General features: G+C 62.0%; 53 protein-coding genes and 1 pseudogene (1 of these 54 cut by a window edge). 32 read left to right on the top strand and 22 right to left on the bottom strand.

Translation table 11 applies throughout. The features are described from left to right. Both ACR0BA_RS16785 and ACR0BA_RS16780 read right to left on the bottom strand, forming a co-directional pair. Positions 1 to 247, bottom strand: a pseudogene (locus tag ACR0BA_RS16785) (hypothetical protein); the annotation flags it as partial. A 53-nt stretch (positions 248 to 300) separates the two neighbouring features. Further along, positions 301 to 1,014 (bottom strand): uroporphyrinogen-III synthase, encoded by a 714-nt coding sequence (locus ACR0BA_RS16780; protein ID WP_480729082.1) that lies wholly within the window; start codon positions 1,012 to 1,014, stop codon positions 301 to 303. A gap of 97 nt (positions 1,015 to 1,111) precedes the next feature. Between ACR0BA_RS16780 and tsaD the strand changes: the two genes are divergently transcribed. The 4 genes from tsaD to ACR0BA_RS16760 are packed head-to-tail and all read left to right on the top strand — an operon-like array spanning position 1,112 to position 3,861. Continuing rightward, positions 1,112 to 2,209, top strand: a complete 1,098-nt coding sequence (gene tsaD / locus ACR0BA_RS16775; protein WP_170391408.1) for a tRNA (adenosine(37)-N6)-threonylcarbamoyltransferase complex transferase subunit TsaD — start codon at positions 1,112 to 1,114, stop codon at positions 2,207 to 2,209. Beyond that, positions 2,206 to 3,168: an NAD(P)H-dependent glycerol-3-phosphate dehydrogenase gene (locus ACR0BA_RS16770; RefSeq protein ID WP_480729080.1), complete on the top strand. Its 963-nt coding sequence runs from the start codon at positions 2,206 to 2,208 to the stop codon at positions 3,166 to 3,168. The genes tsaD and ACR0BA_RS16770 overlap by 4 nt, the downstream gene beginning before the upstream one ends. A gap of 1 nt (position 3,169) precedes the next feature. Next, positions 3,170 to 3,439, top strand: a complete 270-nt coding sequence (locus tag ACR0BA_RS16765; protein ID WP_480729078.1) for a YciI family protein — start codon at positions 3,170 to 3,172, stop codon at positions 3,437 to 3,439. After that, positions 3,439 to 3,861 (top strand): EVE domain-containing protein, encoded by a 423-nt coding sequence (locus ACR0BA_RS16760; protein WP_480729077.1) that lies wholly within the window; start codon positions 3,439 to 3,441, stop codon positions 3,859 to 3,861. Before ACR0BA_RS16765 ends, ACR0BA_RS16760 begins: the two co-directional genes overlap by 1 nt. A gap of 218 nt (positions 3,862 to 4,079) precedes the next feature. On the opposite strand, the gene ACR0BA_RS16755 is transcribed toward ACR0BA_RS16760, so the two are convergent. Next, positions 4,080 to 4,421, bottom strand: coding sequence for a DUF2853 family protein (locus ACR0BA_RS16755; protein ID WP_170588086.1), 342 nt, complete (start codon positions 4,419 to 4,421; stop codon positions 4,080 to 4,082). A gap of 188 nt (positions 4,422 to 4,609) precedes the next feature. On the opposite strand from ACR0BA_RS16755, the gene ACR0BA_RS16750 reads away from it, so the two are divergent. After that, positions 4,610 to 5,257 (top strand): DUF899 family protein, encoded by a 648-nt coding sequence (locus ACR0BA_RS16750; protein WP_480729075.1) that lies wholly within the window; start codon positions 4,610 to 4,612, stop codon positions 5,255 to 5,257. Positions 5,258 to 5,311: 54 nt separating this feature from the next. Here the strand turns inward: ACR0BA_RS16750 and ahcY are convergent, their stop codons facing one another. Continuing rightward, positions 5,312 to 6,700, bottom strand: a complete 1,389-nt coding sequence (gene ahcY / locus ACR0BA_RS16745) for an adenosylhomocysteinase (protein ID WP_170342574.1) — start codon at positions 6,698 to 6,700, stop codon at positions 5,312 to 5,314. A 96-nt stretch (positions 6,701 to 6,796) separates the two neighbouring features. Further along, the gene (locus tag ACR0BA_RS16740; protein ID WP_170588092.1) at positions 6,797 to 7,111 is read right to left on the bottom strand and encodes a hypothetical protein; all 315 of its coding nucleotides are present in this window, start codon (positions 7,109 to 7,111) and stop codon (positions 6,797 to 6,799) included. 205 nt (positions 7,112 to 7,316) lie between these two features. Between ACR0BA_RS16740 and ACR0BA_RS16735 the strand changes: the two genes are divergently transcribed. Further along, positions 7,317 to 7,910 (top strand): HD domain-containing protein, encoded by a 594-nt coding sequence (locus ACR0BA_RS16735; protein WP_222457828.1) that lies wholly within the window; start codon positions 7,317 to 7,319, stop codon positions 7,908 to 7,910. Between the two features lie 294 nt (positions 7,911 to 8,204). Next, positions 8,205 to 9,278 carry an alpha/beta hydrolase gene (locus tag ACR0BA_RS16730; protein ID WP_217355819.1) on the top strand — a complete coding sequence of 358 codons (1,074 nt, stop codon included), beginning with the start codon at positions 8,205 to 8,207 and terminating at the stop codon, positions 9,276 to 9,278. 50 nt (positions 9,279 to 9,328) lie between these two features. On the opposite strand, the gene ACR0BA_RS16725 is transcribed toward ACR0BA_RS16730, so the two are convergent. Together ACR0BA_RS16725 and ACR0BA_RS16720 are read right to left on the bottom strand one after the other, a co-directional pair. Further along, positions 9,329 to 9,883 carry an ActR/PrrA/RegA family redox response regulator transcription factor gene (locus tag ACR0BA_RS16725; RefSeq protein ID WP_170368977.1) on the bottom strand — a complete coding sequence of 185 codons (555 nt, stop codon included), beginning with the start codon at positions 9,881 to 9,883 and terminating at the stop codon, positions 9,329 to 9,331. An 80-nt stretch (positions 9,884 to 9,963) separates the two neighbouring features. Continuing rightward, the gene (locus ACR0BA_RS16720) at positions 9,964 to 10,590 is read right to left on the bottom strand and encodes an SCO family protein (protein WP_170340640.1); all 627 of its coding nucleotides are present in this window, start codon (positions 10,588 to 10,590) and stop codon (positions 9,964 to 9,966) included. 90 nt (positions 10,591 to 10,680) lie between these two features. On the opposite strand from ACR0BA_RS16720, the gene regB reads away from it, so the two are divergent. The 8 genes from regB to trxA all read left to right on the top strand — a co-directional run bounded on the left by regB (position 10,681) and on the right by trxA (position 22,506). Then, the gene (gene regB / locus ACR0BA_RS16715; protein ID WP_093963869.1) at positions 10,681 to 12,078 is read left to right on the top strand and encodes a sensor histidine kinase RegB; all 1,398 of its coding nucleotides are present in this window, start codon (positions 10,681 to 10,683) and stop codon (positions 12,076 to 12,078) included. Positions 12,079 to 12,144: 66 nt separating this feature from the next. After that, positions 12,145 to 13,653 carry a PAS-domain containing protein gene (locus tag ACR0BA_RS16710; protein ID WP_480729071.1) on the top strand — a complete coding sequence of 503 codons (1,509 nt, stop codon included), beginning with the start codon at positions 12,145 to 12,147 and terminating at the stop codon, positions 13,651 to 13,653. Between the two features lie 41 nt (positions 13,654 to 13,694). Continuing rightward, positions 13,695 to 14,165 carry a tRNA (adenosine(37)-N6)-threonylcarbamoyltransferase complex ATPase subunit type 1 TsaE gene (gene tsaE / locus ACR0BA_RS16705; RefSeq protein WP_170363940.1) on the top strand — a complete coding sequence of 157 codons (471 nt, stop codon included), beginning with the start codon at positions 13,695 to 13,697 and terminating at the stop codon, positions 14,163 to 14,165. Further along, on the top strand, positions 14,162 to 15,166 hold the full coding sequence (locus ACR0BA_RS16700) for an aminoglycoside phosphotransferase family protein (protein ID WP_480729069.1): 1,005 nt from the start codon (positions 14,162 to 14,164) through the stop codon (positions 15,164 to 15,166). The genes tsaE and ACR0BA_RS16700 overlap by 4 nt, the downstream gene beginning before the upstream one ends. Continuing rightward, the gene (locus ACR0BA_RS16695; protein ID WP_480636934.1) at positions 15,163 to 15,849 is read left to right on the top strand and encodes a nucleotidyltransferase family protein; all 687 of its coding nucleotides are present in this window, start codon (positions 15,163 to 15,165) and stop codon (positions 15,847 to 15,849) included. The genes ACR0BA_RS16700 and ACR0BA_RS16695 overlap by 4 nt, the downstream gene beginning before the upstream one ends. After that, positions 15,842 to 18,769: a double-strand break repair protein AddB gene (addB, locus tag ACR0BA_RS16690; protein WP_480729067.1), complete on the top strand. Its 2,928-nt coding sequence runs from the start codon at positions 15,842 to 15,844 to the stop codon at positions 18,767 to 18,769. Before ACR0BA_RS16695 ends, addB begins: the two co-directional genes overlap by 8 nt. Beyond that, complete coding sequence (gene addA / locus ACR0BA_RS16685) at positions 18,766 to 22,125, top strand: double-strand break repair helicase AddA (protein ID WP_480729065.1); 3,360 nt, start codon at positions 18,766 to 18,768, stop codon at positions 22,123 to 22,125. Before addB ends, addA begins: the two co-directional genes overlap by 4 nt. 60 nt (positions 22,126 to 22,185) lie before the next feature. Continuing rightward, entirely contained in the window at positions 22,186 to 22,506 is a 321-nt protein-coding gene (trxA, locus tag ACR0BA_RS16680) for a thioredoxin (RefSeq protein WP_480729063.1), read from the top strand. A gap of 129 nt (positions 22,507 to 22,635) precedes the next feature. Here trxA and ACR0BA_RS16675 read toward each other — a convergent pair whose 3' ends face one another. Next, positions 22,636 to 22,830 (bottom strand): DUF1127 domain-containing protein, encoded by a 195-nt coding sequence (locus ACR0BA_RS16675; RefSeq protein WP_170433517.1) that lies wholly within the window; start codon positions 22,828 to 22,830, stop codon positions 22,636 to 22,638. 195 nt (positions 22,831 to 23,025) lie between these two features. On the opposite strand from ACR0BA_RS16675, the gene hslV reads away from it, so the two are divergent. Beyond that, positions 23,026 to 23,583 (top strand): ATP-dependent protease subunit HslV, encoded by a 558-nt coding sequence (gene hslV / locus ACR0BA_RS16670; protein WP_093963878.1) that lies wholly within the window; start codon positions 23,026 to 23,028, stop codon positions 23,581 to 23,583. Between the two features lie 3 nt (positions 23,584 to 23,586). Here the strand turns inward: hslV and ACR0BA_RS16665 are convergent, their stop codons facing one another. Further along, entirely contained in the window at positions 23,587 to 24,828 is a 1,242-nt protein-coding gene (locus tag ACR0BA_RS16665) for an MFS transporter (protein ID WP_170361080.1), read from the bottom strand. A gap of 200 nt (positions 24,829 to 25,028) precedes the next feature. Between ACR0BA_RS16665 and hslU the strand changes: the two genes are divergently transcribed. From hslU to ACR0BA_RS16650, 3 genes are all read left to right on the top strand, one after another. Continuing rightward, positions 25,029 to 26,336: an ATP-dependent protease ATPase subunit HslU gene (hslU, locus tag ACR0BA_RS16660; RefSeq protein WP_480729061.1), complete on the top strand. Its 1,308-nt coding sequence runs from the start codon at positions 25,029 to 25,031 to the stop codon at positions 26,334 to 26,336. Between the two features lie 100 nt (positions 26,337 to 26,436). Next, positions 26,437 to 27,534 (top strand): alpha/beta hydrolase, encoded by a 1,098-nt coding sequence (locus ACR0BA_RS16655; protein ID WP_170361082.1) that lies wholly within the window; start codon positions 26,437 to 26,439, stop codon positions 27,532 to 27,534. A 71-nt stretch (positions 27,535 to 27,605) separates the two neighbouring features. Continuing rightward, positions 27,606 to 28,751 (top strand): MFS transporter, encoded by a 1,146-nt coding sequence (locus ACR0BA_RS16650; protein WP_480729059.1) that lies wholly within the window; start codon positions 27,606 to 27,608, stop codon positions 28,749 to 28,751. On the opposite strand, the gene ACR0BA_RS16645 is transcribed toward ACR0BA_RS16650, so the two are convergent. The 3 genes from ACR0BA_RS16645 to ACR0BA_RS16635 are packed head-to-tail and all read right to left on the bottom strand — an operon-like array spanning position 28,748 to position 31,031. After that, entirely contained in the window at positions 28,748 to 29,335 is a 588-nt protein-coding gene (locus tag ACR0BA_RS16645) for a Smr/MutS family protein (RefSeq protein WP_480729057.1), read from the bottom strand. The genes ACR0BA_RS16650 and ACR0BA_RS16645 overlap by 4 nt on opposite strands. Then, positions 29,335 to 30,375 carry a murein transglycosylase A gene (gene mltA, locus ACR0BA_RS16640; protein ID WP_480729055.1) on the bottom strand — a complete coding sequence of 347 codons (1,041 nt, stop codon included), beginning with the start codon at positions 30,373 to 30,375 and terminating at the stop codon, positions 29,335 to 29,337. Before mltA ends, ACR0BA_RS16645 begins: the two co-directional genes overlap by 1 nt. Further along, on the bottom strand, positions 30,372 to 31,031 hold the full coding sequence (locus ACR0BA_RS16635) for a Tim44/TimA family putative adaptor protein (protein WP_170368987.1): 660 nt from the start codon (positions 31,029 to 31,031) through the stop codon (positions 30,372 to 30,374). Before ACR0BA_RS16635 ends, mltA begins: the two co-directional genes overlap by 4 nt. Before the next feature lie 108 nt (positions 31,032 to 31,139). Here ACR0BA_RS16635 and ACR0BA_RS16630 point away from each other — a divergent pair, with 108 nt between their 5' ends. Together ACR0BA_RS16630 and secB are read left to right on the top strand one after the other, a co-directional pair. Continuing rightward, positions 31,140 to 31,634: an FxsA family protein gene (locus ACR0BA_RS16630; RefSeq protein ID WP_480729053.1), complete on the top strand. Its 495-nt coding sequence runs from the start codon at positions 31,140 to 31,142 to the stop codon at positions 31,632 to 31,634. Positions 31,635 to 31,688: 54 nt separating this feature from the next. After that, positions 31,689 to 32,189, top strand: a complete 501-nt coding sequence (gene secB / locus ACR0BA_RS16625; protein ID WP_170342607.1) for a protein-export chaperone SecB — start codon at positions 31,689 to 31,691, stop codon at positions 32,187 to 32,189. 25 nt (positions 32,190 to 32,214) lie between these two features. Here the strand turns inward: secB and dnaQ are convergent, their stop codons facing one another. Genes dnaQ through ACR0BA_RS16605 form a run of 4 tightly spaced genes read right to left on the bottom strand, consistent with a single transcriptional unit; the run spans position 32,215 to position 34,949 of the window. Further along, positions 32,215 to 32,937: a DNA polymerase III subunit epsilon gene (gene dnaQ, locus ACR0BA_RS16620; RefSeq protein WP_480729051.1), complete on the bottom strand. Its 723-nt coding sequence runs from the start codon at positions 32,935 to 32,937 to the stop codon at positions 32,215 to 32,217. Then, positions 32,930 to 33,523: a dephospho-CoA kinase gene (coaE, locus tag ACR0BA_RS16615; RefSeq protein ID WP_480729049.1), complete on the bottom strand. Its 594-nt coding sequence runs from the start codon at positions 33,521 to 33,523 to the stop codon at positions 32,930 to 32,932. Before coaE ends, dnaQ begins: the two co-directional genes overlap by 8 nt. Continuing rightward, positions 33,520 to 34,353, bottom strand: coding sequence for a shikimate dehydrogenase (locus ACR0BA_RS16610; RefSeq protein WP_480729047.1), 834 nt, complete (start codon positions 34,351 to 34,353; stop codon positions 33,520 to 33,522). The genes coaE and ACR0BA_RS16610 overlap by 4 nt, the downstream gene beginning before the upstream one ends. Continuing rightward, complete coding sequence (locus tag ACR0BA_RS16605; protein ID WP_170370397.1) at positions 34,350 to 34,949, bottom strand: Maf family protein; 600 nt, start codon at positions 34,947 to 34,949, stop codon at positions 34,350 to 34,352. Before ACR0BA_RS16605 ends, ACR0BA_RS16610 begins: the two co-directional genes overlap by 4 nt. Positions 34,950 to 35,352: 403 nt before the next feature. Between ACR0BA_RS16605 and ACR0BA_RS16600 the strand changes: the two genes are divergently transcribed. The 7 genes from ACR0BA_RS16600 (at position 35,353) to ACR0BA_RS16570 (ending at position 42,741) form a co-directional block, all read left to right on the top strand. After that, positions 35,353 to 35,802, top strand: a complete 450-nt coding sequence (locus ACR0BA_RS16600; RefSeq protein WP_170342619.1) for a CopD family protein — start codon at positions 35,353 to 35,355, stop codon at positions 35,800 to 35,802. A 135-nt stretch (positions 35,803 to 35,937) separates the two neighbouring features. Beyond that, positions 35,938 to 37,209, top strand: coding sequence for a transcription termination factor Rho (rho, locus tag ACR0BA_RS16595; protein ID WP_170364342.1), 1,272 nt, complete (start codon positions 35,938 to 35,940; stop codon positions 37,207 to 37,209). Positions 37,210 to 37,240: 31 nt separating this feature from the next. Then, entirely contained in the window at positions 37,241 to 38,527 is a 1,287-nt protein-coding gene (gene mnmE, locus ACR0BA_RS16590) for a tRNA uridine-5-carboxymethylaminomethyl(34) synthesis GTPase MnmE (protein ID WP_480729045.1), read from the top strand. Positions 38,528 to 38,539: 12 nt separating this feature from the next. Continuing rightward, positions 38,540 to 40,408 carry a tRNA uridine-5-carboxymethylaminomethyl(34) synthesis enzyme MnmG gene (mnmG, locus tag ACR0BA_RS16585; RefSeq protein ID WP_480729043.1) on the top strand — a complete coding sequence of 623 codons (1,869 nt, stop codon included), beginning with the start codon at positions 38,540 to 38,542 and terminating at the stop codon, positions 40,406 to 40,408. Then, entirely contained in the window at positions 40,405 to 41,028 is a 624-nt protein-coding gene (rsmG, locus tag ACR0BA_RS16580) for a 16S rRNA (guanine(527)-N(7))-methyltransferase RsmG (RefSeq protein WP_480729041.1), read from the top strand. The genes mnmG and rsmG overlap by 4 nt, the downstream gene beginning before the upstream one ends. Next, positions 41,021 to 41,824 (top strand): ParA family protein, encoded by an 804-nt coding sequence (locus ACR0BA_RS16575; protein ID WP_480729039.1) that lies wholly within the window; start codon positions 41,021 to 41,023, stop codon positions 41,822 to 41,824. The genes rsmG and ACR0BA_RS16575 overlap by 8 nt, the downstream gene beginning before the upstream one ends. Before the next feature lie 20 nt (positions 41,825 to 41,844). Further along, a complete protein-coding gene (locus ACR0BA_RS16570) occupies positions 41,845 to 42,741 on the top strand; it encodes a ParB/RepB/Spo0J family partition protein (RefSeq protein ID WP_170596659.1) in 897 nt (298 codons plus the stop codon). Here ACR0BA_RS16570 and ACR0BA_RS16565 read toward each other — a convergent pair. The 4 genes from ACR0BA_RS16565 to rph are packed head-to-tail and all read right to left on the bottom strand — an operon-like array spanning position 42,731 to position 45,555. Then, the gene (locus ACR0BA_RS16565; protein WP_170361108.1) at positions 42,731 to 43,084 is read right to left on the bottom strand and encodes a YbaN family protein; all 354 of its coding nucleotides are present in this window, start codon (positions 43,082 to 43,084) and stop codon (positions 42,731 to 42,733) included. The two genes, ACR0BA_RS16570 and ACR0BA_RS16565, sit on opposite strands and share 11 nt — an antisense overlap. Positions 43,085 to 43,086: 2 nt before the next feature. Further along, positions 43,087 to 44,241, bottom strand: coding sequence for a radical SAM family heme chaperone HemW (hemW, locus tag ACR0BA_RS16560; RefSeq protein WP_170361110.1), 1,155 nt, complete (start codon positions 44,239 to 44,241; stop codon positions 43,087 to 43,089). Beyond that, entirely contained in the window at positions 44,231 to 44,845 is a 615-nt protein-coding gene (gene rdgB / locus ACR0BA_RS16555; protein ID WP_480697721.1) for an RdgB/HAM1 family non-canonical purine NTP pyrophosphatase, read from the bottom strand. The genes hemW and rdgB overlap by 11 nt, the downstream gene beginning before the upstream one ends. Then, the gene (gene rph / locus ACR0BA_RS16550) at positions 44,842 to 45,555 is read right to left on the bottom strand and encodes a ribonuclease PH (RefSeq protein ID WP_170433554.1); all 714 of its coding nucleotides are present in this window, start codon (positions 45,553 to 45,555) and stop codon (positions 44,842 to 44,844) included. The genes rdgB and rph overlap by 4 nt, the downstream gene beginning before the upstream one ends. 113 nt (positions 45,556 to 45,668) lie before the next feature. Between rph and hrcA the strand changes: the two genes are divergently transcribed. Continuing rightward, positions 45,669 to 46,733, top strand: a complete 1,065-nt coding sequence (hrcA, locus tag ACR0BA_RS16545) for a heat-inducible transcriptional repressor HrcA (protein ID WP_170342649.1) — start codon at positions 45,669 to 45,671, stop codon at positions 46,731 to 46,733. A gap of 10 nt (positions 46,734 to 46,743) precedes the next feature. Further along, on the top strand, positions 46,744 to 47,307 hold the full coding sequence (locus ACR0BA_RS16540; RefSeq protein WP_093963902.1) for a nucleotide exchange factor GrpE: 564 nt from the start codon (positions 46,744 to 46,746) through the stop codon (positions 47,305 to 47,307). 35 nt (positions 47,308 to 47,342) lie between these two features. Here ACR0BA_RS16540 and mutS read toward each other — a convergent pair whose 3' ends face one another. Then, positions 47,343 to 49,958, bottom strand: coding sequence for a DNA mismatch repair protein MutS (mutS, locus tag ACR0BA_RS16535; RefSeq protein ID WP_480729090.1), 2,616 nt, complete (start codon positions 49,956 to 49,958; stop codon positions 47,343 to 47,345). 160 nt (positions 49,959 to 50,118) lie between these two features. On the opposite strand from mutS, the gene ACR0BA_RS16530 reads away from it, so the two are divergent. Both ACR0BA_RS16530 and ACR0BA_RS16525 read left to right on the top strand, forming a co-directional pair. Next, positions 50,119 to 52,374: an NADP-dependent malic enzyme gene (locus ACR0BA_RS16530; RefSeq protein ID WP_480729036.1), complete on the top strand. Its 2,256-nt coding sequence runs from the start codon at positions 50,119 to 50,121 to the stop codon at positions 52,372 to 52,374. Positions 52,375 to 52,378: 4 nt separating this feature from the next. Further along, on the top strand, positions 52,379 to 53,251 hold the full coding sequence (locus tag ACR0BA_RS16525; RefSeq protein WP_480729034.1) for a ribokinase: 873 nt from the start codon (positions 52,379 to 52,381) through the stop codon (positions 53,249 to 53,251). Here the strand turns inward: ACR0BA_RS16525 and msrA are convergent. Further along, positions 53,248 to 53,637, bottom strand: partial view of a peptide-methionine (S)-S-oxide reductase MsrA gene (msrA, locus tag ACR0BA_RS16520; protein ID WP_170510640.1) — the 3' portion only. 276 nt of this gene lie beyond the right edge of the window; 390 of the gene's 666 nt are visible here — the last part of the coding sequence; its start codon lies beyond the right edge, outside the window — the gene reads right to left on this strand; its stop codon occupies positions 53,248 to 53,250. The genes ACR0BA_RS16525 and msrA overlap by 4 nt on opposite strands.

Raw genomic sequence — 53,637 nt, 5'->3', positions numbered from 1 at the left:
CGGCTTCGGCTTCGGCTTCGGCTTCGGCTTCGGCTTCGGCTTCGGCTTCGGCTTCGGCTTCGGCTTCGGCTTCGGCTTCGGCTTCGGCTTCGGCTTCGGCTTCGGCTTCGGCTTCGGAATGGCTTTGTTCAACCCGATCTTCCGGGTCAAGCGTGTAGGCGTCAGTCTTGGCGTCGACCGCTTCGGGCACCTCATCGACCTTGGGGTCGTCGGCCGGTTTCTGGTCTGTGTCTTTCTTGGCAGCCACCGTCACTTCCCCCTGTCGATTCCCATAAAACCTGACGCGCAGACGCATCCAAGTTAATCCGCGCCCATCGCGCCCTCAAGCCGGATCGCGTATTTAACGAGTTTTTTCACGGCTTTCCGCATTTTCTTGGGCGTCGGGCGTTTGGCAATCCGCAAACGGGCAATCGCCAATTTTTCAAGGGGCTTGGCGGTCGGTCCGCTCATCGCTGCGACCAAAAGCGGCGCCGGTCCGGGCCAGAGGTCGGCAAATTGTCGCGCGGTCCGCGGCGAGAACAAGGGCGCAATCACCGGGGCCGAACCAGCCGCAGCCGCCCGGGCCTCGGGCGTCAAAGGCAGCAGCCGCTGGCGATAGACCGGCTGTTCCCGCACGGTCAGGCCCAGTTCGGTCAGCCGGGCCGCGATGTTTCCCCGGCTGTGTTCGCCGCGCAGATGCAGCAGCGGGCTGTCCGGGCGCTCTTTGAGCAGTTTGGCGACCAGTTCCTCGGCGGTTTCGCCGGCCATTCGGGCCTCCCACCCGGCCTGGCGGGCCGTTTCGGTGGTGGCCGGCCCCACGCAATAGGCGGGTAGATCCCGGCGCACATCCTGCGCCGCGGCGGCCGCCACGCCATTGGCCGAGGTGAAGATCAGGCCCCGAATTCCAGTCGTGTCCACCGCCTGTTCCATCGGTCGGATATCCAGCAGCGGGGAATAGACCACCTGAACCCGCGACCGCAAACGTTCGGGCAGCTGCGCCACGAACCTTTCCGAGGCGGCGCGGGGGCGGGTCATCAACAGGTACACGGGCGGGCGTTCGGGCCTTGAGGATTGTTTGCTGCGGCGCGGGGTGATACCCCGCGACCAGATCATGATGCAATGGTTCAGGCAGATGGTGCAAACACTTACCGTTCTGGGATTGGAAAGCAGCTGTGATGACACGGCGGCGGCCGTGGTGCGCCAGTCCGGCGGGCAACGGGCTGAGGTTCTGTCTTCGGTCGTATATGGCCAGACGGAGCTGCACAGCGCCTTCGGCGGCGTGGTGCCCGAGATCGCGGCCCGCGCGCATGCCGAAAAGCTGGATGTCTGCGTGCAGCAGGCGTTGGAGCAGGCGGGCCTGACGCTGCAGGACATGGACGCCGTGGCCGTGACCGCCGGGCCAGGGCTGATCGGCGGGGTCATGTCGGGGGTGATGTGCGCCAAGGGGATCAGCGCGGCCACCGGTCTGCCGCTGATCGGCGTTAACCACCTGGCCGGCCACGCGCTGACCCCGCGCCTGACGGACGGGATCGCCTTTCCCTACCTGATGCTGCTGGTGTCGGGCGGACATTGCCAATACCTGATCGCCCACGGCCCCGAGCGGTTCACCCGGCTGGGCGGCACAATCGACGACGCCCCGGGCGAGGCATTCGACAAGACCGCGCGCCTGTTGGGCCTGCCCCAGCCCGGCGGCCCCTCGGTCGAGGCTGAGGCGCGCGATGGCGACCCCAAACGCTTTCGCTTTCCGCGGCCGCTGCTGGATCGGCCCGGATGCGATCTGTCCTTTTCCGGTCTCAAGACCGCCTTGATGCGGATGCGCGACCAGATCGTGGCCGAAAAAGGCGGGCTGACGCGTCAGGACCGCGCCGATCTGTGCGCCGGGTTCCAGCAGGCGGTTGTGGATACGCTGGCCGAAAAGACCCGCCGCGCCATCGCCCTGTATCTTGAAACCAACCCGGCCGAGCCGGTGATCGCCGTGGCCGGGGGCGTCGCGGCAAATACGGCCATTCGGGCTGCGTTAGAGTCTGTTTCCGCAGAAGCCGGCGCGCGGTTTACCGCCCCTCCGCTACACCTGTGCACCGACAATGCGGCGATGATCGCCTATGCCGGGTTGGAACGGTTCCGGCTGGGCGCGCGCGACGGGCTGGACCTGACCGCCCGGCCCCGCTGGCCGCTGGATCAAACCAGCCCGGCCATGCTGGGCGGCGGGCGCAAGGGGGCCAAGGCATGAGTGTCTCGGTCCTTGGGTCGGGCGCCTTTGGCACCGCGCTGGCGATCTCACTGGCGGGCAAGGGTCCGGTCACCTTGTGGGCCCGGTCGGGAGAGCGGGCGCAGACGATGCAGGCGACCCGCCGCAACGACGCCCGCCTGCCGGGTGTCACCCTGCCCGACGCCATCACGGTGACCGCTGAAATCACGCTGGCCTGTCAAAGCGACGTGTTGTTGTTGGCGGCGCCCATGCAAAAACTGCGCGATGTCCTGTCGGACCATGCGGCGGACCTGCAGGGTCGCACCCTTGTGGCCTGCTGCAAGGGTATCGAACTGTCCACCGGCCTGGGTCCGATTGCCGTGATCGAACAGGTGCTGCCCAGCGCCTGCACCGCCCTGCTGACCGGGCCCAGCTTTGCCGATGACATTGCCCGCGGGTTGCCGACGGCGCTGACACTGGCCTGCGCCGACGTGGATTTGGGCACCCGGCTGCAACAGGCCCTGACCACCGCCAACCTGCGTCTCTACCGGACCACCGACGTGACCGGGGCCGAGCTGGGCGGGGCCTTGAAGAACGTGATGGCCATCGCCTGCGGTGCCTGCATCGGCGCGGGTCTGGGGGACAGCGCCCGCGCGGCCCTGATGACGCGCGGCTTTGCCGAGATGCAGCGCTTTGCCGCGATGCGCGGCGCCCGGCCCGAAACCCTGATGGGCCTGTCGGGTCTGGGCGATCTGGTCCTGACCTGCTCGTCCGACCTGTCGCGCAACTTCCGGTTCGGGCTGTCGCTGGGCCGCATCGAGTCCTTTGACGCTGCGACCACCGTCGAAGGCGTGGCCACGGCAAATGCCATGGCCGCCATCGCCGCGACGGAGGGGCTGGACATGCCCATCTGCCAGACGGTGGCGCAGCTCAGCCGTGGCGCCTACAGTGTCGCCGAGGCCCTGCAATCCCTGCTCAATCGCCCACTCAAGGAGGAATGACATGCTTATCGCCCTGATCGCCCGCGACAAGGACGGCGCCCTGCAGACCCGGCTGGACAACCGCGCCGCGCACCTGGCCTATATCGAAGAAACCGGCGTGGTCGCACAGGCCGGGCCGTTGCTGGACGGCGATGCCATGATCGGGTCGCTGGTCATCCTGGATGTCGAGGACCTGGCCGCCGCACAGGCCTGGGCCGACAACGATCCCTACGCCAAGGCCGGTCTGTTCAGATCGGTCGAACTGATCCCGTGGAAGAAGGTCATCGGCTGATGGCTTATTGGCTGTTCAAATCCGAACCCTCGACCTGGAGCTGGGACCAGCAGGTCGCCAAGGGCGACGCGGGCGAGGAATGGGACGGGGTGCGCAACTATCAAGCCCGCAATTTCATGCGGCAGATGAAGCTGGGCGACCGGGGGTTTTTCTATCATTCGCAGAAGGACAAGGCGATCGTCGGCATCGTCGAGGTCTGCGCCGAGGCCCACCCCGACAGCACCACCGATGACGACCGTTGGGACTGCGTGGACATCAAGGCGGTGCGCCCCTTCGCCAAACCGGTCACGCTGGACCAGATAAAGGCTGATCCACGGCTGCCCGATATGGTGCTGGTCAAGAACTCGCGCCTGTCGGTGCAGCCCGTCTCGGATGCCGAATGGGCGGTGATCTGCGAACTGGGCCAGGCCCTGACGGATTGAGAAAAAAGGGAAGGCCCTGACGATGCAGAACCTTCCCTACCCCGCGTGCTCCCTACTCACCACACGCAAAGAAATCTCTGGTTCTGACCGTCCTGGTCACGGATTGAACGTAGTCCAGAGCACGGCGGTTTTTCAAACATGAAATCAATAGATTATGATTCAAATGCAAAACGCCCGCCGAACCAGTCGGGCGGGCGTTTCCGAATGTCGCGGCGGGATCAGCCGTAGACGGACTCTTTGCCGAAATGCTTGGTCAGCATGTAATAGACCACCGCGCGGTATTTGTTGCGCTCGGACATGCCATAGGTCTCTATGACCTTGTTGATCGCTGCCATCAGCTCGGGGCCATCCGACAGGCCCAGTTTCTTGATCAGGAAGTTGTTCTTTACGGTCTCCAGCTCACCTTCCTGGCTGGCGGCGACGGTCGCGGCATCCGCGTCATAGATGGCCGGGCCGCATCCAATGGTAACCTTGGTCAGCAGGTCCATGTCCGGCGTCACACCGCATTTGTTCTTCAGATCATCCGCGTATTTGGCGATCAACTCGTCACGTTTTCCCATTGTCCTCTCCTGTGTGGGTTGGGTTCCGGCCTTTGCGGCGCTGGCTGAACGGTAACGGCTGACAGCTTTTCAACAAAGGGAAAAATCCGACGGTTTCCCCCCAAGGCAGGGATACTCGCACCCGCGGGTTGATCATTGTTTCACTTTTATTTAACATTTTAGTTAATCATTGAGTCGAGGAGACTGCCATGATCATCGCCCTACCGAACGAAAGCGCCGAGTACCGAACCGCCCGAAATGCCCTGCTGGCCGCCGAAGCCGATCTGCGTGCGCGGGTCGAGGAAGTGGCCGCGCTGCGCCGGACCTTGCCCAAGGGCGGCCAAATCCCGCAGGATTACGCATTTCGGGACCTCGGGGGCAGTATTGCCCCGATTTCAAGCCTGTTCGGTGATCATGACACTCTGGTCGTGTATTCGCTGATGTTTGGCCCCAAGGCGCAGGACCCCTGCCCCATGTGCTCGGCCTTTCTGGACGGGCTGACCGGGCAGGTCGCACATCTGACCCGAAAAACCGCCTTTGCGGTCGTGGCGCAGAATACACCGGATGCCTTGGCTGCGCTGAGCCAGCGCATGGGCTGGCAGGATCTGCCGCTCTATTCCGCGTTGGATACGACGTACCAGCAAGACTATCTGGCCGAGACCGAGGACGGAAACCAGTTGCCGATTCTGAACGTGTTTCAACGCGATGCGCAGGGAATCCACCATTTCTGGAGCTCCGAGCTGTTCTTTCAGCCCAGCGACTGGCATCCACGTCATGTCGATGCAGCATGGCCCCTGTGGAACATTCTGGACCTGACGCCGCAGGGGCGCGGCGATTTCGTGCCGCCGCTCCGCTGAGCGCAACAAAAAAGGCGGCCCGGATGGCCGCCTTTTCCGCGAATTTCTGACGGATCAATACCGGTAGTGCTCGGGCTTGAACGGGCCTTCGGGCGTGACGCCGATGTAGTCCGCCTGTTCCTTGTCCAGCTTGGTCAGCTTGACGCCGATCCGGTCCAGATGCAGGCGTGCGACCTTCTCGTCCAGATGCTTGGGCAGGATATAGACCTTGTTCTCGTACTGGTCGCCTTTGGTGAACAGTTCGATCTGGGCCAGAACCTGGTTGGTGAACGAGGCCGACATCACGAAGGACGGATGACCGGTGGCATTGCCGAGGTTCAGCAGACGGCCTTCGGAAAGCAGGATGATGCGGTTGCCCGAAGGCATCTCGATCATGTCCACCTGGTCCTTGATGTTGGTCCATTTGTGATTTTTCAGGCTGGCCACCTGAATTTCGTTGTCGAAATGGCCGATATTGCCGACGATGGCCATGTCCTTCATCTCGCGCATGTGCTCGATGCGGATCACGTCCTTGTTGCCGGTGGTGGTGATGAAGATGTCGGCGGTCGAAACCACGTCTTCCAGCAGAACCACCTCATACCCGTCCATCGCGGCCTGCAGGGCGCAGATCGGGTCAACCTCGGTCACTTTCACACGGGCACCGGCGCCGCGCAGGGACGCGGCCGAGCCCTTGCCCACGTCGCCATAACCGCAGACCACGGCAACCTTGCCGGCCATCATCGTGTCGGTGGCGCGGCGGATGCCATCGACCAGCGATTCCTTGCAGCCGTACTTGTTGTCGAATTTCGACTTGGTGACGCTGTCGTTCACGTTGATCGCCGGGAATGGCAGGTGGCCGTCCTTGACCAGCTGATACAGGCGGTTGACGCCGGTGGTGGTTTCCTCGGACACGCCCTTGATCTGATCGCGCACCTTGGTGAACCAGCCCGGGCTTGCGGCCATCCGCTTCTTGATCTGCGCCTTGATGACCTCTTCCTCTTCCGAGGACGGGACGGGGATGATGTCCTCGCCCGCTTCGGCGCGCGCGCCCAGCAGGATGTACAGCGTGGCGTCGCCGCCATCATCCAGGATCATGTTCGGGCCATCTTCGAACAGGAAAGACTTGTCGAGATAGTCCCAGTGCTCTTCCAGAGTCTGACCCTTGATGGCAAAGACCGGAATGCCCGCCTCGGCGATGGCCGCCGCCGCGTGGTCCTGGGTCGAAAAGATGTTGCACGACGCCCAGCGCACGTCCGCGCCCAGCGCGACCAGCGTCTCGATCAGAACGGCGGTCTGGATCGTCATGTGCAACGACCCGACGATGCGCGCGCCCTTCAGCGGCTTGCTGTCGCCGTATTCCGCACGCAGAGCCATCAGGCCCGGCATTTCGGTTTCCGCGATATCCAGTTCCTTGCGGCCGAACCCGGCCAGTGAAATGTCTTTGACGATGTAGTCGCCAGCCATCAGATGCTCCATTCCGATCAACAACGGTTTGGGCAGCCCCTAACACCGTTGGGGAAAAGTGGCAACGTGGATGGCGATTGGGGCGTGGGCGTCAAATCAACTGGGCGCTCCTTCGGCCGGGGCCCTGGGCGTCACTTCGAAGAAATCGGTGCCAGCGGCGACAATGCAACTGATTCCGTTGGCGTGAGTCATCAACACGGTATAGGTGCCGCTTTCGCGCGAGGCCCATACCTCCATGACCGTCTGACCGCCCCGCGTGTTCTGCAATCCGCCAAAGGCCAGCTCTTCGGAATAGATCTGCTGCAGCTTGGCGATTACATCCGCGCGCAGGGCGCAGTTTTGGGCCAGTGCAGGCGGCCCGGTCGCAGCCATTCCAAAGACAAGGGCCATTCCCAATAAACGCTTGAACATGACAAGCTCCTTTCGGTTCGGGTTTCGATCCGAGAGGGGCATGCTGGGAGGAGCACGCGCCCCCCTCAGACCTAATGTCGTGATCCCTGGCTGCCGGTTCAAAGCACGATTGCTCAAGAAACTGTTGGCAGCCGGTGATCAGGATGGCTTAAGCATAGCACAAAACCGTGTTTCAGGCACGTTCGGCACAAGGGGGCATGGCAGAATGGCAACACGACCCAGGGCATGGCAACGGATGCTGTCAGGCCGCAGGCTGGACCTGCTGGACCCGACGCCGGTGGATATCGAGATCGAGGATATCGCCCATGGGCTGGCTTTCGTGGCGCGCTGGAACGGCCAAACGGCGGGTGATTTCGCCTATTCCGTGGCCGAGCATTCCCTGCTGGTCGAAGAACTGTTTGGCCGGATCGCCCCCAAGGCGCCGGTGAAATGGCGGCTGGCGGCGCTGCTGCACGATGCGCCGGAATATGTGATCGGCGACATGATCTCGCCGGTGAAGGCGGCGGTCGGCCCGGGTTACGGCGCGCTGGACGACCGGCTGGCGGCGGCGATCCACATCCGCTTTGGCCTGCCCGCCGCGGTGCCGAAAACGGTGAAACGTCAGATCAAGAAAGCCGACAAAATCAGCGCGTGGATGGAGGCCACCCAGATCGCGGGGTTTTCCGAGGCCGAGGCAACCAAGTTCTTTGGCCGACCGGACGCGGCGGTGATGGAGAGGTTGCAGATCACACTCAGGCCACCGGTTGAGGTTCGGCAGGCGTATACGGCGCGGCACGCGGAGCTGTTGGCGGAGCTATGAAACTCGACTGGTAAGGGAATCTAGCTTGCCCCCAGCCGCATATTTGCCTTTGCGGCGCCCACGCAGTCCGTGTGTCTAAACTCCGAAGAACGGCCTCATTTACTCAATATCGTACCGCAGAGAAGACACTGCTTGAGCCAAAAAGAGCGGCTCCAGCGTTCGTCGGTTGACAGAAGAACAGCACCGTCAGTCTAATGAGGCGCAACCGAGCCGAGTGATCGTCGTTGTATGAAACGCCTCAGAATTGGAACTTCGGATCTACCGCGCGCATTCCGGCTTCTGTGTTTATCCACGATGATGTTGCTGGGAGCGGCTTCGTGCGGCCGCCCGCCGGAATTGGTAGGGATCGATAATCCAAGATTTCCTGCATCTGAGGTAGAGGAGGCCAAGCGCCAAACAGTCTTCATTGCCACGACGCGTCAAGCGTCCGGTGCAGAAGGGGTCTTCTTTTCCGGTGACCGCGGTGAGGGTTTGGGCTTGGCTTCAGTAGTCGTCACCATCCCGCCAATTCACAAAGCAGGAAAAATTGAAAGAGCCACCTCTCTGCCACCTATTGCTTCAAAGCACTTCACCATAGTTGAACCAAAAGTCTATGTTTCGGAAGCCGCCTTTGTTTCTGAAATTGACAATCAGTTACTGAACCTTAGCGTTTCCGACAGAAACGTTCTGGTCTTTGTGCACGGCTACAACACGACCCTGAGCGATGCCATCCTTAGATTGGCACAGTTTGTCGAGGATACCGAGTATGACGGGATCCCCGTATTGATGTCATGGGCGTCTGCTGCAGAGACTCTGAAATACGTCTACGATATCAACAGCGCCCTCGCTGCCAGATCAGACTTTTTGAAAGCCGGTGAGATCATTTCGCGATCACAGGCTCAACAATTTGACATACTCGCGTTTTCGATGGGAGCGTTCCTTACGATGGAAGCTATCTCGCAAGCCGAAATTGCTGGCGAGTTCAATCCCAACAAGAAAATCCGAAACATAATTCTGGCAGCACCCGATATCGATTTGGCGGTATTCGAAAGCCAGCTCTCAACTATCACCCACGACAATCAGAAAATCTTTGTTCTCGTATCCTCGGACGACGGAGCCTTGAGTTTTTCGAAGTTCATTTCTGGCGGAGTCGACCGTGTTGGCGCGGCCGATGCCGCCGAACTCGCAAGGTCAGGAGTCACCGTTATTGATCTCAGCCAAGTACAGGACTCTCAAAGCACAAGTCACTCGAAATTTGCTTCGTCCCCTGAGGTGGTTCGAATTGCTGGTGAAGCAATCCGCACGAGCAGACGGACCGGTAGGCGTTCCACTACAGAACTTCAGGACCTTATTGGCGAAGGTTCAGTGGAAGTTGTAGGCGAACCTTAATTTCTTGATTTCCCAAGCCTGTTGCCAGAACAGTGCCGATCGGCAAAACGCTACCGCGGGCTGCGTTTCGCCAGAATCCGCTGCAAGGTCCGGCGGTGCATGTTCAGGCGCCGCGCGGTTTCCGAGACGTTTCGGTCACACAGCTCGTAAACCCGCTGGATGTGCTCCCACCGCACCCGGTCGGCGCTCATGGGGTTTTCCGGCGGCGGGGGCAGTTCGTCGCCCTTGGCCAGCAGCGCGTTGGTGATGTCGGTGGCGTCGGCGGGTTTCGACAGATAGTCGGTCGCGCCGATTTTCACCGCCGCCACAGCGGTCGCGATCGCACCGTATCCGGTCAGAACCACCACCCGGCTGTCGGGGCGCTTTTCCCGCAGCACCTCAACCACGTCCAGCCCGTTGCCGTCCTCGAGCCGCAGGTCCACCACGGCAAAGGCGGGCGGGCGGGCGGTGGCGATCGCGCGGCCGGCGGCGACGGATCCGGCGGTTTCCACCTCGAACCCGCGCTTTTCCATCGCTCTGGCGAGACGTCTCAGAAACGGCTCGTCATCATCCACCAGAAGCAGGGATTTGTCGGGGCCGATGTCAAGCTGAGCAATGTCTGCCATGGTGTGGTCTTTCTGCTATTTCATGCCGATAGGCTTTGAGATGAGTAATAGCAGCGCCACACCAAAGGTCAAACCGACGGTTACTCTGCCGCCTGGTCCACAAAGCAGGCAACGGTGTCGGCCATCTGCTCGGCCGTCGCGTCGCGTTTGAAAAACTCGAGGAACCCGTCCTGCGGCGTAACGAGGTAGGTAAATGTCGAATGGTCGACGAGGTAATACTCGTCGCTCTTGTCCTGGGCCTTGTAATAGGTCTTGTAGGCCTGGCTCGCGGCCTTGACCTGTTCCGGCGTACCGGTGAGGCCAATCATCTTTTCATGCAGGTTGTAGGCAAAGTCCCCCACGACGTCGGGGGTGTCCCGGTCTGGGTCCACCGAGATGAAGATCGGAGTGACCGAATAGCCGCGCTCGGTCAGCAGGTCGACGGCCTCGGCATTGCGGGTGGTGTCCAGCGGACAGACATCGGGGCAGAAGGTATAGCCGAAATAGATCAGCGAGGGCTCGGTGATCACGTCCTTGTCGGTCACGGTTTCACCCTTGGAGTTGATCAACTCGAACGGGCCGCCGATGGTTGCGGTGCCGCCTGCAATCTGGCTGGACCGGCACTGGGCAAACTTGTCGTCCGAACCGCCGCCGCGCGTCATCAGCCACATGGCGCCCAGGCCCACGGCCAGCACGACGGTTGCAAGAATGGCATAAAGGCGGGTCATGGCGAAATTCCTGACACATGGGGTTGTTGATCGGTTCGGCCGGGACACCTATCAAGTTGACCAGCGGACGCAACAGGACATAATCGCCCGATGACGGATTCCAACACCAGCCTCTGGCGCGGACAGGAACGCAGCAGCTGGATCCGGCTGCGCACGCTTATCCTGCTGCGGTGGGTGGCAATCATCGGCCAGATCACGGCCATCACCGTGGCCCAGCAGACCTATCACGTCCAGCTGGAGCTTGGGCTGTGCTACCTTGCCATCGGTGTTTCGGTCATGGGCAACCTGACCGCCATCCTGCTGTTCCCGCAGAACAAGCGCCTGTCGGAATTTGAAAACTTCCTCATGGTGATGTTCGACCTGCTTCAGCTGGCTTTCCTGCTGTATCTCACAGGCGGTCTGAACAACCCGTTTGCCCTGCTTTTGCTGGGCCCCGTGACGATTGCGGCCAACGTCATGAGCACCCGGTCGACCCTGATCATTGGGGGCGCAGCAATCGTGCTGGCGACGCTTCTGGCCCAGTTTCACCTGCCACTGCGCACCGATCTCGGCCTTGTTTTGGACATCCCCGACATCCTGCTGTTCGGCAACTGGGCCGCTATCGTGATCGCGATCGTATTCATCGGCGCCTACTCGCACCGCATCAGCGCCGAAGTTCAGTCGATGTCCGAGGCGCTGGCCGCCACCCATATGGCTCTGGCGCGCGAGCAGAAGCTGACCGACCTCGGCGGCGTTGTCGCTGCCGCCGCGCACGAGTTGGGGACCCCACTGGCCACCATCAAGCTGACCAGCTCGGAACTGATCGAAGAGTTGGACGACCGCCCGGACCTGAAAGAAGACGCCGCCCTGATCCGCGAACAGGCCGACCGGTGCCGCGACATCCTGCGCGACATGGGTCGGGCCGGCAAAGATGACCTGCATCTGCGCCAAGCACCTTTGTCCGCCGTGATCCACGAGGCCGCCGAGCCCCACATACACAGGGGCAAACAGGTACATTTTGACGAAGGCCCCGGGCCTGACGGTGATGTCCAGCAGCCCTCGATCCTGCGCAAGCCCGAGATCATTCATGGCCTGCGAAACCTGATCCAGAACGCCGTGGACTTTGCCCGCGCACAAGTCTGGGTCGAGGCCGAATGGACGCCGGACCGGATCACCGTCAGCATCATGGATGACGGGCGCGGTTATCCGTCACACATCATCGGCCGTATCGGTGACCCGTTCATGCGCCGCAGACGCGCCGAAAGCGATCTGCGCACACGCCCCGAATACGAGGGTATGGGATTGGGCCTATTCATCGCAAAAACGCTCTTGGAGCGCAGCGGCGCCGAACTGAAATTTGCAAATGGGTCAGACCCTTACCAGGCGGTGACGGACCAGGCCGAGCGACGCGGCGCGATCGTGCTGGTGACATGGCCGCGCAAACTGATCGATGCGCAGACAGGCGACAACCCGGTGCCGTCGGGCGTGAACGAACGGTTCCAGGTCTGAGTTAAGACACCGTTAACTATTTCAGCGCAAAGTCGAGTCCGGTTTGTTTTTGGGGTAGGCGGCACTGTGGCCGACTGGATCATACTTGCGGCGATCAGCCTGGTTTCGTCGGGCTTTGCCCTACAGTGGCTCATGCCGCGCCGTCCGCGGCGCGGTGACAATTTTGGTTTGTCTGCGCCGGCTTCGTTGCTGGATGCAGTGTTTCTGTTCAACGGAAGCCGCCTGATCAGCCACTCCGACATCGCCCTGTCCGGGTTCGAGGCAGTGAATGACTGGGATGATCTCAGGCGCCTGCTGCAGCGCGACTTTCCGGCCTTCCCCGAGACTTACGAAACCGTCCGCCAGCAGGGCAATATCGTGGTTTCGGCCATAGATTGTACGGTCGAGCGCGAGGTTCGGTGTGAATGGATCGACGGCATCGTCCGGGTGCAGTTGCGTGATTTGACCGGCATCACCGAACCAGCAAGGAGGGATCCGAACGATCCGATCCGCCTGGCCATGGACCGCGCGCCCTACCCCGTGTGGCTTCTGGATCATGCCAACAAGATAAGATGGTGCAACGCCGCCTATGTCGCGCTGGCCCGCAAGGCGCGCGGGCAGGACACGGATCTGACCCAACCCATGTTCCCCGAACTGACCGAAGAAGCGCGGCCCGGCAAGAAGACCCGCGACTCAATTCCGGTGAAGGATAGCAGCAACAAGCTGTGGTTCGATCTGACGCGTGTGGAACTGGACGAAGGTCACCTGCATTATGCGGTCGACGTAAACGCCATTGTCGAGGCCGAGACCGCCCAGCGCAAATTCGTCCAGACGATGACAAAAACCTTCGCGCAGCTGTCGATCGGCCTGGCAATCTTTGATCGAAACCGCCAGTTGGCACTGTTCAACCCTGCCCTGATCGACCTGACTGCTTTGCCGCCCGATTTCCTCAGTTGTCGGCCGAATATCTCAAGCTTTTTTGACCGCCTTCGGGATCAGCACATGATGCCCGAACCCAAGAACTACCGCAGTTGGCGCCGGCAGATGAACGATCTTCTGGAGGCGGCCGAGGACGGAAACTACCAGGAAACCTGGTCACTGCCGTCGGGCTCAGTCTATTCGGTCAGCGGCCGCCCCCATCCCGACGGCGCCGTCGCCTTCCTGTTTGAGGACATTACGGCCGAGATCACCCTGACCCGCCGATTCCGGTCCGAGATGGACCTTATGCAGTCAATCCTCGACAAGCTTGCGGACGCCGTCGCCGTTTTTGCCGATGACGGGACGCTGGCTTTCACCAACTACGCCTACCACCTGCTGTGGGGAGACTCGGACGAGGTCGGCTTTGAACCAGTCACGGTTCTGGACGTCACCCGTCAGTGGCAGTCGCAATGTCAGGCCAATCCGATCCTGGGTGACATTCGGGACTTCGTGGAAATGCGCAACAACCGGGTCGAGTGGAGCTCGGATCTGTACAAGCGCGACGGCACCCGGCTCTTGTGTACGGTCAGCCCTATCCAGAATGGCGCAACCATCGTCCGGTTCACGATCGAACACGCGCGTGGAGAAACGCCGGATATGTTGCAGATCACCGCCTGAACCGGGTTGCAGAGGGTTCGGCCCCCGTTCATTGTGGCGCCATGAATTCGCCCGCTTCGATCACTCTGACATCACCGGAAGAAACCGCCGATCTGGCCAGCCGCCTGTCCGCCCATTTGGCGCCCGGCGACGTTATTTTGCTGGACGGCCCAATCGGCAGTGGCAAAACCCATTTTGCACGCAATCTGATCCAATCGGCACTGCCTGTGCCCGAAGATGTGCCATCGCCCACATTCACGCTGGTTCAGGTTTACGAGGGTGAAGCCGGCGAAATCTGGCACTCCGATCTGTACCGGCTTACCTCGGTGGATGAGATCGAGGAATTGGGCCTGACCGGGGCCTTTGATACGGCGATCTGCCTTGTGGAATGGCCTGACAAGCTGGGTCCGCTACAACCGGCCTCGGCCCTGTTGGTGCAGTTTCATGCCGACCCCGCTGCCGAAGAAACCCGACACCTGACACTGACGTGGTCCGACCCCAAGTGGACCGAAAAACTGAAGAGGATCGCATGACCAACCGCGCAGTTCTGGCCGAGGCGCTGGTCGCACGGACCCCTTGGGCCAAAGCCTCTCGCGCGCCGCTGGCTGGAGACGCCTCGAACCGCCGGTATGAACGCCTGACCGACCCGGATACCGGGCGGACCGCCGTTTTGATGGACGCGCCCCCGGACAAGGGGGAAGACGTGGAACCGTTTGTCAGGGTGGCAGAATACCTGCGGTCCGTCGGTCTGAGCGCGCCCGAGATTCTTGCCGAGGACGCCGAGAACGGGTTCCTCCTGCTGGAGGATTTCGGCGACGACCTGTTTGCCCGCCTGATCGAGAAGCAGCCGGAGGTCGAGCGTGAATTGTACGAGGCCGCAACCGACGTGCTGATCCATCTGCACTCTGGGCCCCTGCCCTCATTGGACAGCTATGACCCGTCCCTCATGGCGGAATTGTCGGCTCTTGCCTTCACCAAATATGCCCAAGGGATACAAGGCGCCTATGACCAAGACGCCCATGATCGTTTTCAGCATCGGTTCGCCGACATATTGCTGCAGGAAACCTCGGGCACGCGGGTGGTGACCCTAAGGGACTACCATGCCGAGAACCTGATCTGGCAGCCTGAGCGCGACGGGGTCCGCCGGGTCGGTCTGCTGGATTTTCAAAGCGCAATGCTGTGCCATCCCGCCTATGACCTGATGTCGTTGCTGCAGGATGTCCGCCGCACTGTGCCCGCCGCAATCGAAATGAGCATGGTCAACCGCTACATCACGGCAACAGGTGTGGATGACCACGATTTCCGCACGGCGTACAGTGTCCTCGGCGCCCAACGCAACCTGCGGATACTGGGCGGATTTACCCGCCTTGCCACCGACTATGGCAAACCGCATTACGTGGATCTTATCCCGGCGGCCTGGGCTCATCTGATGCGCGATCTCGAGCATCCGGCGCTGGTCTCGGTCGCGGATCTGGTTCGGCAGGCGCTGCCATCCCCAACGCCCGAAAACCTTGCAAGGCTGAGGGCGGGATGACCGATACACCCGAGGCCATCATGCTGTTTGCCGCCGGTTTCGGCACCCGCATGGGCGCGTTGACCCGCACCCGACCCAAGCCGCTGATCCCAGTGGCCGGACGGCCGCTGATCGACCATGCGCTGGACCTGACGGATGCGCTAAGGCCGCGCCGGGTGGTCGCGAACCTGCATTACCTGGCTGATCAGCTGACAGATCATTTGGCGCCACGTGGTGTCCTGCTTTCACACGAACAGCCGGACATCCTGGAAACCGGCGGCGGATTGCGCGCGGCCCTGCCGCTGCTGGGTCCGGGGCCGGTTTTCACGATGAACACCGATGCGATCTGGTCCGGGCCCAACCCTTTGGAGTTGCTGAAGGCGGCTTGGGATCCGGCGCGGATGGACGCTCTGTTGATCTGCGTGCCGATCGCACAGACGATCGGACATGCAGGCCTCGGAGATTTCAGGATCGACCCCCAAGGCCGGCTTGAACGCGGGCCGGGTCACGTCTATGGCGGCATTCAGATCCTGAAGACCGACGGTCTGGCGGACATTCCTGAAAAAGCATTCTCGCTCAATGTGTTGTGGGACCGGATGCACCGCGATGGCCGGCTGTACGGTCTGCAGTATCCCGGGCGCTGGTGCGATGTGGGCCGCCCCGAAGGCATAGCCCTGGCCGAGGAGATGCTGGCCGATGTTTGACCCCAGCGCCACCCCCCGGGTCTTTGCGGTGCCGCCCGGCGCGGATTTTCCGCAGGCGCTGGTGCGCGGGCTGCGGGTGCGCTGCGACGGCCACCCGCCCGAGGCGCTGGCCCGCGTGCAACTGGTGCTGAACACCCGCCGCATGGCCCGCCGCGTGCGCGACCTGTTCGATCAGGGCCCGCCCTGCCTGTTGCCCCGCATTTCGCTGGTGACCGATCTGGGCGAAAGCGTCGATCTGGATCAGGTACCGCCCGCCGTGCCGCCCTTGCGGCGACGGCTGGAACTGACGCAACTGGTGTCTCGCCTGCTTGACCAGCAACCGGATCTGGCCGCGCGGTCGTCGCTGTTTGACCTGTCCGACAGCCTCGCTGCCCTGATCGAAGAGATGCAGGGCGAAGGCGTCCCGCCCGAGGCGATCCGGCAGCTGGACGTGACCGACCTGTCAGGCCATTGGGCACGGGCCCAGGCCTTCATCGGCATCGCCGACCAGTTCCTGAAGACCGAGGATGGCAGCCTGGACGTGCAGGCCCGCCAGCGCCACGTGGTCGAGAACCTGATCGCCCGCTGGCAGGACGCGCCGCCGCAACACCCCGTGATCCTGGCCGGGTCCACCGGCTCGCGCGGGACCACGCTGATGCTGATGCAGGCGGTGGCGCAGCTGCCGCAGGGGGCGCTGATCCTGCCGGGGTACGATTTCGACCAGCCCGCTCATGTCTGGGAGCGGCTGGATTCGGCAATGACCTCGGAGGATCACCCGCAATATCGGTTCCGCAAGCTGATGACCGAACTGGGGATAGGGCCGGATCAGATCGCAGCCTGGACCCCGGACCAGCCCCCCTCGTCCGCTCGCAACCGTCTGGTTTCATTGGCATTGCGTCCGGCCCCGATCACCGATGCCTGGATGAGCGAAGGCCCGCAGCTGCGCGATCTGGATGCCGCTACGCGCGACATCACCCTGGTCGAGGCGCAATCGCCGCGGGCCGAGGCGCTGGCCATCGCCCTGCGCCTGCGGCAGGCGGCCGAAACCGGCCAGACCGCCGCCCTGATCACCCCCGACCGGATGCTGACGCGCCAGGTCAGCGCCGCGCTGGACCGCTGGAATATCCTGCCCGATGACAGCGCCGGCCTGCCGCTGCAACTGTCTCCGCCGGGCCGGTTCCTGCGTCATGTGGCCGGGCTGTTCGCGCACCGTCTGGATGCCGAGGCGCTTCTGACCCTGCTGAAACACCCCTTGTGCCACAGCGCCGGCGACCGCGGCTCACATCTGCTGCACAGCCGCGATCTGGAACTGCACCTGCGCCGCAATGGGCCGCCCTCCCCCGACAGCGCCAGCCTGAGCGGCTTTGCCGTCGAAAAAGACGTGCCCGACGCGTGGATCCGGTGGCTGATCCGCAATTTCTGCGACCAGCAGATCAGCGGCACCCTGCCCCTGACCGACTGGGTGCAGCGCCTGCGCGATCTGGCCGAGGCGATTGCCGGTGCGGGCACAGGCGACGCGGGCGAATTGTGGGACAAAAACGCAGGCCAAGCGGCGCTGGCGGTGATCTCGGACCTGGCGGACGAGGCCGAGCACGGCGGCGAGATGACGGCGCTGGATTTCGCCGACCTGCTGGGGGCGCTGCTGGCCGGGCAAGAGGTCCGCGACCGCGACGCTCCCCACCCGCGGATCATGATCTGGGGCACGCTCGAAGCGCGTGTCCAGGGTGCCGACCTTCTGATCCTGGGCGGGTTGAACGAAGGTAGTTGGCCCGAGGCCCCCGCGCCAGACCCCTGGCTGAACCGCCAGATGCGCGACCGTGCCGGACTGCTGCTGCCCGAACGGCGCATCGGCTTGTCGGCCCATGATTTCCAGCAGGCCATCGGCGCGCCCGAGGTCTGGCTGACCCGCGCGGTCCGCTCGGACGATGCCGAAACCGTGCCGTCGCGCTGGCTGAACCGTTTGACCAACCTGTTGCAAGGCCTGCCGGATCAAGGCGGTCGCGCGGCGCTAAAGCAGATGCGCGACCGGGGCCGGACATGGCTGCGCTGGTCCGAGATGCTGGAACAGGCGCCCCGGATCGCCGCCGCACCACGCCCCTCGCCGCGCCCGCCGGTGGCCGCGCGCCCGCGCCGTCTGTCGGTGACCGAGATCAAGCGGCTGATCCGCGACCCCTATGCGATCTATGCCAAGCACGTCCTGCGCCTGAAACCGCTAGACCCGCTGGTACAGGCACCCGACGCGCTGCTGCGCGGCATCGTGATCCACGAGATCCTGGAACATTTCGTCAAGGAGAGCGTGCTGGACGGCGCGCTTCTGACCCGCGAGAACTTCCTGAAACGGGCCGAAGCGCTGCTAGATCAGCACGTCGCATGGCCCACCGCCCGGAAGCTGTGGCTGGCGCGGCTCGAGCGGATCGCCGACGACTTTCTGCGCGCCGAGATCAGCCGCCGCAGCGATGGCGGCCCGATCGCGTTCGAGGCCAAGATGCGCCTGACGCTGGAACCGCTTGGGTTCACCCTGAATGGCCGCGCCGACCGGATCGACCGCAACAGCCGCGGCGCCCTGACCATCATCGACTACAAGACCGGCACGCCGCCCTCGGAATCGCAGCAGGCCAAGTTCGACAAACAGCTGCTGATCGAGGCCGCGATGGCCGAGCAGGGCGGCATCGACGGATTTGACCCGATGGCCGTCGCCAGCGCCGTGTTCATCTGTATGGGCGGCACCTACAAAGAGGTCCCGGCACCCTTGGACAAAGAGCCGCCCGACAGGGTTCTGGCCGAGCTGACAGAGCTGATTTCCAACTATTTAGAGCCTGATCAGGGTTTCTCCTCGCGCCGGATGATGCACAAGGACAGCGACGTGGGCGACTATGACCACCTGGCGCGGTTCGGCGAATGGGACCGCACCGCCGAAACCAAGCCCGAGGATCTGACATGACCCCGCGCGACGAAGCGACCGAACGGCAGGTTCAGGCGGCGCGGCCCGATGCGTCGACCTGGCTGGCGGCCAATGCGGGCTCGGGCAAGACGCGGGTTCTGACCGACCGCGTGGCGCGGCTGCTCCTGGACGGTGTTCAGCCGCAGCACATCCTTTGCCTGACCTACACCAAGGCCGCCGCCAGCGAGATGCAGAACCGCCTGTTCAAACGGCTGGGCGAGTGGGCGATGCTGGACGACGCGGCGTTGCTGCGGCAACTGACCGAACTGGGCGTCGAAGGGGTGATCGACCCCGACCGCCTGGCCCGCGCCCGCACCCTGTTCGCGCGCGCCATCGAAACGCCGGGCGGGTTGAAGATCCAAACGATCCACTCGTTCTGCGCTTCGCTGCTGCGGCGGTTCCCGCTCGAGGCCGGGGTCAGCCCGCAGTTTTCCGAGATGGAAGACCGTGCCGCGGCCCTGCTGCGCGAGGAAATCGTCGAGGATTTCGCCGAAGGCCCGCAGGCCAGCCTGATCGAGGACGTGGCCCGCCACATCACCGATACCGGCTTTGACAAGCTGACCGCCGCGATCGCCCAGAAGCGCACCCTGTTCACGCCCGCGCTGCAATGGCCCGACCTGCTGGCCCGTTTTGGCCTGCCCGAGGGGTTCGACGAGGACGCGCTGCTGGCGCAGGTGTTTCTGGGCGGCGAGGTCGAGCTGATCCGTTCGATCCTTCCGGCGCTGGCGGGCGGCGGCAAGACCGACGCCAAGGCGGCCGAGAAACTGTCAGGCTTCACCGAACCCGCGCTAGGTCAGTTGCCGGTGCTGGAAGACGTGTTTCTGACCGGAAAATCCGCCAAAGAGCCCTTTACCGCCAAGATCGGCAACTTTCCCACCAAGGCGCTGCGCGAGGGGGTTCTGGCGGGGCAGATGGATTCGCTCGAGGCGCTGATGCGGCGGGTCGAGGCCGCGCGGGAACGGCACCTGGCGCTGGCAGCCGCACGCAAATCTATGGTGCTGCACCGCTTCGCGGCGGCGTTCCTCCCGGAATACGAGCGTCGCAAGCAACTGCGCGGCTGGCTGGATTTCGACGATCTGATCCTGCGCGCGCGCCTGTTGCTGAACGATCCGGCGGTGGCCGCTTGGGTGCTGTACCGGCTGGATGGCGGCATCGACCACATCCTGGTGGACGAGGCGCAGGACACCAGCCCCGATCAATGGGATGTGGTCGAGAAACTGGCGCAGGAATTCACCAGCGGCGAAGGCGCACGATCAGGGGTCGAGCGCACGATCTTCGTGGTCGGCGACAAGAAACAGTCGATCTATTCCTTCCAGGGGGCCGACCCGCAGGCCTTTGACCGGATGCAGGCCGAATTCGGGCGAAAACTGCAGGAATCAGGCTCTATACTGTGGGATTGGACGCTGGAATATTCGTTCCGTTCCTCCAGCTCCATCCTGTCGCTGGTCGATATTCTGTTCGAAAACCGCGCCGAGGCAGGGTTTCAGAAAGAGTCGCAGCACCGCGCCTTCAAAGCCGATCTGCCGGGCCGGGTCGATCTGTGGCCGGTGGTGGAAAAGGTCGAGGACGCGGACGAGGGCGACTGGACCGATCCGGTCGATCGGCCCGCGGCGCAACATCACACGGTGATCCTGGCCAACCAGATCGCCGCGCGCATCAAGGCCATGATCGACGCCGGCGAAACCATCCCCGAAGACGGCCCCACGCGCGGCACGTTCGTGCGCCGCAAGGTGCGGCCGGGGGATTTCCTGATCCTGGTTCAGCGCCGCTCGGACCTGTTCGCCGAGATCATCCGCGCCTGCAAGGCCCAAGGTTTGCCGATCGCAGGGGCCGACCGGTTGAAGGTGGGCGCGGAACTGGCGGTCAAGGATCTGGCCGCGTTGCTGAGCTTTCTCGCCACGCCCGAGGATGACCTGTCGCTGGCCACGGTGCTTAAATCGCCGCTGTTCGGTTGGTCCGAGCAGATGCTGTTCGACCTCGCCCATCGCCGGCAGGAAAAGTATCTGTGGGCGGCGCTGCGCCATCGGGCCGGGGATTTTCCCGAAACGCTGGCTGTGTTGAACGATCTGCGCGGGCAGGTGGACTTTCTGCGCCCCTATGACCTGATCGAACGGGTGCTGACCCGCCATGACGGCCGTCGCAAATTGTTGGGCCGCCTGGGCGCCGAGGCCGAGGACGGCATCAACGCGTTGCTGTCACAGGCGCTGGCCTATGAGCGGTCGGACATTCCCAGCCTGACCGGTTTCCTGGTCTGGATGCAGACCGACGACCTTGAGATCAAGCGCCAGATGACCGGCGTGGGCAACATGATCCGGGTGATGACGGTGCATGGCTCAAAAGGGCTGGAGGCGCCGATCGTGATCCTGCCGGACACCGGCAAGCGGCAGCCGCCCCGCGATGCCGAGATCATGGTCGCCGACGGAACGCCGCTGTGGAAGGTGCCCACCGACCTGTCGCCCAGCCTTGTTGCCCGCGCCCGCGAAGACGCGCGCCAACGCGAGGAGAACGAGCGGCTACGTTTGCTGTACGTCGCGCTGACCCGGGCCGAGAAATGGCTGATCGTGGCGGCTGCCGGCGATCTGGGCAAGGACGGGTCCAGCTGGTACCAACTGGTCGAAGAGGCGATGGGCCGGGCAGGCGCCACCGAGACCCCCGGCACCGGCATCCGCCGTCTGGCGCATGGCGATTGGGAGGGTCTGCCGCTGGACCATCGCTCGACCCCGGAGCCGGTGCAGGATACCCTGCCGGACCTGTTCCACCGGCCCGCGCCCGAGCCGATGCCCGATCCCGAGACGCTCAGCCCGTCCGATCTGGGCGGGGCCAAAGCCCTGCCGGGCGAGACCGGGCTTGAGGAAGAGGCCGCCAAGCTGCGCGGCACCCGCCTGCACCTGCTGCTCGAGCATCTGGCCCCGGCGACGCGCGACCGGTGGGATCAGCTCTGCGCCCGGCTTCTGCCCGATATGCAGGACGGTGACCGCCGCGACCTTCTGGCCGAGGTGGCGGGCGTCCTGACCGCACCGGACCTGACCCCCGTCTTTGCCCCGGACGCGCTGGCCGAGGTGCCGGTCTCGGCCACTCTGGACGGTCGCCGGATCCACGGGGTGATCGACCGGTTGATCGTGATGGATGACGTGGTGCAAGTCATTGATTTCAAATCAAACGCCACGGTTCCCGATCGGGCCGAGACCTGCCCCGAGGGCCTGCTGCGCCAGATGGGCGCCTATGCCGCGGCGCTGTCGCAGATCTATCCCGGCCGCGAGATCCGCACCGCGATTTTGTGGACGCGGACGGCGCGCCTGATGTGGCTGCCACACGATCTTGTGACGGAAGCCTTGGGGCGTGCCCAGATATCTTGACCTCCCTCTTGGGGACACCTACGTTCGACTCCCAAGCGCATGTCATTCAGGAGACAGAATATGTCGACCGTAGCCGTAACCGACGAAACCTTTGACGCCGAAATCAAGAACTCGGACGTCCCCGTCGTGGTGGATTTCTGGGCCGAGTGGTGCGGACCCTGCAAGCAGATCGGCCCCGCTCTGGAAGAGCTGGCGGCCGAATATGGCGGCAAGGTCAAGATCGCCAAGGTCGACGTGGACAGCAACCCCAACTCGGCCGCAGCCATGGGCGTACGCGGTATTCCCGCGCTGTTCATCTTCAAGGACGGTCAGGTGGTTTCGAACCGCGCAGGCGCTGCCCCGAAGGCCGCCCTGCAAAGCTGGATCGACGAATCCATCTGATACCGAACGGAACTCAACAAAAAAGGCGCTCCTCACCGGGCGCCTTTTTTTGTGCATGGTCTGCGCATAAAGAAAAAGCCGCCCGGAAATCCAAGCGGCCATTCGTCTTTAGTTGAATGCGGTCTGAATTCAGATCTTGGCGATATCTTCGCGGACCAGACCGATATCTTCCAGCTGGGCATCGCTCAGTTGCGACAGCAGCTTGCGGGTCTTGCGGGAGGTGTTCCATTCGGCGACAGCTTCGAAAGCGTGCGAGATGCCGTCCACTACACGCAGGATGGTAGCTGCTCCGAGCGGCGCATGGATGTTTGCGGTGGTTGCCATTTGCGCATTCCTTTTTTGAAACAGCCGACCCTGTGTCGGTTGTAAGCCTCATCTAGTCTTGCAACAGGCGACTCACAATTGCTGGTCCGACAACCCCGTGATGCACGGATTGCATATCTTTTGGGCAGTTTGAGAACGGGTTGCGCGGATCGCGCCCTCGGCCCATATAGGGCATCAACGGATACGGAGGCTTGAATGGCGGAGAACGACTTTCCCGGTTGGCACGGCACCACGATCATCGGCGTCAAGAAAGGCGGCCAGATCGTCATCGCGGGTGACGGGCAGGTCAGCCTGGGCCAGACCGTGATCAAGGGCACCGCCCGCAAGGTGCGGCGCCTGTCGCCCGGCGGGTTCGAGATCGTCGCCGGGTTCGCCGGCTCGACCGCCGACGCCTTCACACTGCTGGAACGGCTGGAAGCCAAGCTGGAGGCCACGCCCGGTCAACTGGCCCGCGCCTCGGTCGAGCTGGCCAAGGACTGGCGCACCGACAAGTACCTGCAGAAGCTTGAGGCGATGCTGATCGTCACCGACGGCCGTGACCTGTTCGTGATCACCGGGGCCGGGGATGTGCTCGAGCCGGAACATGACGTGGCGGCGATCGGGTCGGGTGGCAACTTTGCCCTGGCAGCCGCGCGCGCGATGATGGACAGCGACAAGTCGGCCGAGGAGGTTGCCCGCGAGGCCATGGCAATTGCCGCCGACATCTGCGTCTACACCAACGGCAACCTGACGGTTGAGAGCATTTCGGGCTAGGGGTCAGGCCAGCAGGGCCGAAATCTCCTTGCCCTTCCACCGGCGGTGCATCCCGATCAGCCCCAGAATGGCCGAGGCGATCACGATGTAATAGGGCAGGCGGATATCGATGCTCATCAACCCGCCGCCGATCAGCGACATGATTCCACCCGCCAGGCAGAACACGGCCGTGGTTACGCCCATGACCCAGCCCTGATCCGCCTCGCTGACCGACGAGGAGAACAGGCCCAGAAGGGTCGGGTAGGCCACGCCGAACAGGAAATAGAACAGGAACACCGGCACGTAGCTGAGCACGCCGCTGGGGCTGAAGGCAAAGGCAAAGCCGCAGATCACCATGACGATCAGCGAAACATATATGATGTTGTGCTTGCTGAACCGTTCCTGCGCGGGTTTCACGAGAAACGTACTTGAGAAGGCCAGCGCCACACCAATGACGACCATGGCCATGCTGCCGCCGATCACGCCGTAACCAAAAGCGCTGGTCAAGAAATTGTCCACAAACACGTAGAAGGTGACGTTCGCGATCATGAAGAACGCGTAGACGGGCAGGATCTTCAGAACCATGGGGTGGCCACGTACGGCGACCAGGCTGTCGGTCACATCGCGGGGGCGAAAGACGAAGGGTTCGCGTTCGGTTCGGGTATCCTTGAAAAAGAACAGCACCAGCAGGATCGCGATAAGCACCAGGACAAACGCGCCGTAGAATGGGGTCTTGAGCGTGGCAACGCTGCCCAACAGCGCCGCATCCGACAGGACCGCTCCGATGATCGGGCCGCCGACCAGGCCAAAGCTGACCCCTGTCACGATATAACCCATGTTCCGGTCACGATCGGCCGCATCCGTGCTGCCGTCGATCATGGCCGCCTGCGCAATGGGCTGGTTTCCGGCCGTGAACCCGGTGATCGACCGGCCCACGATCAACAGGATCAGGCTGTTGAGATACAGCGCCGCAATGGTGATCGCATAGCCGGCCAGCGCGCCGCCCAGGCAGACCAGAAGTGCATTCTTGCGCCCGATGGAGTCCGAAACTTTCGAGACATAGACGACGCCCAGAAACCAGGACAGGAAGAAACACCCGATCACCAGACCGTAGTAGAAGTGACGGCTGCCCATTGGCGTGCTTTCCGGCAGAAAGCCCGATTTCGTCTCCATGATCAGCGAGTTGATGATCGGAAAAACCAGCCCTTGGCCGATCAAGTCCACGAACACCACGAACAGCAGGGTAATCTTGGCAATCTTGGACATTTCACTCTCCGGGTCCCGCGCACATTCCGCCAACCCTATCAGAGGACACCGAAATCTCCCAACACGGAGGTCAGGAAAGAATTGCATTGGCGCCGGGTCATTGTTAACCAACGCGGCCAAATGTGCGGTCTCGGTTGTTTTTGCCGACCCCGTGCTTACCTAAGCCGCAGCTGACTGCCGACCATCGAAAGGACTGCCCTGTGACCGACCTGACCCCGCGCGAGATCGTCTCGGAACTGGATCGTTTCATCATCGGGCAGAAGGATGCCAAGCGCGCTGTCGCCGTCGCCCTGCGCAACCGCTGGCGGCGCAAGCAGTTGCCGGACGACATCCGCGAAGAGGTCTATCCCAAGAACATCCTGATGATCGGCCCCACCGGTGTCGGCAAGACCGAAATCAGCCGCCGCCTGGCCAAGCTGGCCCGCGCGCCCTTCATCAAGGTCGAGGCGACCAAGTTCACCGAGGTCGGCTATGTCGGCCGCGATGTCGAACAGATCATCCGCGACCTGACCGACGCCGCCATCGTCCAGGCCCGCGAATACATGCGCGACGAGGTCAAAGCCAAGGCGCATCAGGCTGCCGAGGACCGCGTGATCGAGGCCATCGCCGGCTCGGACGCCCGCGAGAGCACCCGCGAGATGTTCCGCAAGAAGCTGAAATCCGGCGAGCTGGACGACACGGTGATCGAGCTTGAACTGGCCGATACCTCGAACCCGATGCCGATGTTCGACATTCCCGGCCAACCCGGCAGCCAGATGGGCATGATGAATCTGGGCGACATCTTCGGCAAGGCCTTTGGCGGGCGCACGGTCAAGCGCCGGATGACCGTGGCCGAAAGCTACGACATCCTGATCGGGGAAGAGGCCGACAAGCTGCTGGACGACGAAACCGTCACCCGGACCGCGCTGGAAGCGGTCGAGCAGAACGGCATCGTCTTCCTTGACGAGATCGACAAGGTCTGCGCCCGGGCAGAAACCCGCGGCGGGGATGTCAGCCGCGAAGGGGTGCAGCGCGACCTGCTGCCGCTGATCGAAGGCACGACCGTGTCCACCAAGCATGGCCCGGTCAAGACCGACCACATTCTGTTCATCGCCAGCGGCGCGTTCCATATCGCCAAGCCTTCGGACCTGTTGCCGGAACTGCAGGGGCGTCTGCCGATCCGGGTCGAGCTGCGTGCGCTGACCGAAGAGGATTTCGTTCGCATCCTGACCGAGACGGACAACGCGCTGACCCGCCAGTATACGGCTTTGATGGGCACCGAAAACGTTACCGTCAGCTTTACCGAGGACGGGATCGCCGCGCTGGCCCGGATCGCCGCCGAAGTGAACCAGAGCGTCGAGAATATCGGCGCCCGGCGCCTGTACACCGTGATGGAGCGCGTTTTCGAAGATCTGTCCTTTGTCGCGCCGGACCGTGCCGGCGCGGAAATCGTGGTCAACGCGGCCTTTGTCGATGAAAACCTTGGTGAGCTGACCAAATCCACGGACCTGAGCCGTTACGTTCTGTAACATGATCAGCCGGTTTTTGCCGGTTGGTCCTGCGCAATTATCTGGACGCGTCGGCAGGTTACGCTATGCGTAGCACGTACTGTTGGTCTGGGATCGTTCCGTGCTGCGCTATCTGATCGTTTTCGTCACCGTTTCCGTTTTGGGAGGCTGCGTTGACCGATCCATCTCGGTCACCTTGCCCGAGGCGTTGGACGTCGGCACGGCGCAGACCGTGTTCGCGGCCACCACCCGCGCACGCGAGGCCGACGGCTCGTACGGGTATCGTCGCGCTGACCGCCTGCAATTCCTCGAAAACACCGTCTCGATCCCGCCGAACCACCGCCCCGGGACGCTTGAGTTTTCCTATTCGGACCCGAACCCGAGCCGGCAGTTCGTTTTGGCCGGTGTGCGCGAATTTCCGTCCGAACAGGATCTGAAAGCACGACTGAACGGCGCCAAGGAAGTCACGATATTTGTTCATGGCTACAACGCCACCCAGACCGAAACCGTTTTTCGCGCGGCTCAGTTGGCTCACGATATCGGCCTGCCTGGAAAGACGTTGGTCTATTCCTGGCCCAGCCGAGGGGCCGGATCGGGCTATGCCTATGATCTGGACAGTATGCTGTTTGCCCGCGACGGGCTGCAACAAACCATCTCAACGCTAAAATCCCTGGGCGTCCCGCGCGTACTGATCGTTGCGCATTCGATGGGAGGCGCGCTGACCATGGAGATGATGCGCCAGGCTGAGCTGCGCGAGCCAGGCTGGTCGCGGCGCAATCTGGAAGGTGTATTGCTGATCTCGCCCGATCTCGACGTTGACGTGTTCCGGTCGCAGATGGCGGTGATCAAATCTCCGCCCGAGCCATTCGTGATCATGGTCTCGCGCAAAGACAAGATCTTGAACGTGTCCGGACGCCTGCGCGGAACTGCCAAAGGCGAGCGGCTGGGCAACATCAGCTCGACCGAGAAGCTGGCGCAGTACCCGGTCAGCATCATCGACACCACGGCTTTCAACAAGGATGCGGAGTCCTCGCATTTCGTGGCCGCCACATCTCCGGCACTTCTGTCGATTCTCAACGCGGCGGGCCGGGTCAGCAGGACCTTTGGCCGGGATCAGGGCGGCATTGATCTTCTGGTGCCGCCGGCCGTGCGAAACGATGCCGGCGCGACCGAGGTTGTTCTGACCGAAACCGGGCAGGTGCGGGTCAGCACTCCGTGATAGGGCGAGGGTTCCGCCTTTTCCTTGCGGACAATGCTCCGTGGTTGGGCGCGGGGGTCTTGCTGACCTTCATGTCCAGTTTCGGGCAGACCTTTTTCATTTCGATCTTCGCCGGGCAGATCCGGGCCGAGTTCGGCCTCAGCCACGGCGCATGGGGCGGTCTTTATTCCTTGGGCACGACTGTTTCCGCGATCGTCATGATCTGGGCCGGAGGGCTGACCGATATTTATCGTGTCCGCGTGCTGGGTCCGGCCGTCCTGCTTGGGCTTGCGTGTGCTGCGCTCGCGATGGCGGTCAATCATTGGGTGATCCTGTTGCCCGTGGTGATCTTTCTGCTGCGTCTGTTCGGCCAGGGCATGTGCAGCCACATTGCCATGGTTGCGATGGCCCGGTGGTTCACGGCCACGCGGGGCAGGGCACTCTCCATCGCAACGCTGGGATTTGCCGTCGGTGAGGCCCTGCTGCCCGTGCTGTTCGTCGCCGCCATGGCCTTTATCGACTGGCATTTTCTTTGGGCGCTCTCCGCCGCCATCGCGTTGTTGGGAATACCCGCGTTGATGCGAATGCTGCGTCAGGAACGGACACCACAAAGCCTGGCCCGGGAAACCAGCGCGACCGGGATGCTTGGGCGGCACTGGACCCGGCGCGAAACGCTATTGAACCCGCTTTTCTGGTTCATGATGCCGGCGCTCATGGGACCTTCGGCATTCATTACTGCGTTCTTCTTTCACCAGGTCCATCTGGCGCAGACCAAGGGCTGGGCCCATATCCAACTGGTTGCGTTGTTTCCGGTCTATACCGGGGTGTCGATCTTGGCGATGTTCGCCTCGGGCTGGGCGTTGGACAGATGGGGCACGGCGCGGATGATGCCGTTCTATCAGATTCCGATGGCTGCCGGGTTTGCCCTGTTTGCGTTTGTCCAGACAATCCCCGGCGCCGTAATCGGTTTGTCCTGTCTTGCCATTTCGGTCGGCGCCAACAGTACGCTGCCCGCCGCGTTCTGGGCCGAGTTCTACGGCACCCGTCACATCGGCGCGATCAAGGCGATGGCTGCCGCCGTCATGGTGCTGGGGTCTGCTGTCGGGCCCGGTCTGACTGGCGGGTTGATCGATCTGGGCGTGCCGCTCAGCGCGCAGTTCCTGTGGATCGCCTGGTTCTTCGTGGCAACTTGCGGCATAGTCTGGATCGGTGTTCACAGAGCCCGGCGGCTGCTTTAGCGGATCCGCCTAAGATACACGTAGTAGGCCCCATCACCGCCATGGCTGATATGGGCCGGACTGACCTGAAGAACCGCTTGGGCCAGGGGCGGTAAATTCAACCACTGAGGCACCTGGTTGCGCAGCACGCCGCGGGGCGTCGGGATCGGGCCGGGTTCGTCCCTGTCCTTGCCTTTGCCGGTGACCACCAGAACCAGTCGTTTTCCCGATGCCTGCGCCGACAGGATGAACCGGATCAGAGCAGGATGGGCCGTACCGACCCGCATTCCGTGCAGATCCAGCTTGCCTTCGGGCTTCAGCTTGCCGCGTTTCATCCGCGCAAAGGCCTTGCTGTCCATCTGTACGGGAGCGGCACGCAGGCTGTCGCCGATTGCGGGTTTCAAGCTGTGGCCGCGTCCATTTGTCGGTGCATTCTGACCCAGTTCAAAGGTGTCTATCCGCATTTTGGGGGTTTTTCGCGGCTTGGGCTTCGGCAATGTCGATGGGTGCACGGATTGGGGAATCTCCGGGTGCAGCCGCTCGGTCTGCCGGGTCACCTTGTGCCACAATTCAATCTCTTCTTCAGTCAGCTTACGGCGGGTCATCAGAACTCATCCGGCAGCATGGCATAGGCGCGCTGGATCGGCAGCAGAACGATCATACGGCCGGGATCCTTGAGCTGGCCCGCCGCCTGTCCCGCGGCGTCCCCGGTTCCAAAAAAGATGTCGGCCCGTTGTGCGCCCTTGATTGCCGAGCCGGTGTCCTGTGCGATCATCAAGCGCCGCAGCGGAGTCTTGCCATCTTTTTCAACCCAGACCGGCGCACCCAACGGGGTATAGGCCGGGTCCACGGCGATGCTGCGCATTGCGGTGATCGACCGGTTCATTGCGCCCAAAGGCCCGCGGTCTGCAGCTACCCGCGAAACCTCGCGGAAAAAGACGTAGGACGGGTTGTGCATCAACAGCTCGGCCCCAATCTCGGGGTTCTTGCGCACCCAGGACTGGATCATCCGGGCACTCACGTCATGCGCACCCAGAAGACCGCGCCGGACCAGCTCAACCCCAACCGACCGATAGGGGTGGCCGTTGGCCCCGCCATATCCGACACGCACCGAACTGCCATCCGGCAAACGGATGCGCCCCGAGCCTTGAATCTGCAGAAAAAACAACTCGACCGGGTCATCGACCCAGGCGATCTCCAAGCCGCGGCCCTTCATCACGTCACTGGTCAGCAACTCGCGCCGGCTGAGCCATTGCCCGGCCGCCCGCGCCTCGGGCGGCATCTTGTAGACCGGGTATCTGTAGGTTTCAGTCCGCGTCCGCGAGCCGCTCAATTCCGGTTCAAAATATCCGGTGAACAGCGGGGCCTTTTCATCCTCGATCAGGATGGGCCGGAAGAACAGTTCGAAAAAGGCGCGCGCGGCATCGGGCTCGTATGTCCGTGCGGCTGCACACAACGAACGCCAGTCCGGATCGTCCAGATCCCCGCAAGTGTCCAGAAAAACGGACAAGGCCGCGCCGTGGTCATCCTCGGCCCAGCCATCGAGGTCAGCAAATGACAGGATGGATCGCGTCGCCTCGGCTCCGGCGGCATTGGCGGCGGTCAGAACCGCCACCAGCATCAGCGACCGGAGCGTTCCGATCATGCGTCCGTGGCGACAAGCAGCCAGTTCGGATCATCCGCGCCCATGACGCGGGCAAAGGTCCAGCTGTCCTTTTGGCGCTTGATCGTGTTGGGGCTGCCTTCGATGATGTCACCGCCCCGGTCACGCACGACCGACGTGAGCTCGCCGACGAACCGCACGGTGATCTCGGCGCGGTTGGAATCCTTGTCGAATTGTGCATCCACCAGGCCCATCTCACGCACACCGATGAACTCGGCCTCGATGGTCAGGCCTTTGTCCTCGCGATCGGCGACAACCGACACAAAGGTTTCGAAAACTTCCTCGGACAGGAAGGGCTGGATTTCATCCAGGTTGCCCCGCTCGAACCCCATGACGATCAGCTCATAGGCGCCACGGGCGCCCTGCAGAAACTCGCTGACCGAAAAGCTCGACTCGACGCGCTTCATCGCAGCCAGCGTCTGCGCCAATTCGCTGTCTTCGGGAACATGGTCGGTAATGTCACGATCCGGACCGCCGTCAATCACTTCGAAATCACGACGCGACTTCCCGGTGTCGGGTTGCTGCGGCACCGGTGGTTTTTCAAAGCCTTCGCGCGTGCCCAGCACGCTTCTGAGACGCAGGATCAGGAAGATGGCTATGCCAGCCAGCACCAGAAGCTGGATCAGGGGTGAGTTCATTTCGTCCTCTTTTCAGCACCGAGACTTTGTACACGCGGCCTCGTGTCACTATGTAGGTGACAGTTGGTGGCAAGTCCACAGCCCGGCCTATGGGAAAGGATAGCGCATATGTATCTGTTCTTGGCATTTTTATTGGTGCCGATCATCGAAATCGCCCTTTTTATCCAGGTCGGCGGTCTGATCGGCCTTTGGCCGACGCTGGCAATCGTGGTTTTGACCGCCTTTCTGGGTACTGCGATGGTGCGGACGCAAGGTCGCATGGCGATGGGTCAGCTACAGCGCGCCTTTTCCGAACTGGACGACCCGACCGAAACGCTGGCCAATGGTGCGATGATCCTGCTGTCGGGTGTTCTGCTGATGACACCCGGGTTCTTCACCGACGCAATCGGCTTTGCGCTGCTGGTTCCCGGGGTGCGGGCCGCGGTTTTTCGGTATCTCAAATCACGGGTCACGATTACCCAGTTCCAGATGGGTCCCGGCCCGCAATACGGGGCGGCGCGCGATCCGTTCGGTGGGGATGACATCATAGACGGAGAGTATTCGGAAGTGCGCACAAAACCCGCACAACCGTCGAAATGGGTGGAAGGGCCGCACCAGCATTGAGGTGCCCGGCCCAACTTGATAAGCAGTGGCGAATTTAAATTTTGGAGCGGATCCATGACCGAAGAAACCGCCGCCGGCACAACCGAGCCCCAGGCAGCCCCCCAAATCCAGATGCGCATTCTGGGACAGTTCATCCGGGACATGTCCTTTGAAAACGTGATGGCGCAAAAAGGCGTCTCGGGCGACGTGCAGCCCGAGATCTCAGTCCAGGTGAACCTGGATGCGAAAAAGCGCTCGGCCGACCACCAATACGAGGTGTCGATCAAGCTGAACCTCAAGTCCAAGGCCAAGGGTCTGGAGGACATCCTGTTCCTGTGCGAGATCGATTATTGCGGCCTGTTCCACGTGGAAGGCGTGCCGAATGATCAGTTGCACCCGTTCCTGATGATCGAATGCCCGCGGATGCTGTTCCCTTACCTGCGCCGCATCGTCAGCGACATCACCCGCGACGGTGGCTACCCGCCGGTCAACCTGGACAACATCGATTTCGTCGGTCTGTACCGCAACGAGTTGATGCGCCGTCAGGCCGAGGCGTCCGACAAGACCGAGGCGTGATCAGGCAACCCGCATCTGACCCAGATCAGGTGCGGGACCACAGGGCGTTTTCGCCCAGCTTTTCGACAAATGCATCATGCGCAGCACGCTCATCCTCGGTAATCCGGGGCTGCAGTGGGTTCGGCCGTGAACCGGGGCGCCAAATGTCGCCACCGGTTGAGCTTTCGGCAGACGCCGAAGACAGGCCAAAATCTGGTTGGCGTCCGCCGATCAGCTCCAGATAGACTTCTGCCAGGATTTCCGAGTCGAGCAACGCACCGTGCAGAACCCGGTTCGAATTGTCGATGTTGAACCGCCGGCACAGCGCATCCAGCGAGGCGGGCGAGCCGGGAAACCGCTTGCGCGCGATCGCCAGCGTGTCCAGCGCCTGCTCCATCGGAATCGGGGGCAGGCCCATCCATCCCAACTCGGCATTGAGGAACTTCATGTCGAATGAAGCGTTGTGGATCACCAGCCGTGCATCCCCCACGAAATCGCGGAAGGCCTGCCCGACCTTCGCAAAGACAGGTTTGTCCTTCAGGGTGATCTGGCCCGGTTCGGCAGGTTGCGGCGGCTCCAGCAGGTCAGGGCCGATGCCGTGCACGCCGAAGGCCTCGGCCGGCATCGAGCGTTCGGGGTTGATGTAAACATGATACGTCTCGCCCGTGGCGACGTGGTTCCACAGCTCGATAGCCCCGATCTCGACGATCCGGTCGCCGCTTTCGGGATCGAATCCGGTGGTTTCCGTATCCAGTACGATTTCACGCATCTGCCAATCCTGCCCTGATCTGCCTGACCACATCCTGCACCTGTGCGCGGGCATGGTCCAGAGTGTCGGTGACGATCACGAAATCCGCCCGCGCGCATTTTTCGTCATTCGGCATCTGCTTGGCGCGGATCTGCTCGAACTGCGCCTCGGTCATCGTGCCCCGTGCCATGACACGGCGCTTCTGCTCGTCCGGGGGGATCGAAACGCAGGCCACCGCATCCATCTGCGCGTCGCCGCCGGCTTCGAAAAGCAATGGGATGTCAAAGACAAGGATGTCCGACTTGGCCGCCTGTCGAAACGCCTCGCGATCCTGGGCCACCAGCGGGTGCACGATGACTTCGATCCGTTTCAACGCGGTCGGATCGGCACCGATGATCCGTTTCAGGACATCACGGCTGACAGCGCCATTCTCGATGGCCTCGGGAAATGCCGCGCGGATCGGCGCGACCGCCGCGCCGCCGGCCGCGTACAGCCGATGCACCGCGGCGTCGGCATCCCACACGGCGCAACCTTCCTGCGCGAACAGGTTGGCGGTGGTGCTTTTGCCCATGCCGATCGACCCGGTCAGACCCAGCGCAAAGCTCATCCCAGAACCGCTGCGCGGGTTTCTTCCGTAACCTCGGGGCGCAAGCCGAACCACCGCTCGAACCCGGGCACCGCCTGATGCAGCAACATGCCCAGCCCATCGACGACGGTACAGCCCGCAGCCTCGGCCTGTTCCAGAAGGCGGGTCTTCAACGGCGTGTAGACCAGATCAGTCACCACCGTTCCCGGCTGCAACCCGTCCAGCGGGACGCGCAGCTCGGGCTGACCCTGCATACCCAGCGACGTGGTGTTCACCACCAGCTCGGCGTTTTCGATCACGTTTCCGGCCTGCACCCAATCAACCACGGAGATGCGCTGGCCAAATTCCTCTTTAAGGTGATCGGCGCGCGACCGCGTGCGGTTGGTCAGCAGGATCTCGGGCACGCCGGCCTCGGCCAGCGCCTGCAGCACCGCCCGCGCGGCCCCGCCCGCGCCGAACACCACCGCCGGGCCATCCTGCGGCACCCAATCCGGCGCGCCCGCGCGCAGGTTCTGCATGAACCCGTACCCGTCGGTATTGTCTGCGTGAATCGAGCCATCGGACCGGAACACCAGCGTGTTCGCCGCCCCGATCACCGAGGCGCGGTCCGACACATGATCGGCCAGACGCAACGCGGCCTCTTTGTGCGGAACGGTGACATTGGCCCCGACGAACCCGGCCTTGGGCAAGCTGCGCAGGACCGTTTCAAGATCGGCAGGCGCAACATCCATCGGTACATAATGTCCCGGCAAACCATAAGTCTTCAGCCAATAACCATGCAGGGCAGGCGATCGGGAATGGGCAATCGGGTGTCCGATGACTCCGGCCAGTGGTATGCGGTTGTCGGTCATTGTTCGATCACCCCTCGGACCGCTAGAAAATTGAGCAGCTCCAGCAGGGGCATACCCAAGACGTTAAAATAGTCGCCGTCAATGCTGCTGAACAGGCGCACACCCTCTTCTTCCAGCTTGTAGGCCCCGACCGCATGGCGAATGCTGTCCCAGTTGCGCGCGACATAGCCCTTCAGATAGGCATCCGAACTGGCGCGCATCCGCAACCGCACCTGACCGACATGGCGCCAGACCGGTTCGCCGTTCTGATAGATCACCGCCGCCGACAGCAGCATGTGACGCTTGCCGCGCATCGCCTTCAACTGCGCCAGCGCCTCTTCGGGCGTTTCGGGCTTGGACAGCAGGCGTCCGTCGAAATCCAGAACCTGGTCACAGCCCAGAACCATCGCGCCGGGCGTCTTGTCACTGATCTTGCGCGCCTTGAGCTCGGCCAGAGCGTCGGCGATGTCGCGGGGCGGCGCGCCCTCAGCCAGAAGCGCGCGTTTGGCGGTATCCTCGTCCACGCGGGCGACCTGGACGGAAAACGGCACTCCGGCGTTCCGCAGTAACTGCGCGCGGATCTCGGACCCCGAGGCAAGAACGATGGGGACAGTCATGTGGAAAACCCCGTGGGCAAGTTGATCATTGGTCTTGAACGGTTTGTATGGTTTTCCGGTTGACACGCAAGCCCGCGGTTTCGGCCTGAAACTTCCCTGAGTCGCTCAAAGACTGTCCGGTCGGGACAAGGATAACTCGGGATCTTGGGATTTCCTGTTCATCAAAAGATGTCCCTTGAGTTATCCCCAAGTCAGATCCGCGGTATGTAACTTAACTTCTTGTTTTTATTATGTAAAAGCTGAAATCACCAGAATCACCCAGTTTTGGAAATTATTCATCCACCTGGGGAAAACTGGCGGACAAAACAATAATCCACGGATTTTGCCCACCCTACAAAACCATCATCCTTTCTCTTTTCTATTTTTTTTATTAGGGAGGGTCCGACCAGTGCCGGGAAACCCGATGACCGATCTTCTCTTCACGCTGTACCCTTGGGTGAAATCGCTGCACATCATGGCGGTGATCTCGTGGATGGCGGGGCTGTTCTATCTGCCACGTCTGTTCGTCTATCACGTCGAAAAAGCGCAGGCCGTGGACGGTGCGCCCGAGATCTTCTTTGAAATGGAAGAAAAGCTGCTGCGCGTGATCATGCGACCGGCGATGATCGTGGCCTGGGTCTGCGGCCTCATCATGGTGTTCACTCCCGGCATCGTCGGGTGGGACTGGTCCTGGCCTTGGGTCAAGGGTGCTGCGGTGATCGGCATGACCTGGTTTCATCACTGGCTGATGGCCCGGCGCAAGGATTTCGTCGAAGGCCGCAATACGCTCACAGGGCGCCAGTACCGCATGATGAACGAGGTTCCGACCGTTTTGATGGTCATCATCGTTCTGGCGGTCATTCTGAAGTTCTGAGGGCCATTTCCGCACCGGTTTGACTCGGGCGGCGACCGGCCTTATGTAGGGATCAACCCATCCGTCCGGATGGCGCATCTTCCTGTTTGAAATTCAACGCTGTGCCGCACCCTTGCGGCCAAGGTCCGTATCATCATGACAACCGAATCCCTGAATCTGGCCGATCTGAAGGCCAAAAGCCCCAAAGACCTTCTGGCCATGGCCGAAGAGCTCGAGATCGAAAACGCCTCGACCATGCGCAAGGGCGAGATGATGTTCCAGATTCTGCGCGAACGCGCGGACGAGGGCTGGACCGTGGGCGGCGACGGCGTGCTTGAGGTGCTGCAGGACGGCTTCGGCTTTCTGCGCTCGCCCGAGGCGAACTATTTGCCCGGCCCGGATGACATATATGTCTCGCCCGACATGATCCGCCAGCATTCGCTGCGCACCGGCGACACGGTCGAGGGTGAGATAAAGGCTCCGGACGAGAATGAGCGCTATTTTGCGCTGACGAAGGTGACCAAGATCAACTTCGAAGACCCGGAAAAGGCCAAGCACAAGATCCTGTTCGACAACCTGACGCCGCTCTATCCGGATGAGCGGTTGAAGATGGAGATCGAAGATCCGACCATCAAGGACAAATCCGCTCGTGTGATCGACCTGGTCGCGCCGATCGGCAAGGGCCAGCGGTCGCTGATCGTGGCGCCGCCGCGGACCGGTAAAACGGTGATCCTGCAGAACATTGCGCACTCGATCGAGCGCAACCACCCGGAATGCTACCTGATCGTCCTGCTGATCGACGAACGCCCCGAAGAGGTGACGGACATGCAGCGCTCGGTGAAGGGTGAGGTGGTATCCTCGACCTTTGATGAACCGGCGACCCGCCACGTCGCCGTGTCCGAGATGGTGATCGAAAAAGCCAAGCGCCTGGTCGAGCACAAACGAGATGTTGTTATTCTTCTCGACTCGATCACAAGACTTGGTAGGGCGTTTAACACTGTAGTGCCGTCCTCGGGCAAGGTTCTGACCGGTGGTGTCGATGCCAACGCCCTGCAGCGGCCCAAGCGGTTCTTCGGTGCGGCCCGGAACATCGAAGAGGGCGGTTCGCTGACCATCATCGCCACCGCGCTGATCGACACTGGCAGCCGGATGGACGAAGTGATCTTTGAAGAATTCAAGGGCACAGGTAACTCGGAGATCGTTCTGGATCGCAAGATCGCAGACAAGCGGGTGTTCCCGGCCATCGACATCCTCAAGTCCGGCACCCGGAAAGAGGACCTGCTGGTCGACAAGGGCGATCTGGCCAAAACCTTTGTTCTGCGCCGTATCCTCAACCCGATGGGCACAACCGACGCGATCGAGTTCCTGTTGTCCAAGCTGAAACAGACCAAGACCAATTCCGAGTTCTTCGACTCGATGAATACCTGATACGGTCTTGTAACCGACGCGAGGCCTTCGAATGGATACGATATTCGCCTTGGCCAGCGCGCAAGGCAAGGCAGGGGTTGCTGTTATCCGCCTGTCAGGACCGCAGTCGCACCACGCGGCCAAGGTTCTGTCGGGTGGAGATTTGCCGTTGCGTGGCATGTGCCTGCGTGAGTTGCGGGCACCTGACGGGTCGCGCCTGGATGACGGGCTGGTTCTGACCTTCCACGGTCCATCCAGCTTTACCGGCGAAGATGTGGCCGAGCTGCAGATCCATGGCAGCACGGCTTCGGTCAACGCGGTTCTGCGCGTCCTGTCCGAAATGCCGGATCTGCGACTCGCTGAGCCGGGAGAGTTTACCCGGCGTGCTCTTGAAAACGGGAAGATGGACCTTGCCCAGGTCGAAGGCTTGGCCGATCTGATCGACGCAGAGACCGAGGCACAGCGCAAGCAGGCTCAGACCATCCTGGCCGGCGAATTGGGCGATCTGGCGGAACGGTGGCGGCGGGATTTGATCCGGGCGGCCTCATTGCTGGAGGCCGTCATTGATTTTGCCGATGAAGACGTGCCAACGGATGTGTCACCCGAAGTCCGATCTCTTGTGACCGCTGTCATGGCGGATTTGGAGCGGGAGGCGAAGGGCGTGAGGATTGCCGAGCGGATTCGCTCCGGCTTTGAAGTGGCTATCGTAGGCCCACCGAACGCGGGCAAGTCGACCTTGCTGAATGCGCTTGCGGGCCGGGAGGCGGCAATTACTTCGGAATATGCTGGCACCACCCGAGATATTATCGAGGTGCGGATGGACTTGGCAGGCTTGCCGGTCACGCTGTTGGATACGGCCGGGTTGCGCGAAACTGAGGATCACGTCGAGGGTCTTGGGATCGCTCTGGCCAGAAAGCGGGCGGAAAATGCCGACCTTCGCGTATTTCTGACCGAGGACCCGCAAGCTTTGGGAATCGGTATGCAATCCGGCGACATCCAGGTTTTGCCGAAATCCGACCTTCGTTCAGACGGGACCGATGGTGTGTCGGGGAAGACAGGTCAGGGAATAGACCGCCTGATCCACAACATATCGGTGGTTCTGAAAGAGCGAACCGCAATTTCTGGTATTGCTACCCGGGAACGCCATCGTGTTGCAATGCTGAAATCCTCGGCCGCTCTGTCCGAAGCGCTCAGGGTTCTGGATTCCGGCCCGGACCTGTACGATATTGCAGCAGAAGAGCTGCGAACCGCCATCCGCGCGTTGGAGTCTTTGGTCGGTCGAGTAGATGTGGAAAATCTGCTGGACGAAATATTCGCCAGCTTTTGTTTGGGTAAATGAGGAGTGTTTCACGTGAAACATTCGGAGTTTGACGTCGTCGTTATCGGAGCGGGGCATGCGGGGGCCGAGGCGGCCCATGCCGCGGCCCGGATGGGTGCGCAGACAGCTTTGGTGACACTTTCGGAAACCGACATCGGTGTCATGTCGTGCAATCCGGCGATCGGTGGACTTGGAAAAGGCCACCTGGTTCGAGAGATCGACGCGCTGGACGGCGTCATGGGGCGGGTTGCAGACCGGGCGGGAATCCAGTTCCGCCTTCTGAATCGCCGTAAAGGGCCCGCCGTTCAAGGGCCCCGCGCGCAGGCCGACCGCGCGCTGTACCGGGCTGCAATGCAACAGGAAACAAAGGCGCGCAAGAACCTCGAAGTCATTACCGGAGAAGTCATAGATTTCCGAATGGACGGCCATCGCGTTGCCGGGGTGGTTCTGTCCGACGGATCTGAAATCCCGGCGAAAGCGGTTATTCTGACCTCGGGAACGTTTCTGCGGGGCGTGATCCATATCGGCGATGTTCAGAGGCCCGGAGGCCGTATGGGCGACAGGCCATCTGTACGACTGGCTGAGCGGTTGGATAGCTATGACCTGCCGATGGCGCGGCTGAAAACAGGAACGCCTCCTCGACTTGATGGACGCACGATCGACTGGGACGGATTGGAACGGCAGGATGGTGATGATGACCCGACCATGTTCTCATTCTTGTCCAAAACACCGGTAGCGCCGCAGATATCTTGCGGCATTACTCACACGAACGCGCAAACCCATGAAATCATCGAGAAGAACCTGAGTCGCTCTGCGATGTATGGGGGGCATATCGAGGGAGTGGGGCCGCGATATTGCCCTTCGATCGAAGACAAGATCGTTCGGTTTGCGGACAAGGACTCTCATCAGATTTTCCTGGAGCCTGAGGGGGTCAATGACCACACGGTGTATCCAAACGGGATTTCGACTTCGCTGCCGCAGGATGTCCAAGTCGAGTATGTCCGATCCATCAAAGGCCTTGAGTCTGCAGAGATCCTGCAGCCGGGCTACGCCATTGAATACGACTATGTGGACCCGCGTGTGTTGAACGCGTCCTTGGCCTTGCCGGATATCCCAGGACTATATCTTGCGGGGCAGATCAATGGAACCACAGGATATGAGGAGGCGGCCGCTCAGGGCTTAGTCGCAGGCCTGAATGCCGCGCTGGAAGTTCAGGGGCGAGATGCAATTCATTTTACCCGAGCCAATAGCTATATTGGTGTGATGATTGACGATCTGACCACACGGGGTGTAGCGGAACCGTATCGGATGTTCACCTCGCGCGCCGAATTCCGTCTGTCCTTGCGCGCGGACAATGCGGATCAACGCCTTACGCCGCAAGGCCTGGAAATTGGGTGTATATCGGATCATCGTCGCCTGGCTTTTGAAACAAAAATGGAAAAGCTGGATGCTGTGAAGTCAGTACTGACCGAACGGACCTATACACCCAAGGAAATCCGCGCAGCTGGCATCGAAGTAAATCAGGATGGTAACCGCAGGGACGGAATGGCAGTCTTGGCGTTTCCGAACGTGTGCTTCGAGGACCTTGTGCCGCTGATCCAGCAGTTGGAGGATGTCGACCAAGACACCCGTCGGCAGATCGAAAGGGACGCGCTGTACGCCAATTACATAGCTCGGCAACAACAAGACGTCGAAGCCATGAAGCGCGACGAAACCCATGCTATACCTGCGGATTTTGACTATTCCTCGCTCACAGGCCTTTCGAATGAGTTGAAGCAGAAGCTGTCAGTCGCCCGACCGGCAAACATTGCCCAAGCGAGCCGCGTGGAGGGTGTTACGCCTGCTGCTTTGACCTTGGTACTGGCAAAACTCAGAAGCAGTCAGAGAGCGAAAAAGGCATGAACGGCGACTCGTGCGCTTCGCCTGATAGCTTGAATGTTTCACGTGAAACATTCGAAAAGCTGTCAATCTTTGTCGATCTTCTGCGGAAGTGGAATCCAAAGATTAACTTGGTTTCGCGCAGCACTCTGCCTGAGGTTTGGTCGCGGCACGTAAAGGACTCGATCCAGGTCTTTCATTTGGTTGAGCCAAGGAATCACTGGGTCGATCTGGGAAGCGGTGGAGGATTTCCGGGGCTGGTCTGCGCGATACTGGCCTCTGAAGCTTCGCCTGAGACGGAATTTACCCTGGTTGAGAGCGATCAGAGAAAATCGGCGTTTTTGCGCACCGTCATCCGTGAAACCAAGGCCAACTGCTCGGTGATTTCAAAGCGGATTGAGGCTGTTGATCCCTTGGGCGCTGATGTCCTGTCCGCAAGGGCGCTCGCGGACCTGACGACTTTATTGTCATTTTGTGACAGGCATTTAAAGGAAGATGGAGTGGCCGTGTTTCCCAAAGGCGCCACCTGGAAAAAAGAAATCGACGCGGCACAACGGGAATGGAATTTCACCACGGAGACGGCTAATAGTTTAACTGACCCCCAGGCTGTCATCCTGAAGATCAAAGGAGTCTCACGTGGTTGATCTGTCGCGCCCTGCAGGACCTCGTATCATGGCGGTTGCCAATCAGAAGGGTGGGGTTGGCAAGACCACGACAGCGATCAATCTGGCGGCGGGTTTGGCCGAGGCGGGATGCAAGGTTCTGGTCGTGGATCTGGACCCGCAGGGAAATGCGTCCACCGGGCTTGGAGTCGAGGATCGTGATTGGACCACGTATGATTTGATCTTGGACGAGGCGCCCTTGGAGGCTGTCGTACAGGAAACCGAAATCGAAAACCTCAGTATCGTTCCGGCCACGGTTGACCTCAGCTCGGCAGATATTGAGCTGATATCGAATGAAAAACGCAGCTACTTGCTGCACGACGCGCTCAGGCAACCGGCGATCGACAAGTTCGGTTTTGACTTCGTTCTGATCGACTGTCCGCCGTCCCTCAATCTGCTGACAGTCAACGCAATGGTGGCGGCGCATTCGGTGTTGGTTCCGTTGCAAAGCGAGTTCTTTGCGCTGGAAGGCCTGTCGCAACTGATGCTGACGATTCGAGAGGTTCGCCAGTCCGCGAATCCAGACCTCAGAATCGAAGGTATTGTGTTGACCATGTATGACAACCGCAACAACTTGTCCCGGCAGGTCGAAAATGATGCGCGTGACAATCTGGGAGAGATGGTATTTAAAACCAAGATACCCAGAAATGTCCGGGTCAGCGAAGCGCCGTCATTTGCACTTCCGGTCCTTCAATATGACTCGGGGTCTCTGGGGGCGATGGCGTACCGGCATCTGGCACGCGAAATCATGCAAAAGAACAAGAAAGTGGCTGCCTGAGCGGCTGTCAGGAGGGCGAAGTGAGCGCCAGAAAAGGAAAACCTCGCGGATTGGGGCGCGGCTTGTCCGCCTTGATGGCGGATGTATCACAGGATCCTGAGGGCCGGGTTACGGCCGAACCACGTCGGCCGGACATGAAGGTTCCGATCGAGAAGCTGCGGGCTAACCCGAATCAGCCGCGCCGTACATTCTCGCAGGATCAACTGGACGAGCTTGCTGCCTCGGTCAAAGAGAAAGGGATCATCCAGCCCCTGATCGTTCGCCCGGTCGGCGGCGGTGAATATGAAATCGTGGCGGGTGAGCGCCGCTGGCGTGCCGCGCAGATGGCACAGTTGCACGACATTCCGGTCGTCGTGCGCGAATTTGACGACACCGAAGTACTTGAAGTCGCCATCATCGAGAATATCCAGCGCGCTGATCTGAACGCCGTGGAGGAGGCCGCTGGCTACAAGCAATTGATGGATCGGTTCGGCCACACCCAGGAAAAGTTGGCCGAAGCCCTGGGCAAAAGCCGCAGCCATATTGCCAACCTTCTGAGGCTTTTGTCACTGCCGGGTGACGTTCAAGCCCTTGTTATTGAAGGTAAAATCTCGGCCGGACACGCGCGCGCCCTTATCACTGCGGATAATCCGTCCGAACTGGCAAAAATTGTCGTGAAAGACGGCTTGTCAGTCCGCGCGACCGAAGCGCTGGTCAAGAAGCAGCAACAGGGCGACAAAGATCGTCCCGCACCGCGGTCGCGTGACCTCAATGCAGGCAAGGACGCAGATACGCGGGTTTTGGAAAAAGACCTTTCCGCGATTCTGGCGATGAAGGTGGTCATCAACCACAAGCCCGGAACCGAGACCGGGCAGGTCGTGCTGACCTATGAAAACCTGGATCAACTGGATGATCTCTGCGCAAAGCTCAGCCGTTAGGGCGTGACCAGATAAAGATCATCACCGCGCCCAAGGTCACGGCCTGAATAATCAGGACATGGCTGGGCACAGAGACCAGAACCGACAAACCAAAGACGGCGGCAACCGACAGGGTCGCCGCCTTTTTTGCGGCTGGCCGGATCGCGCCCGAGGTTTGCCAATCAAGGATCAATGGGCCGAAGGTTCGGTGAGACATCAGCCAGTTGTGCAGACGGGAAGAAGAGCGCGCGAAACAGAAGGCGGCCAACAGTAGGAACGGAACGGTGGGCAGCAGGGGCAGGGCAACGCCGATCATGGCCAAGGCGACGCAGAGCAATCCAAATGTGGCCCACAAATAGTGCATGACTAATCCAGCAACTCACGGATCACCGCATTGAGAACCGCGCGGCCGTCAGCAGTGGCGGAAACGCGGGGGCCGTCTTGGGCGATCATTCCGATGTCCTGCAGGTAGCCCAGTTTGCGTTGCGGCAAAGGGTGCCCGGACAGGCAATTGAAACGGTCCATATCTAAACCCTCAGTCAAGCGAAGGCACATCATGAGGTATTCATTCGCTTGTTCTTCGGCAGTCAGCGGGGTCCGCAGCTTTTCGCCATTTCCTTGCGTGGCAGCATTCAGCCACGCGGTCGGAGCCAAATGGGTTTCGGTTGCGATCCGTTGGCCGTTCACCGTGATCCTTCCATGTGCGCCCGGTCCGATGCCGACATAATCGCCATAGCGCCAATAGATCAGGTTGTGCCGAGACTCGGCCCCGGGAACAGCGTGGTTCGACACCTCGTAGGCGGGCATGCCGTGGGCTTCGCAGATCTCTTGCGTGGCCAGATACATATCGGCTGCGTTGTCGTCCTCGGGCAGGCCACGCAGCTTGCCGACAGAGTAGCGGTCGCCGAATGCGGTGCCGGCCTCGATGGTCAGCTGGTACAGCGACAGATGGTCGATCGCCATCGACAGCGCCTCGGTCAGCTCGGCGCGCCAGGCTTCAAGCGTCTGGTACTGGCGAGCATAGATCAGGTCAAAGCTGACCCGGTCGAAACAGGTGCGGGCGATGTCGAAGGCCGCGCGTGCCTCGGCCACGCTGTGGATGCGGCCCAGCCGCCGCAGATCTTCGTCATTCATCGCCTGAATGCCCATCGAGATCCGGTTCACACCGGCATCGCGATAGGCGGCGAACCGTCCGGCGTCGACCGAGCCGGGATTGGCCTCGAGCGTGATTTCCATGTCATTGGCGGGCCGCCAAAGGCTGCGGGCGGTGTCGATCACGGCGGCGACGGTTTCGGGCGCCATAAGCGATGGGGTGCCGCCTCCAAAGAATATCGTGTTCAGAACCCGGTCGGGGGTTTCGGCGGCCGCGCGCTTCAGTTCAGACAGATAGGCGTCAAGCCATTGTTTTTGATCAATATTTCTGGAAACATGGCTGTTGAAATCGCAATAGGGGCACTTGGCCTCGCAAAAGGGCCAATGCACGTACAGGCCAAAGCCCCCGTTGCGCCAATCATCCGCCAAAGCAGCCTTTCACGAACAGCTCGACCGCGCGACCACGATGGCTGATCTTGTTCTTTTCCCAGCGATCCATCTCGGCAAAGGTAATGACGAATCCTTCAGGGACGAACATCGGATCATAGCCGAACCCGTCCTTGCCGCGGATCGGCCAGACCAGATGACCGGGTGCGACGCCCTCGAACACCTCGTCATGGCCGTCGGGCCAAGCCAGTACCAGCGTGCAGCGGAACTGGGCGGTGCGAGGATGCGGGGCGTTGCGCGCCTCAAGCTCGGTGTGGGCGCGGGTCATGGCCATCAGGAAATCGCGGCCATTTCCGGTTTCGGCCCAGTCGGCGGTGTACACGCCCGGCGCGCCGTCCAGCGCATCGATGGTGATGCCGGAATCGTCGGACAGGGCGGGCAGGCCGGTGGCCTGTGCGGCGGCGTGGGCCTTGATGCGCGCGTTGCCGACGAACGTGTCCTCAGTCTCTTCGGGTTCGGGCAGGTTCATCTCGGCCGCGCCCACGACGGTCACGCCAAAGGGCTCGAGCAGATGGGCCATCTCCTCGAGCTTGCCTTTGTTGTGCGTGGCCACTAACAGCCGATCACCTTCGAACCGGCGGGTCATGCGGTGGCGGCCTTTTGCGCGGCCACCAGCTCGGACACTCCTTTTTCGGCCAGTTCCATCAGCTGATCCATCTGCGCGCGGCTGAAGACGGAACCTTCGGCGCTCATCTGCACCTCGATCAGTTTGCCCGAACCGGTCATGATGAAGTTGCCGTCAACGCCGGCCTCGCTGTCTTCGGGATAGTCCAAGTCCAGAACGGGCTGGCCGGCATAGATGCCGCAGGATACGGCGGCGACCGGATCAACCAGCGGGTCCGAGATCACGTCGCCGGCCTTCATCAGCTTGTTCACCGCCAGCCGCAGCGCGACCCAGCCGCCGGTGATCGAGGCGCAGCGGGTGCCGCCATCGGCCTGCAGCACGTCACAATCCACGGTGATTTGGCGTTCGCCCAAGGCGACGCGGTCGACCCCGGCGCGCAGGGCGCGGCCGATCAGGCGCTGGATCTCGACGGTCCGGCCACCCTGTTTGCCACTGGCGGCCTCACGCCGCATCCGGGTGTTTGTCGCGCGGGGCAGCATGCCGTATTCGGCGGTGACCCAGCCCAGGCCCGACCCCTTGATAAAAGGCGGCACGCGATCCTCGATCGTGGCGGTACACAGAACATGGGTGTCGCCGATCTTGATCAGGCAGGAACCTTCGGCATGTTTGGTAAACCCGGTCTCGATTGAAACCGGGCGCATTTCGCTTAAATCTCGTCCAGAGGGTCGCATGAGATATCCTTTGTCTGCTGGCTTGGGGATAACGCCCGGCATGGCAGCGATGCAACCCCGATTGACCTTTCTGTTGGCAGCTATTTAATGACCACCCAGCAAGGGAACCACCGATGAGTGAAGCGAGCAAAATTCTGGACGAGTTGAACGACCGGTCGCGGGAAGTGTTTCGCCTGATCGTCGAAAGCTATCTGGAAAGCGGCGAGCCTGTCGGCAGCCGCACCCTCAGCCGGTCGCTCAGTGAAAAAGTCAGCGCGGCAACGGTTCGCAATGTCATGCAGGATCTCGAGTTTCTGGGCCTTTTGGGCAGTCCGCATGTCAGCGCCGGCCGGGTGCCCACACAGGTTGGGCTGCGCATGTTCGTCGACGGCCTGCTGGAAGTTGGCGACCTGGGCGAGGACGACCGCAAGAAGCTGGATGAGACGCTGGGCAGCAATTCCGGTGATGTCAGCGGTATGCTGGATCGCGTCGGGGCCGCCTTGTCGAACGTCACGCATGGCGCGTCGCTGGTGCTGACACCCAAGCACGAATCCGAAATCAAGCATATCGAGTTCGTTTCCCTGGGCCATGACCGGGCCCTGGTGGTATTGGTTTTCGCAGATGGCCATGTGGAGAACCGGCTGTTCACGCCACCACCGGGTCAGACGCCCAGTTCGATGCGTGAGGCGGCCAATTTCCTGAACGCCCTGATCGAGGGCCGGAAACTGTCCGATGTGCGCCGGATGATCCAGACCGAGATTGCGGCGCGCAGGCAAGAGATCGACGTGCTGGCCCGCGAGCTTGTGGAAAGCGGCCTTGCGGCCTGGGAGGGCGAGGCGTCGGACTCGGCGCGTCTGATCGTGCGTGGTCGGGCGAATCTGCTGGGCGACACCGGTCAGGAAGAGGAGCTGGAGCGAATCCGGGTCCTGTTTGACGATCTGGAACGCAAGCGTGACATAGCCGAATTCCTCGAATTGACCGAGGAAGGCGAAGGCGTGCGCATTTTTATCGGCTCGGAGAACAAACTTTTCTCACTTTCGGGTTCCTCTTTGGTGGTGTCTCCTTATATGAACGCTGATCGAAAGATAATCGGCGCCGTTGGCGTGATCGGGCCGACCCGTCTGAACTATGGGCGGATCGTGCCGATCGTGGACTATACGGCGCAACTGGTTGGGAAACTGATTTCCGATCGGAGCTAGAGGGTAAAAGATGGCAGAGCCGAAGAACGAAGACTTTCTGGACGACATTGCAACTGCCGAGGCGGAAGAACTGGCCGAGGAGATGGCCGAGATCAGCGAAGAAGCGCTGGAACTGGATGCCCTGAAGGCCGAGCGCGACGAGTTGCGCGACAAGTTCATGCGCGCCCTGGCGGATGCGGAAAACGCACGCAAGCGTGGCGACAGGGCCCGCCGTGAGGCCGAACAGTATGGTGGGTCCAAATTGGCGCGCGACATGCTGCCGGTCTACGACAACATGAAACGAGCGCTCGAGGCGGCTACGGACGAGCAGAAAGAGGTCGCAGCCGGCCTGATCGAAGGTGTCGAGCTGACCATGCGCGTGTTGAAGGACGTATTCCAGAAACACGGGATCGAGGTGATCACACCCGAGGTTGGCGACAAGTTCGACCCGAATCTGCACGAAGCCATGTTCGAAGCCCCTGTGCCGGGCACCAAAGCGGGCGAGATCATCCAGGTCTCGGCCGAAGGGTTCATGCTGCATGACCGCCTGCTGCGTCCGGCGCAGGTGGGGGTCAGCTCGACCCCGGCCAGCTGACGGGCCAGTGCTTCACTGACAATTGAATGGGGCGGTCAGGATTTGGCCGCCTCTTTCAGTTTGTAGATCAGGTCCAGCGCTTCGCGCGGGGTCAACTCGTCCGGCAGGATCTGGTCCAGCATGTCGGTGATTGGCGAGGCCTTCGCAACCGGTGGCGGCGGGGGCGGTGCTGCGGAAAACAGCGGCAGATCATCGATCAGCGCTTTTTGCTTGCCGCCCTCGCGCTCGGTCTTCTCCAACTGGTCCAGAACCACCCGTGCGCGCTCGACGACCGAAGCCGGCAAGCCCGCCAGTTGCGCGACCTGCACGCCATAAGACCGGTCGGCCGCGCCTTTGTGGACCTCGTGCAGGAAGATCACCTCGCCCTCCCATTCCTTGACCGCGACGGTGGCGTTTTCGACGCCCTCCAGCTTGCCGGCCAGCGCGGTCAGTTCGTGGTAATGGGTGGCGAACAGGGCGCGGCAGCGGTTGGCGGCGTGCAGATGTTCCAGCGTGGCCCAGGCGATGGACAGGCCGTCATAGGTGGCGGTGCCGCGTCCGATCTCATCGAGGATCACCAGCGCCCGGTCATCGGCCTGGTTGAGGATGGCCGCGGTTTCGACCATCTCGACCATGAAGGTCGACCGGCCCCGCGCCAGATCGTCGGAGGCGCCCACGCGGCTGAACAACTGGCTGACCAGTCCGATATGGGCGCGTTCGGCTGGAACGAAACTGCCCATTTGCGCCAGCAGCGCGATCAGCGCGTTCTGGCGCAGGAAGGTCGATTTACCCGCCATGTTCGGACCGGTCAGCAACCAGATGGCCGCTCCGTCCTCTGCGCTGAGGTCGCAGTCATTGGCGATGAAAGCATCACCGGATTGCTGGCGCAGCGCGTGTTCCACCACCGGGTGGCGGCCTGCGACGATGTCGAAGGCGCGCGAGCTGTCCACCTGCGGGCGGCACCAGTTCTCGCCTCGCGCCAGATCGGCCAGCGCGGTGGTCAGGTCCAACTCGGCCAGCCCGCGCGCGGCCTGGTTGATGCGGGCAGCTTGTGCCAGAATTTCGTCAGAAACCCTTTGATAGAGCCGCTTTTCGATCTCGAGCGCCAAATTGCCAGCGTTCAAGATGCGGGTTTCGATCTCGCTGAGCTCAACCGTGGTGAACCGCACCTGGTTGGCGGTGGTCTGGCGGTGGATATAGGTCTCGCTAAACGGCGGGTTCAGCATTTTTTCGGCATGGGTGGCCGTGGTTTCGATGAAATAGCCCAGCACGTTGTTGTGCTTGATCTTCAACGAGGCGATGCCGGTATGTTCCGCGTATTTCTGCTGAAACCCGGCAATGACCGAGCGGCCTTCGTCGCGCAGGGTGCGGGCCTCGTCCAGCTCGGCGTCGAAACCGGGGGCGATGAAGCCGCCATCGCGCGCCAGCAGTGGCGGGTCGGCGACCAGCGCCTGATCCAGCAGGTCGAGCAGATCGTCGAAGCCCACGAGGTTCTGCACCGCGGTCGCCAGCAGCACCGGCAGGTCCTGACCGGCGCAGATCTCGGCAATCGCCTGCGCCTGCGCCAGCCCGTTGCGGATGGCGGCTATGTCGCGCGGGCCACCGCGCTCCAGCGACAGGCGCGACAGGGCGCGGTCCAGATCGGGCGTCTTGCGCAAGGCTTCGCGCAGATCGGCGGCGATCAGGCTGTCCTGCGCGGCAAAATCGACCGCGTCCAGCCGCGCATGGATCACATCCAGGTTGCGCGAGGGGCTGGACAGCCGTTGTTCCAACAGGCGCGCGCCGCCCGGGGTCACGGTCCGATCCACCACCGACAGCAGCGATCCGGCCCGTCCGCCCGACAAAGATCGCGTAAGTTCAAGGTTGCGGCGGGTGGCCGCGTCGATCTGCACGACGCGATCCTCGGATTCTTTCATCGGCGTCTGCAGCAGCGGCAATTTGCCCTTCTGCGTGATTTCCAGATAGTCGATCAGCGCGCCCATGGCGGAAATCTCGGCCCGGCCGAAGCTGCCGAACGCATCCAGCGTGCCCACGTGAAACAACCCGCAGATGCGTTTTTCTGCCGCAGTGCTGTCGAAACTGGCCCGCCCGATGGGGGTGAGCGCGATGCCCAGGTCTTGGACCGTGTCGCGCAGATTGGCCTCGGATCCATCGGCCACGATCAGCTCGGACGGGGCCAGCCGGGCCAGCTCGGGGCTGAGGCGAACCGAGGTCAGCGGCATCACGTGAAACGCCCCGGTCGAGATGTCGGCCCAGGCCAGCGCGGCCTCGTCGCGCACCTCGGCATAGGCGGCCAGAAAGTTGTGGCGGCGGGCCTCCAGCAAGGCGTCCTCGGTCAGGGTGCCGGGGGTGACGAGGCGCACGACATCGCGCTTTACCACCGATTTAGAGCCTCTTTTTTTGGCCTCGGCCGGGCTTTCCATCTGCTCGCAGACGGCGACGCGAAAGCCCTTGCGGATCAGCGTCAGTAGATAGCCCTCGGCCGAATGCACCGGCACGCCGCACATGGGGATATCTTCGCCATTGTGCTTGCCGCGCTTGGTCAGGGCGATGTCCAGCGCCTCTGCGGCGTTCACGGCGTCTTCAAAGAACATCTCGTAGAAATCGCCCATGCGGTAAAACAGCAGGGCGTCTTTGTGGGCCTCTTTGATTTCCAGGTATTGCGCCATCATCGGCGTGACGTTGGACAAGGCTGCTCCCCTCTGGCGTATTCCGGCGCGACCTTACAAATCCCCCAACCGCGACGAAAGGTGAAATCGCATAGTCGTTGAGGCGCGCCCGCGCCTGCGGTATGAGGCGAAAAGCCCCGAAGTCATGGAACCGACCGTCAAAATGCCCAAAGCGAAGATCACCAAAGAAGAGGCGCTGGCCTTTCACCTGGAACCCACCCCCGGCAAGTGGGAGGTGCAGGCCACCGTTCCCATGACCACGCAGCGCGATCTGTCGCTGGCCTACAGCCCCGGTGTGGCGGTTCCGTGTGAAGCCATCGCCGAAAACCCCGAGACCGCCTATGACTATACCAACAAGGGCAACCTTGTGGCCGTGATCTCGAACGGGACGGCGGTTCTGGGGCTGGGCAACCTGGGCGCTCTGGGGTCCAAGCCGGTGATGGAGGGCAAATCGGTCCTGTTCAAGCGCTTCGCCGACGTGAACTCGATCGATATCGAACTGGACACCGAGGACCCCGACGAATTCTGTCGCGCGGTCAAGCTGATGGGGCCGACCTTCGGCGGCATAAACCTGGAAGACATCAAGGCGCCCGAGTGCTTCATCATCGAACAGCGCCTGAAGGAAGAGATGGACATCCCCGTCTTTCACGACGACCAGCACGGCACGGCGGTGATCTGTGCGGCGGGGCTGATCAACGCGCTGCACATCTCGGGCAAGAAGATCGAGGATGTGAAGATCGTCCTCAACGGGGCCGGGGCGGCGGGGATCGCCTGTATCGAACTGCTCAAGTCGATGGGCGCCCGGCATGACAACTGCATCGTCTGCGACACCAAGGGCGTGATCTACCAGGGCCGGACCGAGGGGATGAACCAGTGGAAATCGGCGCATGCGATTTCGACCGAGCTGCGCACGCTGGAAGAGGCCATGAAGGGCGCAGACGTGTTTCTGGGCGTATCCGTCAAAGGCGCGGTCACGCAGGAGATGGTCGCCAGCATGGCCGACAATCCGGTGATCTTCGCCATGGCCAACCCCGATCCGGAAATCACCCCGGAAGAGGCGCACGAGGTGCGCGTTGACGCGATCGTGGCCACCGGGCGCAGCGACTACCCCAACCAGGTCAACAACGTTCTGGGCTTTCCCTACCTGTTCCGCGGGGCGCTGGACATTCACGCCCGCGCCATCAATGACGAGATGAAGATCGCCTGCGCCCACGCGCTGGCGCGTCTGGCGCGCGAGGACGTGCCCGACGAGGTGGCGCTGGCTTATGGCAAATCGCTGACCTTCGGGCGCGACTACATCATTCCCACGCCGTTTGATCCGCGCCTGATCTATCGCATTCCGCCGGCCGTCGCGAAGGCGGGGATGGACACCGGCGCGGCCCGGCGGCCGATCATCGACATGGAGGCTTATGAGCTGAGCCTCAAGTCGCGTATGGACCCGACCGCCAGCATTCTGCGTGGCCTGAACGCCCGGGCCCGCGCGGCGCAAAGCCGGATGATCTTTGCCGAGGGCGACGATCCGCGGGTTCTGCGCGCGGCGGTGATGTATCAGCGGTCGGGCTTCGGCAAGGCGCTGCTCGTGGGCCGGCCCGACGACGTGAAGACCAAGCTGGAAGCCGCCGGTCTGGGCGACGCGGTGCGCGAATTGGAAGTGGTCAACGCCGCCAACACCACGCATCTCGATGCCTACAAGGACTTTCTGTATCAGCGACTGCAACGCAAAGGCTTTGATCGCAAGGACATCCACCGCCTGGCCGCGCGCGACCGGCATGTGTTCTCGGCCCTGATGCTGGCGCATGGGCACGGCGACGGTCTGGTGACCGGGGCCACCCGCAAATCGGCGCATGTGCTGGACCGCATCAGCCATGTGTTCGACGCCGACGCCGCCCATGGCGCCGCCGGGATCACCGCGCTGCTACACAAGGGCCGGATTGTGCTGATCGGCGACACGCTGGTGCATGAATGGCCCGACGAGAACGATCTGGCGACGATTGCCGAACGCGCCGCCACGGTTGCCCGCCACATGGGGCTGGAGCCTCGGGTGGCCTTCGTCAGCTTCTCGACCTTCGGCTATCCGGTCTCCGAGCGGACCGAAAAGCTGTACAAAGCCCCGCAAGTGCTGGAGGCGCGCGGCGTCGATTTCGAATACGAAGGCGAAATGACCGTCGACGTGGCGCTGAATGCCCACCAGCAAGAGGCCTATCCCTTCTGCCGCCTGACCGGGCCGGCCAACATCCTGATCGTGCCCGCGCGGCACTCGGCCTCGATTTCCACCAAGCTGATGCAGGAGATGGCCGGAGCCACGGTGATCGGCCCGATCCTGACCGGCATCGACAAGCCGATCCAGATCTGTTCGACCGGCTCGACCGCGAATGACATCCTGAACATGGCCATCCTGGCCTCGTGCGACATGGCGTGATCCGATGGCAATCTGGAACCTGGGCTCGATCAATGCCGACATGGTCTATGCGCTGCCGCACCTGCCGGCGCCGGGTGAAACCCTTGCGGCCAGCGGTTTGCAGCGGTTTCTGGGCGGCAAGGGCGCGAACATGTCGGTTGCGGCGGCACGGGCCGGGGCGCATGTGCGCCACATCGGCGCCGTGGGGGCCGACGGGCTGTGGGCGCGCGACCGGTTGACCGAATACGGGGTCGACACGCGGCACATCGCGCAGGTCGATCAGCCCACGGGCCATGCGATCATCGCCGTGGATGCGCAGGGCGAAAACCTGATCATCCTGTACCCCGGCGCCAACCATGCGATCGGAGCCGGTCAGGTTTCCGCCGCGCTGGCAGACTCTGACACGGGCGGTCTTCTGGTGTTCCAGAACGAGACCACCGCACAGGTCGAGGCCGCGAAGCTGGGCCGCGAGCGGGGTCTGACGGTGTGCTGTGCCGCAGCCCCCTTCAGCGCAACGGCGGTGCAGGCGGTGCTGCCCTATCTGGATTTCCTGATCCTGAACGAGGTCGAGGCCGCCCAGCTGCAACAGGCCACAGGGATGGCTCCGGCCGATCTGCCGGTCGAGCATGTGATCGTCACGCTGGGGTCAAAAGGCGCCCGCTATCATCAACGCGGGCAGGCGGCGGCAGAGTTTCCTGCCCACAAGGTCAAGGCCGTGGACACGACCGGGGCCGGGGACACCTTTACCGGATATGTTCTGGCGGGAATGGACCGGGGGATGCCGATGGCGCAGGCCATCACCCAAGCCAACCGGGCCGCTGCCCTGATGGTGATGCGGCCTGGTACGGCGGACGTCATTCCCGATCTGAAAGAGGTGCGCGAGGCCGCGCTGGATTAAGATCCGGCAAACGGCGCGGCGTTGCCCCACAATTGCCGGACCCGTGCATCGCGGCCGCAGGCCTTGCGATAGGCCTTGTAGGCATTCAGCTGGCGTTTCGGCCCGAACCGGGTGAACACCAGCTTTTTGCCCTTGTAGTAATCCTGATGATAGGCCTCGGCCGGATAGAACGCCCCAAGCGACAGGACCGGAGTCACGATGGCCTGACCGAGCGCACGCTGTGCTTCGGCCTTGCTGCGTTCAGTCAAAGCTTTTTCGCCTGTGTCAGAGACGAAAATCGCGGTGCGATAGCTGTCGCCCCGGTCACAGAACTGTCCACCGGCATCGGTGGGATCGACCGAGCGGAAAAACAGGTTCAGCAGGGTTTCACGGGAAACGCGGGCCGG

The organism is Ruegeria sp. CI5, from assembly GCF_056536885.1.
The sequence above is the reverse complement of the archived record's forward strand: the minus strand, read 5'-3'. Positions and strand labels throughout refer to the sequence as shown.

What these genes read in the sequence shown, in the direction of transcription:
- ACR0BA_RS16780 (WP_480729082.1), bottom strand. Translation starts at nt 1,014, where the DNA reads ATGACCCGCCCCCGCGCCGCCTCGGAAAGGTTCGTGGCGCAGCTGCCC.
- tsaD (WP_170391408.1), top strand. Translation starts at nt 1,112, where the DNA reads ATGGTGCAAACACTTACCGTTCTGGGATTGGAAAGCAGCTGTGATGAC.
- ACR0BA_RS16770 (WP_480729080.1), top strand. Translation starts at nt 2,206, where the DNA reads ATGAGTGTCTCGGTCCTTGGGTCGGGCGCCTTTGGCACCGCGCTGGCG.
- ACR0BA_RS16765 (WP_480729078.1), top strand. Translation starts at nt 3,170, where the DNA reads ATGCTTATCGCCCTGATCGCCCGCGACAAGGACGGCGCCCTGCAGACC.
- ACR0BA_RS16760 (WP_480729077.1), top strand. Translation starts at nt 3,439, where the DNA reads ATGGCTTATTGGCTGTTCAAATCCGAACCCTCGACCTGGAGCTGGGAC.
- ACR0BA_RS16755 (WP_170588086.1), bottom strand. Translation starts at nt 4,421, where the DNA reads ATGGGAAAACGTGACGAGTTGATCGCCAAATACGCGGATGATCTGAAG.
- ACR0BA_RS16750 (WP_480729075.1), top strand. Translation starts at nt 4,610, where the DNA reads ATGATCATCGCCCTACCGAACGAAAGCGCCGAGTACCGAACCGCCCGA.
- ahcY (WP_170342574.1), bottom strand. Translation starts at nt 6,700, where the DNA reads ATGGCTGGCGACTACATCGTCAAAGACATTTCACTGGCCGGGTTCGGC.
- ACR0BA_RS16740 (WP_170588092.1), bottom strand. Translation starts at nt 7,111, where the DNA reads ATGTTCAAGCGTTTATTGGGAATGGCCCTTGTCTTTGGAATGGCTGCG.
- ACR0BA_RS16735 (WP_222457828.1), top strand. Translation starts at nt 7,317, where the DNA reads ATGGCAACACGACCCAGGGCATGGCAACGGATGCTGTCAGGCCGCAGG.
- ACR0BA_RS16730 (WP_217355819.1), top strand. Translation starts at nt 8,205, where the DNA reads ATGATGTTGCTGGGAGCGGCTTCGTGCGGCCGCCCGCCGGAATTGGTA.
- ACR0BA_RS16725 (WP_170368977.1), bottom strand. Translation starts at nt 9,883, where the DNA reads ATGGCAGACATTGCTCAGCTTGACATCGGCCCCGACAAATCCCTGCTT.
- ACR0BA_RS16720 (WP_170340640.1), bottom strand. Translation starts at nt 10,590, where the DNA reads ATGACCCGCCTTTATGCCATTCTTGCAACCGTCGTGCTGGCCGTGGGC.
- regB (WP_093963869.1), top strand. Translation starts at nt 10,681, where the DNA reads ATGACGGATTCCAACACCAGCCTCTGGCGCGGACAGGAACGCAGCAGC.
- tsaE (WP_170363940.1), top strand. Translation starts at nt 13,695, where the DNA reads ATGAATTCGCCCGCTTCGATCACTCTGACATCACCGGAAGAAACCGCC.
- ACR0BA_RS16700 (WP_480729069.1), top strand. Translation starts at nt 14,162, where the DNA reads ATGACCAACCGCGCAGTTCTGGCCGAGGCGCTGGTCGCACGGACCCCT.
- ACR0BA_RS16695 (WP_480636934.1), top strand. Translation starts at nt 15,163, where the DNA reads ATGACCGATACACCCGAGGCCATCATGCTGTTTGCCGCCGGTTTCGGC.
- addB (WP_480729067.1), top strand. Translation starts at nt 15,842, where the DNA reads ATGTTTGACCCCAGCGCCACCCCCCGGGTCTTTGCGGTGCCGCCCGGC.
- addA (WP_480729065.1), top strand. Translation starts at nt 18,766, where the DNA reads ATGACCCCGCGCGACGAAGCGACCGAACGGCAGGTTCAGGCGGCGCGG.
- trxA (WP_480729063.1), top strand. Translation starts at nt 22,186, where the DNA reads ATGTCGACCGTAGCCGTAACCGACGAAACCTTTGACGCCGAAATCAAG.
- ACR0BA_RS16675 (WP_170433517.1), bottom strand. Translation starts at nt 22,830, where the DNA reads ATGGCAACCACCGCAAACATCCATGCGCCGCTCGGAGCAGCTACCATC.
- hslV (WP_093963878.1), top strand. Translation starts at nt 23,026, where the DNA reads ATGGCGGAGAACGACTTTCCCGGTTGGCACGGCACCACGATCATCGGC.
- ACR0BA_RS16665 (WP_170361080.1), bottom strand. Translation starts at nt 24,828, where the DNA reads ATGTCCAAGATTGCCAAGATTACCCTGCTGTTCGTGGTGTTCGTGGAC.
- ACR0BA_RS16650 (WP_480729059.1), top strand. Translation starts at nt 27,606, where the DNA reads ATGTCCAGTTTCGGGCAGACCTTTTTCATTTCGATCTTCGCCGGGCAG.
- ACR0BA_RS16645 (WP_480729057.1), bottom strand. Translation starts at nt 29,335, where the DNA reads ATGACCCGCCGTAAGCTGACTGAAGAAGAGATTGAATTGTGGCACAAG.
- mltA (WP_480729055.1), bottom strand. Translation starts at nt 30,375, where the DNA reads ATGATCGGAACGCTCCGGTCGCTGATGCTGGTGGCGGTTCTGACCGCC.
- ACR0BA_RS16635 (WP_170368987.1), bottom strand. Translation starts at nt 31,031, where the DNA reads ATGAACTCACCCCTGATCCAGCTTCTGGTGCTGGCTGGCATAGCCATC.
- ACR0BA_RS16630 (WP_480729053.1), top strand. Translation starts at nt 31,140, where the DNA reads ATGTATCTGTTCTTGGCATTTTTATTGGTGCCGATCATCGAAATCGCC.
- secB (WP_170342607.1), top strand. Translation starts at nt 31,689, where the DNA reads ATGACCGAAGAAACCGCCGCCGGCACAACCGAGCCCCAGGCAGCCCCC.
- dnaQ (WP_480729051.1), bottom strand. Translation starts at nt 32,937, where the DNA reads ATGCGTGAAATCGTACTGGATACGGAAACCACCGGATTCGATCCCGAA.
- coaE (WP_480729049.1), bottom strand. Translation starts at nt 33,523, where the DNA reads ATGAGCTTTGCGCTGGGTCTGACCGGGTCGATCGGCATGGGCAAAAGC.
- ACR0BA_RS16610 (WP_480729047.1), bottom strand. Translation starts at nt 34,353, where the DNA reads ATGACCGACAACCGCATACCACTGGCCGGAGTCATCGGACACCCGATT.
- ACR0BA_RS16605 (WP_170370397.1), bottom strand. Translation starts at nt 34,949, where the DNA reads ATGACTGTCCCCATCGTTCTTGCCTCGGGGTCCGAGATCCGCGCGCAG.
- ACR0BA_RS16600 (WP_170342619.1), top strand. Translation starts at nt 35,353, where the DNA reads ATGACCGATCTTCTCTTCACGCTGTACCCTTGGGTGAAATCGCTGCAC.
- rho (WP_170364342.1), top strand. Translation starts at nt 35,938, where the DNA reads ATGACAACCGAATCCCTGAATCTGGCCGATCTGAAGGCCAAAAGCCCC.
- mnmE (WP_480729045.1), top strand. Translation starts at nt 37,241, where the DNA reads ATGGATACGATATTCGCCTTGGCCAGCGCGCAAGGCAAGGCAGGGGTT.
- rsmG (WP_480729041.1), top strand. Translation starts at nt 40,405, where the DNA reads ATGAACGGCGACTCGTGCGCTTCGCCTGATAGCTTGAATGTTTCACGT.
- ACR0BA_RS16565 (WP_170361108.1), bottom strand. Translation starts at nt 43,084, where the DNA reads ATGCACTATTTGTGGGCCACATTTGGATTGCTCTGCGTCGCCTTGGCC.
- rdgB (WP_480697721.1), bottom strand. Translation starts at nt 44,845, where the DNA reads ATGACCCGCCGGTTCGAAGGTGATCGGCTGTTAGTGGCCACGCACAAC.
- rph (WP_170433554.1), bottom strand. Translation starts at nt 45,555, where the DNA reads ATGCGACCCTCTGGACGAGATTTAAGCGAAATGCGCCCGGTTTCAATC.
- hrcA (WP_170342649.1), top strand. Translation starts at nt 45,669, where the DNA reads ATGAGTGAAGCGAGCAAAATTCTGGACGAGTTGAACGACCGGTCGCGG.
- ACR0BA_RS16540 (WP_093963902.1), top strand. Translation starts at nt 46,744, where the DNA reads ATGGCAGAGCCGAAGAACGAAGACTTTCTGGACGACATTGCAACTGCC.
- mutS (WP_480729090.1), bottom strand. Translation starts at nt 49,958, where the DNA reads ATGATGGCGCAATACCTGGAAATCAAAGAGGCCCACAAAGACGCCCTG.
- ACR0BA_RS16530 (WP_480729036.1), top strand. Translation starts at nt 50,119, where the DNA reads ATGCCCAAAGCGAAGATCACCAAAGAAGAGGCGCTGGCCTTTCACCTG.
- ACR0BA_RS16525 (WP_480729034.1), top strand. Translation starts at nt 52,379, where the DNA reads ATGGCAATCTGGAACCTGGGCTCGATCAATGCCGACATGGTCTATGCG.